Source organism: Streptomyces sp. NPDC047974, assembly GCF_040653375.1.
Lineage (GTDB): Bacteria > Actinomycetota > Actinomycetes > Streptomycetales > Streptomycetaceae > Streptomyces.
In genome coordinates, this window is sequence record NZ_JBEZNU010000040.1 from 1 (window position 1) to 45134 (window position 45134).

General features: G+C 74.9%; 42 protein-coding genes. 19 read left to right on the top strand and 23 right to left on the bottom strand.

Translation table 11 applies throughout. The features are described 5' to 3' along the window. Nucleotides 1-1009, top strand: a 1009-nt coding sequence (locus AB0E19_RS34290) for a LacI family DNA-binding transcriptional regulator (protein WP_362187585.1), incomplete at its 5' end; no start/stop codon positions are given. Nucleotides 1010-1015: 6 nt separating this feature from the next. Here the strand turns inward: AB0E19_RS34290 and AB0E19_RS34295 are convergent. The 5 genes from AB0E19_RS34295 to AB0E19_RS34315 all read right to left on the bottom strand — a co-directional run bounded on the left by AB0E19_RS34295 (nucleotide 1016) and on the right by AB0E19_RS34315 (nucleotide 5575). Continuing rightward, nucleotides 1016-2308, bottom strand: coding sequence for an aldolase/citrate lyase family protein (locus tag AB0E19_RS34295; protein WP_362187589.1), 1293 nt, complete (start codon nucleotides 2306-2308; stop codon nucleotides 1016-1018). Between the two features lie 155 nt (nucleotides 2309-2463). Beyond that, nucleotides 2464-3426, bottom strand: a complete 963-nt coding sequence (locus tag AB0E19_RS34300) for an electron transfer flavoprotein subunit alpha/FixB family protein (protein WP_362187592.1) — start codon at nucleotides 3424-3426, stop codon at nucleotides 2464-2466. A 65-nt stretch (nucleotides 3427-3491) separates the two neighbouring features. Then, nucleotides 3492-4277, bottom strand: a complete 786-nt coding sequence (locus AB0E19_RS34305; protein ID WP_282692304.1) for an electron transfer flavoprotein subunit beta/FixA family protein — start codon at nucleotides 4275-4277, stop codon at nucleotides 3492-3494. Between the two features lie 198 nt (nucleotides 4278-4475). Beyond that, nucleotides 4476-5000, bottom strand: a complete 525-nt coding sequence (locus AB0E19_RS34310; protein WP_362187597.1) for a flavin reductase family protein — start codon at nucleotides 4998-5000, stop codon at nucleotides 4476-4478. A gap of 248 nt (nucleotides 5001-5248) precedes the next feature. Then, nucleotides 5249-5575 (bottom strand): thioredoxin family protein, encoded by a 327-nt coding sequence (locus AB0E19_RS34315; RefSeq protein WP_362187600.1) that lies wholly within the window; start codon nucleotides 5573-5575, stop codon nucleotides 5249-5251. 241 nt (nucleotides 5576-5816) lie between these two features. Here AB0E19_RS34315 and AB0E19_RS34320 point away from each other — a divergent pair, with 241 nt between their 5' ends. After that, complete coding sequence (locus tag AB0E19_RS34320) at nucleotides 5817-6542, top strand: lysophospholipid acyltransferase family protein (protein ID WP_360610421.1); 726 nt, start codon at nucleotides 5817-5819, stop codon at nucleotides 6540-6542. A gap of 135 nt (nucleotides 6543-6677) precedes the next feature. Here the strand turns inward: AB0E19_RS34320 and AB0E19_RS34325 are convergent, their stop codons facing one another. The 5 genes from AB0E19_RS34325 to AB0E19_RS34345 all read right to left on the bottom strand — a co-directional run bounded on the left by AB0E19_RS34325 (nucleotide 6678) and on the right by AB0E19_RS34345 (nucleotide 11354). Continuing rightward, nucleotides 6678-7280 (bottom strand): transglutaminase family protein, encoded by a 603-nt coding sequence (locus tag AB0E19_RS34325; protein WP_362187604.1) that lies wholly within the window; start codon nucleotides 7278-7280, stop codon nucleotides 6678-6680. 77 nt (nucleotides 7281-7357) lie between these two features. Continuing rightward, nucleotides 7358-8440 (bottom strand): low specificity L-threonine aldolase, encoded by a 1083-nt coding sequence (locus AB0E19_RS34330; protein WP_362187705.1) that lies wholly within the window; start codon nucleotides 8438-8440, stop codon nucleotides 7358-7360. Next, a complete protein-coding gene (locus AB0E19_RS34335) occupies nucleotides 8437-9195 on the bottom strand; it encodes an SDR family NAD(P)-dependent oxidoreductase (protein WP_362187607.1) in 759 nt (252 codons plus the stop codon). Before AB0E19_RS34335 ends, AB0E19_RS34330 begins: the two co-directional genes overlap by 4 nt. 32 nt (nucleotides 9196-9227) lie before the next feature. Next, the gene (locus AB0E19_RS34340; RefSeq protein WP_362187610.1) at nucleotides 9228-10625 is read right to left on the bottom strand and encodes a DUF6421 family protein; all 1398 of its coding nucleotides are present in this window, start codon (nucleotides 10623-10625) and stop codon (nucleotides 9228-9230) included. Between the two features lie 156 nt (nucleotides 10626-10781). Beyond that, on the bottom strand, nucleotides 10782-11354 hold the full coding sequence (locus AB0E19_RS34345; protein WP_362187613.1) for a GNAT family N-acetyltransferase: 573 nt from the start codon (nucleotides 11352-11354) through the stop codon (nucleotides 10782-10784). Between the two features lie 165 nt (nucleotides 11355-11519). On the opposite strand from AB0E19_RS34345, the gene AB0E19_RS34350 reads away from it, so the two are divergent. The 4 genes from AB0E19_RS34350 (at nucleotide 11520) to AB0E19_RS34365 (ending at nucleotide 14698) form a co-directional block, all read left to right on the top strand. Next, entirely contained in the window at nucleotides 11520-12110 is a 591-nt protein-coding gene (locus AB0E19_RS34350; protein WP_362187616.1) for a DUF5134 domain-containing protein, read from the top strand. Nucleotides 12111-12222: 112 nt separating this feature from the next. Then, nucleotides 12223-13167 carry a M56 family metallopeptidase gene (locus AB0E19_RS34355; protein WP_362187619.1) on the top strand — a complete coding sequence of 315 codons (945 nt, stop codon included), beginning with the start codon at nucleotides 12223-12225 and terminating at the stop codon, nucleotides 13165-13167. Between the two features lie 103 nt (nucleotides 13168-13270). Continuing rightward, nucleotides 13271-13948, top strand: coding sequence for a phosphatase PAP2 family protein (locus AB0E19_RS34360; protein ID WP_362187623.1), 678 nt, complete (start codon nucleotides 13271-13273; stop codon nucleotides 13946-13948). Between the two features lie 132 nt (nucleotides 13949-14080). After that, the gene (locus tag AB0E19_RS34365; RefSeq protein WP_362187626.1) at nucleotides 14081-14698 is read left to right on the top strand and encodes a helix-turn-helix domain-containing protein; all 618 of its coding nucleotides are present in this window, start codon (nucleotides 14081-14083) and stop codon (nucleotides 14696-14698) included. A 10-nt stretch (nucleotides 14699-14708) separates the two neighbouring features. Here the strand turns inward: AB0E19_RS34365 and AB0E19_RS34370 are convergent, their stop codons facing one another. Beyond that, nucleotides 14709-16235, bottom strand: coding sequence for a hypothetical protein (locus tag AB0E19_RS34370; RefSeq protein ID WP_362187629.1), 1527 nt, complete (start codon nucleotides 16233-16235; stop codon nucleotides 14709-14711). A 176-nt stretch (nucleotides 16236-16411) separates the two neighbouring features. Here AB0E19_RS34370 and AB0E19_RS34375 point away from each other — a divergent pair, with 176 nt between their 5' ends. Then, entirely contained in the window at nucleotides 16412-17068 is a 657-nt protein-coding gene (locus tag AB0E19_RS34375; RefSeq protein ID WP_362187632.1) for a DUF305 domain-containing protein, read from the top strand. Here AB0E19_RS34375 and AB0E19_RS34380 read toward each other — a convergent pair. Further along, nucleotides 17046-17438: a helix-turn-helix domain-containing protein gene (locus AB0E19_RS34380; protein WP_362187635.1), complete on the bottom strand. Its 393-nt coding sequence runs from the start codon at nucleotides 17436-17438 to the stop codon at nucleotides 17046-17048. The genes AB0E19_RS34375 and AB0E19_RS34380 overlap by 23 nt on opposite strands. A gap of 160 nt (nucleotides 17439-17598) precedes the next feature. On the opposite strand from AB0E19_RS34380, the gene AB0E19_RS34385 reads away from it, so the two are divergent. Together AB0E19_RS34385 and AB0E19_RS34390 are read left to right on the top strand one after the other, a co-directional pair. Next, nucleotides 17599-18678: an NADH:flavin oxidoreductase/NADH oxidase gene (locus AB0E19_RS34385; RefSeq protein WP_362187638.1), complete on the top strand. Its 1080-nt coding sequence runs from the start codon at nucleotides 17599-17601 to the stop codon at nucleotides 18676-18678. A 122-nt stretch (nucleotides 18679-18800) separates the two neighbouring features. Beyond that, nucleotides 18801-19883: an exo-alpha-sialidase gene (locus AB0E19_RS34390; RefSeq protein ID WP_362187641.1), complete on the top strand. Its 1083-nt coding sequence runs from the start codon at nucleotides 18801-18803 to the stop codon at nucleotides 19881-19883. Between the two features lie 34 nt (nucleotides 19884-19917). On the opposite strand, the gene AB0E19_RS34395 is transcribed toward AB0E19_RS34390, so the two are convergent. Further along, entirely contained in the window at nucleotides 19918-20595 is a 678-nt protein-coding gene (locus tag AB0E19_RS34395) for a uracil-DNA glycosylase (protein ID WP_362187645.1), read from the bottom strand. Nucleotides 20596-20683: 88 nt separating this feature from the next. Between AB0E19_RS34395 and AB0E19_RS34400 the strand changes: the two genes are divergently transcribed. After that, on the top strand, nucleotides 20684-21682 hold the full coding sequence (locus tag AB0E19_RS34400) for a BadF/BadG/BcrA/BcrD ATPase family protein (protein WP_362187648.1): 999 nt from the start codon (nucleotides 20684-20686) through the stop codon (nucleotides 21680-21682). A gap of 171 nt (nucleotides 21683-21853) precedes the next feature. Then, entirely contained in the window at nucleotides 21854-22768 is a 915-nt protein-coding gene (locus AB0E19_RS34405; RefSeq protein ID WP_362187651.1) for a hypothetical protein, read from the top strand. Nucleotides 22769-22862: 94 nt separating this feature from the next. On the opposite strand, the gene AB0E19_RS34410 is transcribed toward AB0E19_RS34405, so the two are convergent. From AB0E19_RS34410 to AB0E19_RS34425, 4 genes are all read right to left on the bottom strand, one after another. Further along, complete coding sequence (locus AB0E19_RS34410; protein ID WP_362187654.1) at nucleotides 22863-23924, bottom strand: lactonase family protein; 1062 nt, start codon at nucleotides 23922-23924, stop codon at nucleotides 22863-22865. 100 nt (nucleotides 23925-24024) lie between these two features. Further along, nucleotides 24025-25518 carry an FUSC family protein gene (locus tag AB0E19_RS34415; RefSeq protein WP_362187708.1) on the bottom strand — a complete coding sequence of 498 codons (1494 nt, stop codon included), beginning with the start codon at nucleotides 25516-25518 and terminating at the stop codon, nucleotides 24025-24027. Nucleotides 25519-25810: 292 nt separating this feature from the next. Continuing rightward, on the bottom strand, nucleotides 25811-26437 hold the full coding sequence (locus AB0E19_RS34420) for an ankyrin repeat domain-containing protein (RefSeq protein ID WP_362187657.1): 627 nt from the start codon (nucleotides 26435-26437) through the stop codon (nucleotides 25811-25813). A gap of 140 nt (nucleotides 26438-26577) precedes the next feature. Further along, a complete protein-coding gene (locus AB0E19_RS34425) occupies nucleotides 26578-27135 on the bottom strand; it encodes a heme-binding protein (protein WP_362187660.1) in 558 nt (185 codons plus the stop codon). Nucleotides 27136-27457: 322 nt separating this feature from the next. On the opposite strand from AB0E19_RS34425, the gene AB0E19_RS34430 reads away from it, so the two are divergent. Together AB0E19_RS34430 and AB0E19_RS34435 are read left to right on the top strand one after the other, a co-directional pair. Then, nucleotides 27458-27952, top strand: a complete 495-nt coding sequence (locus tag AB0E19_RS34430; RefSeq protein ID WP_362187663.1) for an Lrp/AsnC family transcriptional regulator — start codon at nucleotides 27458-27460, stop codon at nucleotides 27950-27952. A gap of 99 nt (nucleotides 27953-28051) precedes the next feature. Continuing rightward, nucleotides 28052-28681, top strand: a complete 630-nt coding sequence (locus tag AB0E19_RS34435) for a DinB family protein (protein WP_362187666.1) — start codon at nucleotides 28052-28054, stop codon at nucleotides 28679-28681. A gap of 3 nt (nucleotides 28682-28684) precedes the next feature. On the opposite strand, the gene AB0E19_RS34440 is transcribed toward AB0E19_RS34435, so the two are convergent. After that, nucleotides 28685-30877, bottom strand: coding sequence for a SpoIIE family protein phosphatase (locus AB0E19_RS34440; RefSeq protein ID WP_362187669.1), 2193 nt, complete (start codon nucleotides 30875-30877; stop codon nucleotides 28685-28687). A gap of 161 nt (nucleotides 30878-31038) precedes the next feature. Continuing rightward, on the bottom strand, nucleotides 31039-31476 hold the full coding sequence (locus AB0E19_RS34445; RefSeq protein ID WP_362187672.1) for an SSI family serine proteinase inhibitor: 438 nt from the start codon (nucleotides 31474-31476) through the stop codon (nucleotides 31039-31041). Between the two features lie 387 nt (nucleotides 31477-31863). On the opposite strand from AB0E19_RS34445, the gene AB0E19_RS34450 reads away from it, so the two are divergent. The 6 genes from AB0E19_RS34450 (at nucleotide 31864) to AB0E19_RS34475 (ending at nucleotide 42076) form a co-directional block, all read left to right on the top strand. Then, a complete protein-coding gene (locus AB0E19_RS34450; RefSeq protein WP_362187675.1) occupies nucleotides 31864-33474 on the top strand; it encodes an FAD-dependent monooxygenase in 1611 nt (536 codons plus the stop codon). Nucleotides 33475-33735: 261 nt separating this feature from the next. Next, entirely contained in the window at nucleotides 33736-35223 is a 1488-nt protein-coding gene (locus AB0E19_RS34455) for an NAD(P)/FAD-dependent oxidoreductase (RefSeq protein ID WP_362187678.1), read from the top strand. After that, complete coding sequence (locus tag AB0E19_RS34460; RefSeq protein ID WP_362187681.1) at nucleotides 35220-38435, top strand: ferritin-like domain-containing protein; 3216 nt, start codon at nucleotides 35220-35222, stop codon at nucleotides 38433-38435. The genes AB0E19_RS34455 and AB0E19_RS34460 overlap by 4 nt, the downstream gene beginning before the upstream one ends. Nucleotides 38436-38439: 4 nt before the next feature. After that, nucleotides 38440-40089 (top strand): FAD-dependent monooxygenase, encoded by a 1650-nt coding sequence (locus tag AB0E19_RS34465; protein ID WP_362187684.1) that lies wholly within the window; start codon nucleotides 38440-38442, stop codon nucleotides 40087-40089. Then, complete coding sequence (locus tag AB0E19_RS34470; protein WP_362187687.1) at nucleotides 40089-41447, top strand: cytochrome P450; 1359 nt, start codon at nucleotides 40089-40091, stop codon at nucleotides 41445-41447. The genes AB0E19_RS34465 and AB0E19_RS34470 overlap by 1 nt, the downstream gene beginning before the upstream one ends. Further along, entirely contained in the window at nucleotides 41444-42076 is a 633-nt protein-coding gene (locus AB0E19_RS34475; protein WP_362187690.1) for an alkylhydroperoxidase, read from the top strand. The genes AB0E19_RS34470 and AB0E19_RS34475 overlap by 4 nt, the downstream gene beginning before the upstream one ends. Nucleotides 42077-42107: 31 nt before the next feature. Here the strand turns inward: AB0E19_RS34475 and AB0E19_RS34480 are convergent, their stop codons facing one another. The 4 genes from AB0E19_RS34480 to AB0E19_RS34495 form a co-directional block, all read right to left on the bottom strand. Continuing rightward, nucleotides 42108-42626, bottom strand: coding sequence for a GNAT family N-acetyltransferase (locus AB0E19_RS34480; protein ID WP_362187693.1), 519 nt, complete (start codon nucleotides 42624-42626; stop codon nucleotides 42108-42110). Then, nucleotides 42623-43339 carry an isochorismatase family protein gene (locus tag AB0E19_RS34485; RefSeq protein WP_362187696.1) on the bottom strand — a complete coding sequence of 239 codons (717 nt, stop codon included), beginning with the start codon at nucleotides 43337-43339 and terminating at the stop codon, nucleotides 42623-42625. The genes AB0E19_RS34480 and AB0E19_RS34485 overlap by 4 nt, the downstream gene beginning before the upstream one ends. Before the next feature lie 10 nt (nucleotides 43340-43349). Then, on the bottom strand, nucleotides 43350-44246 hold the full coding sequence (locus AB0E19_RS34490) for a hypothetical protein (RefSeq protein WP_362187699.1): 897 nt from the start codon (nucleotides 44244-44246) through the stop codon (nucleotides 43350-43352). Continuing rightward, a partial coding sequence (locus tag AB0E19_RS34495) for a DUF2306 domain-containing protein (RefSeq protein ID WP_362187702.1) occupies nucleotides 44243-45134 on the bottom strand: 892 nt, incomplete at its 5' end. The genes AB0E19_RS34495 and AB0E19_RS34490, both read right to left, overlap by 4 nt.

Consider the following 45134-nt stretch of genomic DNA (forward strand, 5'->3'; position numbering starts at 1 on the left):
CAACCGGCCCACCATGAAGGACGTCGCCGCCCGGGCGGGCGTCGGCCTGAAGACGGTCTCCCGGGTCGTGAACGGCGAGCCGGGGGTCACCCCGGAGACCGAGGGGCGGGTCCGCGAGGCCATCGACGCGCTCGGATTCCGCCGCAACGACAGCGCACGGGTGCTGCGGAAGGGGCGGACGGCGACCGTCGGCCTGGTCCTGGAGGATCTCGCCGACCCGTTCTACGGGCAGCTCAGCCGCGCCGTGGAGGAGGTGGCGCGGGCCCACGGCACGCTGCTGATCAACGGCTCCAGCGCGGCCGACCCCGGGCGCGAGCAGGAGCTGGCGCTGACGCTCTGCGCGCGCCGGGTGGACGGCCTGATCGTGATCCCGGCCGGAGACGACCACCGGTATCTGGAGCCGGAGATGCGGGCGGGCGTGGCCACGGTCTTCGCCGACCGCCCGGCCGGGCTCATCGACGCGGACGCCGTCCTGTCGGACGGCTTCGGCGGGGCACGGGAGGGCGTGGCGCATCTGATCGCCCACGGCCACCGGCGGATCGGCTTCGTCGGCGACCGGCCGCGGATCCACACGGCGGCGGAGCGGCTGCGCGGCTACCGGGCGGCGATGGAGGACGCGGGGCTGCCGGTCGACGAGCGGTGGGTGGCGCCGGGATCCACGGATCCGGAGCGGGTGGCGGCGGCGCTCGCCGGGATGCTGTCCGGCCCCGAGCCGGTGACGGCGCTCTTCGCGGGCAACAACCGGGTCACCGTCACCGCCGTGCGCGTGCTGGCCGGGCGGGCCGCCGGTGCGCACCCGGTGGCGCTCGTCGGCTTCGACGACGTCGAGCTCGGCGACGTCCTGGGCGTCACGGTGATCGCCCAGGATCCGGCCGCGCTCGGCCGGACGGCGGCCGAGCTGCTCTTCCGGCGGCTCGACGGGGCCGCGGAGCCGCCCCGCCGGGTCGTCATCGGGACGCGGCTCCTCGCCCGGGGCTCGGGCGAGGTCCCGCCGCCGGCGTCCGGCTGAGCGGGGTCAGCGCTCGGCGCTGGCCGTGAGGTCGCCGCGGCGCGGGGCGGCGAAGCGCTCCACGTCGGCGCGGGTCATGCCGGTGAGGGCGTCGACCTCGGCGGTGTCGAGGGCGCCGCACTGGAGGCCGCGCAGCAGGTAGGAGGAGAGCGCCTTGGCGGTGGCGGGCTCGTCCATGACGTCGCCGCCGGCGTGGTTGGCGTAGGCGGAAAGGCGCTTGGCGGCGGTCTCGAAGCCTTCGCGGTAGAAGGCGAAGACGGCGGCGTAGCGGGTGGGGATGTGGCCCGGGTGCATGTCCCAGCCCTGGTAGTAGGCGCGGGCCAGGGCGCGGCGGGTGAGGCCGTAGTGCAGCTTCCACGCCTCGTGGACGTGGGCGGTGGAGCCGACCGGGAGGACGTTGGTGGAGCCGTCGGAGACGCGTACGCCGGTGCCGGCGGCGGCGACCTGCATGATCGCCTTGGCGTGGTCGGCGGCCGGGTGGTCGCTGGCCTGGTAGGCGGCGGAGACGCCGAGGCAGGCGCTGTAGTCGAAGGTGCCGTAGTGGAGGCCGGTGGCGCGGCCCTCGGCGGCGTCGATCATGCGGGCGACGGCGGCGGTGCCGTCGGCGGCGAGGATGGACTGGCTGGTCTCGATCTGGATCTCGAAGCCGAGGCGGCCGGCGTCGAGGCCGTGGGCCTTCTCGAAGGCCTCCAGGAGGCGGACGAAGGCGGTGACCTGCTCGGGGTAGGTGACCTTCGGGAGGGTGAGGACGAGGCCGTCGGGCAGGCCGCCGCTCTCCAGGAGGCCGGTGAGGAAGACGTCGGTGGTGCGGATGCCGCGGTCGCGGACGGCGGCCTCCATGCACTTCATCCGGATGCCCATGTACGGGGCGGCGGTGCCCTTCGCGTACGCCTCGTTGATCAGGCGCGCGGCGCGGGCCGCGTCCTGGTCCTCGTCCGCGCCGGCGTAGCCGTCCTCGAAGTCGACGCGGAGGTCCTCGATGGGCTCGCGCTCCAGCTTGGCGCGGACGCGGGTGTACACGTCCTCCGCGAGCGCGTCGGAGAGCCCGAGGACGGCGGCGAAGGAGGCGGCGTCGGGGGCGTGCTCGTCGAGCGCGGCGAGGGCCTGGTCGCCCCAGGAGCGGATGGTGCCGGCGTCGAAGACGTTGCCGGGGACGTAGACGGTGTGGACGGGCTGGCGGGTGCCGGGGTCGCCCGGGTAGCGGCGGTCGAGCTCGGCGTCCACCGCGGCGAGGGAGGCGCTGATGCCCTCGCTGACCGCGCCCGCGAGGCTCGTCGACACCTTCTCCTGCTGACCCATCCCTGATCCCTCCTGTTTTCCGCTTCACGGAATCAACAATCCGTATAGCGAAGTTAGTAGGCCGTCGGACCTGCGTCAATGGTTGTCCGAAACGGCCGGGGGCCGCACGGCGAAACTCGCCGTGCGGCCCCCTGGACCTGCGGAAGCGCTGGTGGTCAGCCCTTGCGGGCCTGGACCTCCTGGGTCAGGACCGGGACGACGTCGAAGAGGTCGCCCACCACGCCGTAGTCGACGAGGTCGAAGATCGGAGCCTCGGCGTCCTTGTTGATGGCGACGATGGTCTTCGAGGTCTGCATGCCGGCGCGGTGCTGGATCGCGCCGGAGATGCCCGCCGCGATGTACAGCTGCGGGGAGACCGACTTGCCGGTCTGGCCGACCTGGTTGGAGTGCGGGTACCAGCCGGCGTCGACGGCGGCGCGGGAGGCGCCGACGGCCGCGCCGAGCGAGTCGGCGAGGGCCTCGATGACCGCGAAGTTCTCGGCGCCGTTGACGCCACGGCCGCCGGAGACCACGATCGCGGCCTCGGTCAGCTCCGGGCGGCCGGTCGACTCGCGCGCGGTGCGGGCGGTGACCTTGGTGCCGTGGGCCTTCTCCGAGAAGGAGACGGCCAGGGCCTCGACGGCGCCGGCGGCCGGGGCGGCCTCGACCGGGGCCGAGTTCGGCTTGACGGTGATGACCGGGGTGCCCTTGGAGACGCGGGACTTGGTGGTGAAGGAGGCGGCGAACGCGGACTGCGTAGCGACCGGGCCCTCGTCACCGGCCTCCAGGTCCACGGCGTCGGTGATGATGCCGGAGCCGATGCGGACCGCGAGGCGGGCCGCGATCTCCTTGTTCTCGGCGGAGGACGGGACGAGCACGGCGGCCGGGGAGACGGCGTCGTACGCGGCCTGGAGGGCCTCGACCTTGGGGACGACGAGGTACTCGGAGAACTCGGGGGCGTCGGCGGTCAGGACGCGGACGGCACCGTGCTCGCCGAGGACGGCGGCGGTCTCGGCGGCGCCGTTGCCGAGGGCGACGGCGACCGGCTCGCCGATGCGGCGGGCGAGGGTCAGCAGCTCCAGGGTGGGCTTGCGGACGGCTCCGTCGACGTGGTCGACGTAGACGAGAATCTCAGCCATGGGACTTCAATCTCCTGCGAACGAAAAGGGGACGGCCTGAGGGGACAGCGCGGCTCGCGGGAGCCTTAGATGAACTTCTGGCTCGCGAGGTACTCGGCGAGCTGCTTGCCGCCCTCGCCCTCGTCCTTGACGATCGTGCCCGCGGTGCGCGCCGGACGCTCGTCGGCGGAGTCGACGGCGGTCCAGGAGCCCTCCAGGCCGACCTCGTCCTCGTCGATGTCCAGGTCGTCGAGCTCCAGCTCCTCGACCGGCTTCTTCTTGGCGGCCATGATGCCCTTGAAGGACGGGTAGCGCGCCTCGCCCGACTGGTCCGTCACGGAGACGACGGCCGGGAGGGAGGCCTCCAGCTGCTCGGAGGCGGTGTCGCCGTCACGACGGCCGGTGACCTTGCCGTCCTCGACCTTGACCTCGGAGAGCAGGGTGACCTGCGGGACGCCCAGGCGCTCGGCCAGGATCGCCGGGAGGACACCCATGGTGCCGTCGGTGGAGGCCATGCCGGCGATGACCAGGTCGTAGCCGGTCTTCTCGATCGCCTTGGCGAGCACCAGCGAGGTGGCCATGACGTCGGAGCCGTGGATGGACTCGTCGTCGACGTGGACGGCCTTGTCGGCGCCCATCGACAGCGCCTTGCGGAGCGCGTCGCGCGCGTCCTCGGGGCCGACGGTGAGGACGGTCACCTCGGCGTCGTCCGCCTCCTCGGCGATCTGCAGCGCCTGCTCGACCGCGTACTCGTCGAGCTCCGACAGGAGACCGTCGACGTCCTCGCGGTCGACCGTCAGGTCGTCGGCGAACTTCCGGTCGCCAGTGGCGTCCGGCACGTACTTCACACAGACAACGATCCTCAAGCTCACGCCGGCTCTCCTACTGCATCGTCATAACTGGGCTGCCTTGTTGCTCGCAGCATAGGCGCCTGAAGGGCGGGTTTCCGGCCGGGGCGCCGGACGCCTCGACCAGATATTACTCGTCAGTACACCCAGTTCGTGACCAGTAAGCAAGCGCTCAGCACTGTGATCTGCCCAACGCGCGCGACGCGGTCGGCGCGGGAACTCTCAGTCGCGCAGCGCGTTGAAGCGCCCCTGGTGGTACAGGAGCGGACGGCCGTCGCCACCGGGATCACCCGCGACGGCCTCGGCTATGACGATCCGGTGGTCGCCGGCGGGCACCCGGGCCACCACCCGGCAGACCAGCCAGGCCTGTACGCCGTCGAGCACGGGCACGCCCTCGGGCCCCCGGCTCCAGCGCGTCGGCGCGGCGAACCGGTCGGCGCCGCTGCGCGCGAAGGTGGTCGCCAGCTGCTCCTGGTGCTCCCCGAGGATGTGCACCCCGATGTGCTCCGCCTCGGCGAGCACGGGCCAGCTGGAGGAGCCGGTGCCCACGCCGAAGGAGATCAGCGGCGGGTCGGCGGCGACGGAGTTGAGCGAGGTGGCGGTGAAGCCGACGGGGCGCTCGCCGTGCGCGGTGATCACGGCGACGCCGGCGGCGTGCCGCCGGAAGACGGAGCGCAGCAGGTCGGGTGAGGCGGAGCGGGGAGCGCCGATCGCGGGAACGGCGCGGAGCTCGGGCGAGACCGTCATGGAGTCGTCCTTCGTGCGGGGCGGCGTGCGGAGGGGTCCGGGGGCGTCAGAGGCCCGGACAGCGCGCGCTCGCGTGGCGGCCCAGGTCCACGTCGGCCCGGCCGTAGAGAAGGAGGTCACCGGTCACTCCGTCAGGGTGACGACGAGTGACGGCCCAGGTCAAGTGCGTACCGCGATGTGGGAGATGTGTCACCGCGTCAGAAGCCGGGGCCCGGTCGGCCCCGGGGAGGGCCGGCGGCCCGGCGCGCTCACAGCGCGTGACCGAGGGCGGCGATGACGTCCGCCTTGCGGGGCTGCCCGGCGGCCCGGCGCACGATCACTCCGGCCGCGTCGAGGACGAGGACGGTGGGGGTACGGGTCACCCCGAGGTCGCGGACGAGGCCGAGGTGCTCCTCGGCGTCGATCTCCACGTGCGCCACGCCCGGAACCATGGCCGCCACCTCGTCGAGCACCCGGCGGGTCGCCCGGCAGGGCTGGCAGAAGGCGCTGGAGAACTGGACCAGGGTCGCCCGCTCCCCCAGCTCCGCGCCGCCGAGCCGTTCCGGCCCGAGCCTTCCCGTCGTCGCCACCGTCATCCCTGGTCCCCCGTCATCCTTCTCCGCCGTTTCCGCGTCCTTCTCCCCGTGCAGCGTCGCACGGGGCCGAACGATTCCCGCCACGACCACCGCGAGTGACGAGAATCTCCCCGTACGAAGCCGCCTGGACTGGTCACGGCGGCCCACATGGGGCACGATCTGCCCAAAGCCGAAAACCTACGGCCGCGTAACTTCGCCGGGAGAGCCCTCCCACAGGCATGGACGAAGGGGTATCTCTCCCATGGCAGAACTCGTGTACCGACCGGTGGTCGGCGCCGCGCTCACCATGTTCAAGGCGCTCGACCTCAAGATCGACACACAGGGTTCGGAGCACATCCCGCGGACCGGGGGTGCCGTCCTCGTCAGCAACCACATCAGCTACCTGGACTTCATCTTCGACGGCCTGGCCGCGCTGCCGCAGAAGCGTCTGGTGCGCTTCATGGCGAAGGAGTCCGTCTTCCGCCACAAGGTCTCCGGGCCGCTGATGCGGGCGATGAAGCACATCCCGGTGGACCGCTCCCAGGGCGAGCACGCGTACAAGCACGCCCTGGAGTCGCTGCGGGCGGGCGAGATCGTCGGCGTCTTCCCCGAGGCGACCATCTCGGAGTCGTTCACGCTGAAGAGCTTCAAGTCGGGCGCCGCCCGGCTCGCGCAGGAGGCCGGGGTGCCGCTGATCCCCATGGCCCTGTGGGGCACGCAGCGGATCTGGACGAAGGGCCGGCCGCGGAACTTCAAGCGGGCGCACATCCCGGTGACGATCCGGGTCGGCGAGCCGATGGAGGCCCCCGCCGACCAGTTCGCGGGTGCGATCACGCGCCGGCTGCGCGACCGCGTCCAGGAGCTCCTGGAGGCCGCGCAGCGCGCCTACCCGGTGCGCCCGAAGGACGCCACGGACACCTGGTGGATCCCCGCGCACCTGGGCGGCACGGCGCCGACCCCGGAGCAGCTGAAGGCCGCCGGGAAGTAGTCCCTGAGGTGCCCCACCCGGGTCGCGCACGGTGATCCGCGCCCCGGGGCCCGTCTTCCGGAGCGCCGCGCCTGCGTCGCCACAGGCCCGTGGTCACCCGCCTGTGGTCACAGGCCCGTGACCACAGGTCCGTGGTCACAGGTCCGTGGGGAGGGTCCGCCACAGGTGGGGCCGGTCGGTCGCGGCCCGGAGCGCGCGGAGGACGACCGGATGCGGTTCAGCGTAGAGAACCGGATAGTCCACTTCATCGACGTCCGGGCGTACGGCCCAGGCCAGTCGCTCCTCCCCGACCGAGAACTGGGCGTCCACGCCGGGCGGGACGTTGCCGCGCACGTCCTGCCGGGCCCACCGCTCCTCACCGGGCAGCAGGACGGCGGCCAGTCCGTGGATCACCGGATTCGAGCCGTCGTCCTCGGCGAGGCGCTGGTAGCAGAGGGCCGCGGGGATGCCCCGGGCCCGCAGGAGCGCGGCGTACGCGACGGACTTGGCGTAGCAGATGCCGGTGCCCTGCTCCAGGACGTCGGAGGCGCGCCAGGTGACGCGCGTGTCCCCGGAGTCCTGGGAGTGCGGGATGGCGTCGCGGACGAACTCGAAGGCGGCCTTGGCGTATGAGTATGCGTCGGCACGGTCGACGGCGATGCGGTCCGCCGTGGCGCGGACGAGCGGATGGTCATGGTCGACGGCCTCACCGACGGCCAGATACGCGGCGATATCGGCGTGCTGCTGCTTCAGCTCCATGATCCGCGAGCATAGGTATGCGGTCGAGCAGAGTCAATCAATTTCCACTCGACCGCATATCTATTCAATTTCAGGCTCTACTGGCGGGCCAGCTCTTCCTTCAGCGCCTGGAGGAAGGCGTCGACGTCGTCCTCCGTGGTGTCGAAGGAGCACATCCAGCGCACGTCGCCGGCCTGCTCGTCCCAGAAGTAGAAGCGGAACCGCTCCTGGAGCCGTCGGCTGACCTCGTGCGGGAGGCGCGCGAAGACCGCGTTGGCCTGCACCGGGTAGAGGATCTCCACGCCGTCCAGGGCGCGCACGCCGTCCGCGAGGCGGCGGGCCATCGCGTTCGCCTGCCGGGCGTTGCGCAGCCACAGGTCCTTGGCGAGCAGCGCTTCCAGCTGCACCGACAGGAAGCGCATCTTGGACGCGAGCTGCATGGACAGCTTGCGCAGGTGCTTCATGTGGCTGACCGCGTCCGGGTTGAGGACGATCACGGCCTCGCCGAAGAGCATGCCGTTCTTCGTGCCGCCGTACGAGACGACGTCGACGCCCACCGCGTTGGTGAAGGCGCGCATCGGCACGTCCAGGGAGGCGGCCGCGTTGGCTATCCGGGCGCCGTCGAGGTGCACCTTCATGCCCTTGGAGTGGGCGTGCTCGACGATGGCGCGGACCTCGTCCACGGTGTAGACGGTGCCCAGCTCGGTGTTCTGGGTGATCGAGACGACCTGGGGCATCGCCCGGTGCTCGTCCTCCCAGCCCCAGGCCTGCCGGTCGATCAGCTCGGGGGTGAGCTTGCCGTCCGGGGTGGGCACGGTGAGCAGCTTGAGGCCGCCCATACGCTCCGGCGCGCCGCCCTCGTCCACGTTGATGTGGGCGGTCTCGGCGCAGATCACGGCGCCCCAGCGGTCGGTGAGCGCCTGGAGGGCGGTCACGTTCGACCCGGTGCCGTTGAAGACCGGGAAGGCCTCCGCGAACGGGCCGAAGTGACTGTGCACGATCCGCTGGAGGTGCTCGGTGTACTCGTCCTCGCCGTAGGCGACCTGGTGGCCGTCGTTGGCGAGGGCGATCGCGGCGAGGATCTCGGGGTGGACGCCGGCGTAGTTGTCGCTCGCGAAGCCCCGGACCGACGGGTCGTGGTGACGACGGGCGTCGGTCCGGTGCCCGAGGGCGGCGGTCACGGTGCGGGGGTCAGCCACAGGCGCTGTCCATTCACTTCCTGGGCGGGCCGGTCCCACAGGCCGGCGATCTCGTCGGCCAGGTCCTTGACGTCGGTGAAGCCCGCGAACTTCGCGTTGGGGCGTTCGGCGCGCATCGCGTCGTGCACCAATGCCTTGATCACCAGGATGGCAGCCGCCGCCTGGGGGCCGTCCTCGCCCCCCAGCTTGCGGAAGGAGTCCGCCATGGCGAGCGTCCAGGCCTCGGCCGCGGCCTTGCCCGCGTTGTACGCGGCGTTGTTGGCCTGCGGCTTGTGGGCGCCGACCTGGCTGACCAGCGCGTAGCGGCCGCTGCCGCCGCTGCGGAGCAGGGCGTCGTGGAAGGCGAGCGAGGTGTGCTGGACCGTGCGGATCAGGAGCTTCTCCAGGAAGTCCCAGTCCGCGAGGTCGGTCTCGGTGAAGGAGGAGCTGCCGCGCCAGCCGCCCACGAGGTGGACGAGCCCGTCGACACGGCCGAACTCCTTCTCCGTCTTGTCGGCCCAGGTGCGCGTGGCACCGAGGTCGAGGAGGTCCACGGTGTCGCCGACGACCTTGGCGCCGTGCACCTCGCGGGCCGCCTCGACGGCCTCGGCGAGCCGGGCCGGGTCGGCGTCGGCGGCGACCACGGTCGCGCCGGCGCCGGCGAGGCGGATCAGGGCCGCCCGGCCGGCGGGTCCCGCCGCGCCGGCCACGGCGATGACCGTCCCGTCGAGAGGTCCACCGTTTCCGTTGGCGTTCATGGACGCCTCCTCCGTGTGCTCCGTACCGTCGGTCACGCGGCGGCCCGCTCGGGCATGTCCGCGGCGGTGATCCCCTTGGTGTCGGCGATCACGCCCTTCATCTTCTTGGAAAGGGCCTCGAAGAACATGCTGAGCGGAAACTCGTCGGGAAGCACGTCGTCGACGAGCTTGCGCGGCGGGAGCGTGAGGTCCAGGGCGTCGGGGCCCTTGGCCCACTTGGAGCCCGGGTGCGGGGCGAGGTAGCCGGAGACGAACTCGTACGCCTTGATCCAGTGGACCAGCTTCGGACGGTCGATGCCGTCGCGGTAGAGGGTCTCGATGTCGGAGCAGAGGCGGTTGGTGACCTCGGGGGCGCGGTCCCAGTCGATCGTGAGGACGTTGTCCGTCCAGCGCACCACGTCGTTCTTGTGGAGGTACGCGAAGAGGAGCTGGCCGCCCAGACCGTCGTAGTTGCGGTTGCGGTCGCCGGTGAGCGGGAAGCGGAACATCCGGTCGAAGAGGACGGCGTACTGCACGTCGCGCCCGTGGGAGTTGCCTTCGCCCTCCAGCTTCACGGCCTCCTTGAAGGCGGTGAGGTCGCAGCGGAGCTCCTCCAGGCCGTACATCCAGAACGGCTGGCGCTGCTTGATCATGAAGGGGTCGAAGGGCAGGTCGCCGCGGCTGTGGGCACGGTCGTGGACCAGGTCCCAGAGGGCGAAGGCCTGCTCGCAGCGGCTCTGGTCGTCGAGCATGGCGGCGATGTCCGCGGGCAGCTTCAGGCCCAGGGTGTCGACGGCGGCCTCGGTGACCTTGCGGAAGCGGGCGGCCTCGCGGTCGCAGAAGATGCCGCCCCAGGTGAAGCGCTCGGGGACCTCGCGGACGGCGACGGTCTCCGGGAAGAGGACGGCCGAGTTGGTGTCGTACCCGGCGGTGAAGTCCTCGAAGCTGATGCCGATGTAGCCCGGGTTGTCGTAGCGGGTGGCCTCCAGCTCGGCGAGCCACTCGGGCCAGACCATGCGGAGGACGACGGCCTCGAAGTTGCGGTCCGGGTTGCCGTTCTGCGTGTACATCGGGAAGAGCACGAGGTGCTGGAGCCCGTCGGCGCGGCCGGCGGCCGGGTGGAAGGACAGCAGCGAGTCCAGGAAGTCCGGGACGCCGAAGCCGCCCTCGGACCACTTGCGCAGGTCGGCGACGAGCGCGCGGTGGTACTCGGCGTCGTGCGGCACGAGCGGGGAGAGCTGCTCGACGGCGGCCACCAGGCGGTCCACGGTCAGCTCGACGAGGGAACGCGCGGGCGCGTCCTCGGCCTCGAAGTCGACCGATCCGTCGGCACGCTGCCAGACGCGGATCTCCTCCACGGCGTTCTTGAGCTCCGGCCAGGCAGGGTGGTCGATGACGCGGGCGGTGGCTATCCCCTCGCCCATCACGTCCTGCACAAGAATTTCCGTCATGCCTCTTCCTCCACAGGAGAACCTTGCGTAAAGGAACCGTATCCACGCATGGCTCATGACCGCAAGGGGAGCAAGAGAAATTCTCCCGTGGGACACCCCTCCGACCGCATTTTTTCCTGTCGACCGGGGGGTGAACGGATGCTTCCGGCGGAAGGATCAGACCAGCGGCTTCACCAGGAGCTCGAAGCGGAGGTCGTCGCGCCGGGGCAGACCGAAGCGCTCGTCGCCGTACGGGAAGGGGCTCGTCTCGCCCGTGCGCCGATAGCCGCGCCGCTCGTACCAGGCGATCAGCTCCTCCCGGGCGGTGATTACCGTCATGTGCATCTCGCGGGCGTCCCACAGCGCGCGCACCCGCCGCTCGGCCTCCGCGATGATCCGCTTGCCGAGGCCGGCTCCCTGGAGCTCGGGCCGGACCGCGAACATGCCGAAGTAGGCGGCCTCGCCGCGGTGCTCCAGCTGGCAGCAGGCGACGGTGTCGCCGTCCCGCTCCACGAGCAGCAGCACGCTGCCGGGGGCGGCGATCACGGCGGCCACGCCCTCCGGGTCGGTCCGCTGCCCGTCCAGGAGGTCCGCCTCGGTGGTCCACCCGGCCCGGCTCGCGTCGCCCCGGTAGGCCGACTCGACGAGCGGGACCACGACGGGCACGTCGTCGAGCACCGCCTGCCGGAAGGTGAGGGCGCCGGGCTCCAGGCTCGCGGCGGTGTCGGGAACGGGCGTGGCGGTGTCCATCGTGCGGGGCTCCCCTCGGGCGCGGTGACCGGCGTGCGCGGTCGTCCCGAGCCTAACCCGCGCCGCCGCACCCCCTTTCGTACGCCTGTGCGCGCCCGTGCGCCCGCGTGCGCGCACCCCGCGGCGGGCAGTCCCTCCCCGGGGCACGAGTCGAGGGGGTGTGCCGTGCACGGACCGGCCCTGTCGGGATGGCTGCTCGTCGCGCTCTGCGCGGCCGTCGGGGCGTACTGCGCGCTGCGGACCCGGGCCAGCGCGGGCGAGGAGCGCCGCTCGGCGCGCGCGGAGGCGGTGATGGGCTTCGGGATGGCGGCGATGGCACTGCCGCCCGCCGTGCTCGCCCCGCCGTCCTGGAGCTGGGCGGTGTACGCGGCGCTCTTCGGCGCGGCGGCGGTGGCCGACCTCGTCGCGGCCCGCCGGGACGCGCACCGGCTGCACCACGCGGTGGGCTCCCTCGCCATGGTCTACATGGCGCTCACGATGGCCCCGTCGGCGGCGACCGGCGCACAGGGGGTGCACGCGGCGCACGGCGCGGGGGCGGCGGCCGGGGGGATACCCCTGCTCACGGGTGGACTGCTCCTCTACTACGCGGTGTACGTGCTCCGCTCCGGCGCCCGGCTCGTCCCGGCCGGTCCCCACGCGCGCGCGGGGAGACCGACGGGCGGCGTGCGGTCCGGCTGGGCGACCCGGCCGGAACTCACCCTGGCCTGCCGGCTGTCGATGGGGCTCGCCACGCTGGCGATGCTCTGCACGCTCTGAGTCCCTTGTCCCGCGCGGGCGTTCGGGCGCCCGGCCGGCGAAACCGTGGCGTACGTCACTTGCCGGGTGAGGCCATACCCCCGGGGAGCACCCCCCTCATAGGCTGACGCCCATGTGGGTCTCCCTCGCGCTGCTCCTGCTCGGCGTCCTGACCGCGCTCACCGCGCCCCGGCTGCTCGCCCGGGCCCACTGGGCGGAGCGAGAACCCGTCGTGGCGCTCTGGGTGTGGCAGTGCGCGGTGGCCACGGTCCTCGTCAGCTTCGCGCTCTCGATGACCTTCAGCGCGGCCGCCGCCTGGCAGGCCGTGCGCGGCCAGGTCTTCGCGCCCGCGCCGCGCGCGGTCCTCGACGCGTACGAACTCTCCACCGACGGCGGCCCCTGGTCGGCGGCGCTCGCCGTGGTCCTCGCGGCCGGCGGGCTGTGGAGCGGTGCCATGCTGGGGCGCGAGATCGGGCTCGCCCGCACCCGCCGCCGCAAGCGCCGCGACGACCTACTGGTCCGCGCCCCGCAGCTGCCCGGCGAAGAGCCGGACGGCGGGCGGCTCGTCGTCCTGGAGGGCGAGCGCCCCGACGCCTGGTGGCTGCACGGCACCACGCCCCGGCTCGTCATCACCACCGCCGCGCTGCGCCGCCTGAAGGGCCGCCGGCTCGACGCGCTGCTCGCCCACGAGCAGGGGCACGCCCGGGCCCGGCACGACTGGCTGCTCCACTGCTCCGGAGCGCTCGCCTCCGGCTTCCCCGGCATCCCGGTCTTCATCGCCTTCCGCGAGGAGATGCACCGGCTGGTCGAACTCGCCGCCGACGACGTGGCCTCGCGCCGCTTCGGGCGGCTCACCGTCGCGCTCGCGCTGGTGGAACTGAACGAGGAGCGGGGGGTGTTCGCCGCCCCGCCCGGCACCGGCCCCGAGGCCGGCCTCCCCCAGCGCGTCGACCGCCTCCTCACCGCCACCCCCCGGCTCCCCGCCGCCCACCGCCTGCGCCTGACGGCGACGGCGGCCCTGGTGCCCGCGGTCCCGGTGCTCATCGCCCTCTTCCCCGGCCTGGCCGCCCTGGGCTGACACCGTGACGGCGGGAGGTGCTCCGACCGGGACCCGGACCCGCGACCCGCGGGGCGGTGCCGCGTGGAGCGGGTCACGGCCGGCGGTCCGGCAGGATCGTGGAATGCGCTATTCCGCGATGCTCTCCGGAGGGCTCTCCCTGGTCCTGCTCGTGCTCGTGGCGGTCGAATGGAGCCCGCTGCTCGCCTTCGACCGCTCGGTCGACGAGGCGCTGCACCGCCACGCCCTCGCCCATCCCGGCCTCACCCGCTTCAACCGGGTACTGAGCGACTGGGTGTGGGACCCGTGGACGCTGCGGGCGCTGGCCCTCGCCGTGGCGCTCCTCCTCGTGCGGTACGGACACCGGCGCCTCGCGCTGTGGGTGGTCGGGACCGTGCTGGCCGCGGCCGGGGTGCAGCAGGGGGTGAAGGCGCTGGTCGACCGGGAGCGGCCGGTGTGGCGGGATCCGGTGGACTCGGCGTCGTTCGCCGCCTTCCCGTCGGGCCACGCGATGACGGCGGCGGTGGTCTGCGGGCTGCTGCTGTGGGTGTTCGCACTGGTCGGGCGGGAGCCGTGGCACGGCTGGGGCGCGGCGGCGGGTCTCGCGGTGGTGTCGGTGCTCGGGGTCGGCTGGACCCGGATCCACCTCGGCGTGCACTGGCCCTCGGACGTGCTGGCCGGCTGGCTGATGGGGTGGTGCTGCGTGGCCGTCGCCGTCCTCGCGTACCGCCGGAGGCCCGGCGAGGGCCCGCTTCCCGCGCCGCCGCGCGAGCCGCGCGACCATGGAGGGGAAGGGACATGACGAGGCCGCCCGTCCTGGACGATCCCCCGTGTCGCCCAGGAAAGGCGGCCTCCACGCCGTCGCGCCACGGGGGCGGGACGACGAGCCACGCTGAGTATATTGGCCGCGAGCCAGTCAACGCAGGAGCCCAGCATGACGCCGCGTAGCCCATCGGTCAACGAAGAGCTTCGGCGACGCTCCCGGGAGCGGATCCTGGCGGCCACCGTGGAGCTCGTCGGGGGCCGCGGATACGAGGCGACCACCCTCGGGGACATCGCCCGGGAGGCCGGGGTGGCACGCGGTCTGATCTCGTACTACTTCCCCGGCAAGCGGCAGTTGCTGCAGTCCGCGGTGCACCGGCTGATGCACCTCACGCTCGCCGAGGCGCTGGAGCGCGCGCCGCGCACCGAGGACGGCCGGGAGCGGCTGGCCCGGGCGATCGACGCGATCCTGGGGCTCGCGGTGGACCGCCCGACGCTGATGCGCACGCACATGGCCGGCATCCTCCAGGCCGAGGGCTTCGTGCGCTGCGAGGAGCAGCAGCGGCTCGCCTTCCTGCTGCGGGACACGGTGGAGCGGTACGGCTCCGAGGACGTGGACCGGGACTATCCGCTGCTGCGGGCGCTGCTGATGGGCGCGGTGGTGGGGGTGCTGCTGCCGGGGGCGCCGATGCCGATGCCCCGGCTGCGGGCGGAGCTGTTCCACCGCTACGGCCTGGACTGGGAGAGCGGCGCGCCGCCGGACGGTGGTCCGCCCGACGGCGCGCTCTGAGCCTCCCGGGTCAGTCCCGGTCGCCGAAGTCCTCGAAGTAGTCCGGCTGGGTCTGGACGTTGAGCTCGTCCATCCGGATCCGCTGCGCGGGGTCGGTGCGGCGGTCGGAGATCTTCAGGACGTCGAGGCCCCGGGCGATCTCGTTCGAGTAGACGTGGCCGTTGTAGTAGTACGCGGACCACGAGCCGCCGATGGTGAGGGCCGTGTCGGAGACCGGGCCGCGGTCGAAGTAGCCGATCTCCTTCGGGTGCGCGGAGTCGGTGAAGTCCCAGACCGAGACGCCGCCCTGGTACCAGCCCTGGACCATGAGGTCCTTGCCCTTGACCGGGATCAGCGAGCCGTTGTGGGCGACGCAGTTCTCGGTGTCGGCCTGGTGGCGCGGGATCTTGAAGTAGCTGCGGAAGACGAGCTGGCGGTTCTTGCCCTTGCCCGTGATGTCGTAGACGCCGTTGGCGCCGCGGTTCGGTCCGACGGCCGCGTTGCAGGTGGCGCCGCTGCCGCCGCCGAGCTCGTCGGTGAAGACGACCTTGTTCGCCTTCTGGTTGAAGGTGGCGGAGTGCCAGAAGGCGAAGTTGACGTTGTCCTGGACCTGGTCGAGGACCCGCGGGTGCTCGGGGTCGGAGACGTCGAAGAGGATGCCGTCGCCCATGCACGCGCCGGCGGCGAGGTCCTTGCCGGGCAGCACGGTGATGTCGTGGCAGCCGGTGGTCTTGGAGACGCCCGGGTTGGTCGGGCCGCCCGGGTTGCCGCCGCCGTCGGGGCCCTCACCGGGGAACAGGACGGGGAAGTTCACGACGCGGGCCTGCTCCGGCGCCGCGCGGGGCACCTTGATGACGGAGATGCCGTCGTGCGGCGGCCGGCAGTCGGGGAAGGCCACGTTGGGCGAGTAGGAGGAGACGTACACGTACACGTCCTTGCGCTGCGGCAGGATCGTGTGGGTGTGGGAGCCGCAGGCGGTCTCGACGGAGGCGACGTACCTCGGGTTCGTGACGTCGCTGATGTCGAAGATCTTCATGCCCTCCCAGGACTCCTTGACGGACGCCGGCTGCGTGGTGCTGGCGCAGGAGTCGTCGCTGCGGGAGGAGTCGGTGGAGAGGAAGAGGAGGTCCCCGGAGACGGAGATGTCGTTCTGGGAACCCGGGCAGAGCACCTGGGCGACGCTCTTCGGGGCCTTCGGGTCGCTGATGTCGAAGATCCGGAAGCCGTCGTAGTTGCCCGCGAAGGCGTACGAGCCCTGGAAGGCGAGGTCGGTGTTGAGGCCCTGGAGCGCGTCCTTGGGGATGTTCGCCAGGAGCTGGATGTTGTCGGTCTTCACGATCTCGTCGACGCCGGGTATCGCACCGCTCCCGATCGCCGACCGCGCCTCGGCGGCCTGCGCGGCCGGGACGGGCGCCTGGACCGGGGCGTCCCCGGGGTCGGGGGTGGCGGCGGCCGTGCCGCCGACGAGCAGCGCCGCCAGGAGGCCGGCCGCGGCGGTGGCCGCGGCGAGGCGTCTGATCCGGGAGCGTGGACTCTGCGGGGTATGCAACGAAGTCACTCCGTCCTCCGTGATTTCCGTTCAAAGCTGAACGGTGCTGGACCCCGGCAGTATGTTCCTTGGCGTGCACATCCCAACAGATGGCAACACAGATGTAATGAGGGAATCCGCGCGACTCCCCGGAAAGAACTGCTAGGAACGGCCCCTGAGTCCGCAAAACCCCCTAGGAGGCACCGTTGCTGAACCGCCACCGCCGGCGCGCCGCACTCGCCGCGACCCTCTCCGCGCTGGCCGTACTCGCCCTGGGCGCCTGCGAGTCGGACTCCGGTGCCGCCGCGCCGGAGCCGAAGCCGACCGGCACGGCCGCGGCGGTCGTGGCGCCGGGCAAGCCCGGCGAGCCGGCCCGGCGGATCTCACCGGAGGAGGCGGCGAGCCTGCTCCCCGACGAGCGGCCGAACGGCGCGGACTTCCGGTACGTCCAGATGATGGTGGTGCACCACCGGCAGGCCCTGACGATGACCGCGCTGGCCCCGGGCCGCGCCGGATCACCCCAGGTCGCGAAGGTGGCCGAGCGGATCGCGGCGGCGCAGGAGCCGGAGATCGGCGCGATGGAGGGGTGGCTGACGGCGCACGGCGGGCCGCGCGACCAGGGCGCCCACGACCATCACACGATGCCGGGCATGGCGACCGAGGCCCAGCTGGCGGAGCTGCGGGCGGCGAAGGGCCCGGCCTTCGACGCACTGTTCCTGGAGCTGATGGTGCGCCACCACGAGGGCGCCGTGACGATGGCGGCCGAGGTGCTCGGCCAGGGCAACAACATCCAGGTGGAGGAGATGGCGAACGACGTGATCGCCCAGCAGACCGCCGAGATCAACCGGATGCGGTCGCTGTGAGTCCGGCGCCCTCGGGCGCTCCGGCCGGGTCCTGGCGGGCGGACTGGGCCTCGGCCGCCGCCAGGACGGTGTCGAGGAGGCCGGGGAAGAGGGCGTCGAGGGCGTCGCGGCGCAGGCCGTTGAGCTTGGCGGTGCCGCGGTAGCCCTGCCGGATGACGCCGGCCTCGCGCAGCACCCGGAAGTGGTGCGTGGTGGTCGACTTGGTGACCGGCAGGACGAAGTACGAGCAGCTCAGCTCGGTCTCCGCGGCGGCCAGTTCGCGGACGATCCGCAGCCGCACGGCGTCGGAGAGCGCGTGCAGGACCGTCTCCAGGCGGATCTCCTCGCGCGCGGGGTGCTCCAGGAGGCGGGTGCTGGCGGGGGTCGTCATGGCGGCGGCTCCACTTTCTCCGGAGGGGTCGTACGGGCGGACTCCATTGTACGAGGATCCTCGTAGTTTGACAGTCGCCGTACTACGATGGGTATCGTACGAACATCCCGCCGGGCCTCCCCACGTCCGGCACCCAGGCCGTCCCGAAACGGAGTCCCCGATGAGCGCCGCCCTCTTCGAGCCCTACACCCTCCGCTCGCTGACCGTCCCCAACCGCGTCTGGATGGCGCCGATGTGCCAGTACTCGGCGGAGGTCTTCGGCCCGAACGCCGGCGTCGCCACCGACTGGCACTTCGCCCACTACGCCTCCCGGGCCACCGGCGGCGCCGGACTGATCCTCGTCGAGGCCACCGCCGTCGCCCCCGAGGGCCGCATCAGCCCCGCCGACCTCGGCCTGTGGAACGACACCCAGACCGAGGCGCTGCGCCGGATCGCCTCCTTCCTCGAGGCGCAGGGCACCGTCCCCGGCATCCAGCTCGCCCACGCCGGCCGCAAGGCCGCCACCCAGCGCCCCTGGCTCGGCCGCGGCCCCGCCCCGGCCGAGGAGGCCTGGCAGCCGGTCGCGCCGAGCCCGCTCCCCTTCGACGAGGGCTATCCGGTGCCCACCGAGCTGACCGAGGACGGCATCCGCGAGATCGTCGGACAGTTCGCGGCCGCCGCCCGCCGCGCCCTGGCGGCCGGCTTCCGGGTCGCCGAAGTGCACGGCGCCCACGGCTACCTGATCGGCGAGTTCCTCTCCCCGCACAGCAACCGCCGCACCGACGCCTACGGCGGCTCCTTCGAGAACCGCACCCGGCTCGCCCTGGAGGTCGTGGACGCGGTCCGCGCCGTCTGGCCCGAGGAGCTGCCGCTCTTCTTCCGCATCTCGGCCACCGACTGGCTGGAGGAGGCCGGCTGGACCCCGGACGAGACCGTCCGCTTCGCCGCCCTGCTGCGCGAGCACGGCGTCGACCTGCTCGACGTCTCCAGCGGCGGCAACGGCGGGCCCGCCTCGATCCCCGTCGGCCCCGGCTACCAGGTGCCCTTCGCCGCCCGCGTCAAGGCCGAGACCGGGCTGCCGGTCGCCGCCGTCGGCCTCATCACCGAGCCCGCGCAGGCCGAGAAGATCGTCGCCAACGGCGAGGCCGACGCGGTCCTGCTGGGCCGCGAGCTGCTCCGCGACGCCTCCTGGCCGCGCCGGGCCGCGCGCGAGCTGGGCGCCACCACCCTCACGCCGCCGCAGTACGCCTGGGCGATCTGACCCGCCGCCCCGCCTGGGACATCCCGTGACCGGCCGGTCACGGGGTGTCCCAGGGGCCGTTGTCAGCGGCCGGGTGCAGACTGGCCCGTATCCGCGACAACGGCGTCCTGGAGGTGGGCCCCATGCCCGACGTACTTCTCACCGTAGGCACCCGCAAGGGACTCTTCATCGGCCGCAGGCACGACGGGCGCTGGGAGTTCGACGATCCCCACTTCCCCGCCCAGGCCGTCTACTCGGTGGCCATCGACACCCGGTCGGACACCCCCCGGCTGCTGGTCGGCGGCGACAGCGCCCACTGGGGCCCGTCCGTCTTCCACTCCGACGACCTCGGCCGGACCTGGACCGAACCGCCCGCGCCCGCCGTCACGTTCCCCCAGGACACCGGTGCCTCCCTGGAGCGCGTCTGGCAGCTCCATCCGGCCCCCGCCCACTCCCCCGGCGTCGTCTACGCGGGCACCGAACCGGCCGCGCTCTTCCGCTCCGAGGACGGCGGCGCGTCCTTCTCCCTGGTCCGGCCGCTCTGGGAGCACCCGAGCCGCTCGGCGTGGGTCCCCGGCGGCGGGGGCGAGGCCGTGCACACGGTCGTCACCGACGCCCGCGATCCGGACGCCGTCACCGTGGCCGTCTCCACCGCCGGCGTCTTCCGCAGCCGGGACGGCGGGGCGTCCTGGGCCCCCTCCAACCACGGCGTCGCGGCGCCCTTCCTGCCCGAGCCGCACCCGGAGTTCGGCCAGTGCGTCCACAAGATCGCGCAGGACGCGGGCGATCCGGACCGGCTCTACCTGCAGAACCACTGGGGCGTCTACCGCAGCGACGACGCCGGCGGCAGCTGGAAGGACATCGGCGGCCCGCTCCCCTCCGACTTCGGCTTCGCCGCCGCCGCGCACCCGCACCGCCCCGGCACCGCCTACGTCTTCCCCATCACCGCCGACTCCGACCGGGTCCCGGCCGAGCGCCGCTGCCGGGTCTACCGCACCACCGACGCCGGCGCGAGCTGGGAGCCTCTCCAGCGCGGCCTCCCGGAGGGCGACCACTACGGCACCGTCCTCCGCGACGCGCTGTGCACCGACGACGCCGACCCGGCCGGCGTCTACTTCGGCAACCGCAACGGCGAGCTCTACGCCAGCGCCGACGACGGCGACAGCTGGCAGCTGCTCGCCGAGCACCTGCCGGACGTGCTGTGCGTGCGGGCGGCGGTCGTCTGAACGGCCCGCCGCCGCACGGCCGTCGGCCCGCCGCTCAGGGCAGCAGCCAGTCCACCGGCTCGGCGCCCTGGGCGACCAGCATCTCGTTGGCCCGGCTGAAGGGGCGGGAGCCGAAGAAGCCCCGGTCGGCCGAGCGGGGGGACGGGTGCGCCGACTCGACGGCGGGCAGACTGCCGAGCAGCGGACGGGCGTTGCGGGCGTCGCGGCCCCAGAGGATGGAGACCAGGGGCTTGCCGCGGGCCGCGAGGGCACGGATCGCCTGCTCGGTGACCGCCTCCCAGCCCTTGTTGCGGTGGGCGCCCGCGTTGCGCGGGGCGGTGGTCAGGGTCCTGTTGAGCAGCAGGACTCCCTGCCGGGTCCACGGGGTGAGGTCGCCGTTCGAAGGGCGGGGGTGGCCGAGGTCGGTGTGCATCTCCCAGAAGATGTTCAGCAGGCTCGCGGGCAGCTGCCGCACCTCGGGCGCCACCGCGAAGCTCAGGCCGATCGCCATCCCCGGCGTGGGGTAGGGGTCCTGACCGACGATCAGGACCCGCACGTCGTCGAACCGCTGCTGGAAGGCGCGCAGCACGTTCGGCCCCGACGGCAGATAGGTACGGCCCGCGGCGATCTCCCCGCGCAGGAAGTCGCCCATCTCGGCCACCAGGCCCTCGACGGGCTCCAGGGCCTTGGCCCAACCGGGCTCCACCAGTTCGTTCAACGGTCTCGCAGTCACGGTCCGTCACTCTAGCGGCCTACACCGACAACACCCTCCGGCCTAGACTGCGGGCCCCAGGACCCCTCCGGGAAGGGACGGTCGCAGAGTGGACTCCGAGAGCGCACGCGGCGGCGGACCGGCCGACCCGGTGGTCGTCGGCATCGACTCGGGCGGCTCGGGGCTCCGCGTCGCCCTCGCCCGGGCCGCCGACGGGACGGTGCTCGACCGGACGGCCGCGCCCGGGCCCGTACGGACCGGTCCCGGCGGGATCTCCGCCGCCCACTTCCTGGAGTCCGTGCTGCCCGCCGTCGCCGCGCTGCGGGCCCGGGCCGGGGAAGGGCGCCCGGTGCTCGCCGCGGCCGTGGGCGCCGCCGGGATGGCCACGCTCGGCGAGGAGCTGCGCGCGGTCCTCCCGGGTGCCTTCGCCGAGGCGTGGGGGGTGCGCGGGACGGTGCTCGCCGCCGACGCCGTCACCGCCTACGCGGGAGCGCTCGGCACCCGGCCCGGCGCGGTGGTCGCCGGCGGCACGGGTCTGATCGCCCTCGGCACCGACCTGACCCGCTGGCGGCGCGCCGACGGCTGGGGCCACCTCCTGGGCGACTGCGGCAGCGGCGCCTGGATCGGCCGGGCCGGCCTGGAGGCGGCGATGCGGGCGTACGACGGGCGGCGCGGCGGTTCGTCCGCGCTGCTGGCCCGCGCCGAGAAGGTCCACGGCCCGGCCGCCGGGCTGCCCGCCGCGCTCTACCCGCGCACCGACCGGCCGGCGGTCCTCGCCGCCTTCGCCCCCGAGGTCGCGGCCTGCGCGGCCGACGGCGAGCCCGTCGCGGCCGGGATCCTGGAGCGGGCCGCCGAGCACATCGCCGAGGCCGCCGAGGCGGCCTGCCCGCCGGACCCGGCGGCCGTGGTGGCGCTCACCGGCGGACTGTTCCGGCTCGGCGACCCGCTCCTCGTACCGCTGCGGGCGGCGCTCGCCGAGCGGCTGCCCGGGGTCCGGACCGTCGCTCCCACGGGGGACCCTCTCGACGGCGCCCTGACGCTCGCCGGCGGGCTCGCCGCCGGGGTCGGGGGGCTGCCCGAGGACCCCGCGCTGCTGCGGTACCTCTGACCGCGCCGCCCCCGCCCGGCGGGCATCGCCGCTGGTCCGGGGCGTGCGGCGGCGACCGGACCGGCCGGGTCCACGATCCGGCCCGCCCCCGACCGGACATACAGGGGCAGAAGGCGCGTGGTCGCACCTCACCGAACGCTCCCGTCCGCAAAACCAGTAGCATGCGGCGCCATGAGCACCCCCACTGGGCCCGCCAACGGCCTGCCTGTACGAATGCCGCGCCCCCGCCCGTCCGGGCGGCACCGTCGCCCCGAAACGGCGGCGGCGCCCGAGGGCGCTCCCGCCCTGGTGCTCGCCGTCCCCGGCGCGCCCTCGGCCGCCATACGTTCGCTGGCCGAGGAGCTGGTGAGCATCGCCCGGTCCGAGCTGCCCGGCCTGGAGGCCGCGATCGGCTTCGTGGACGGCGACGGCGAGGAGTACCCGACGCTCGCCGGCGTGCTGACCGCCGCCGCGGAGCTCCGCGAGGAGCGGTACCGGATCGCGGTCGCGGCCGGCCGCGAGGTCGAGGCCCCGCAGGGCCCGGCCGCGATCGCCGTCCCGCTGCTCGCGGGGCCGGACAGCGCCGTCATGCGCCAGATCCGCCAGGCCGTCATGGACAGCGGCAACACCGCGGAGCTGACCGAGGTGCTCGGCCCGCACCCGCTGCTCGCCGAGGCGCTGCACGTGCGCCTGTCGGAGGCCGGGCTCGCCCGTGCCGACCGCGCCCGGCTCTTCACCGTCGCCACGGCCGCGGACGGCATCGTCCTGGCCACGGTCGGCGGCGAGGAGGCCGTCCAGGCCGCCGGCATCACGGGCATGCTGCTCGCGGCCCGGCTCGCCGTGCCGGTGATGGCCGCCGCGCTCGACCAGGAGGGCTCGATCGCCTCCGTCGCCGAGCAGCTGCGCGAGGCGGGCGCGGTGCAGCTGGCGCTCGCGCCGTACCTGATCGGCCCGGAGCTGGCCGAGGGCCTGCTCGACGAGGCCTCGAAGGAGGCCGGCTGCCCGGCGGCCGAGGCGCTGGGCGCCTACCCGGCCATCGGCAAGCTGATCCTGTCGCAGTACTCGGCCGTGCTCGGCCTCCCGCAGGGCGCGGCCCCGGCACACTGACGCCGCGGAAGCGTACGAGGGCCCGCGCCGACGACCGTCGGTGCGGGCCCTTCCGTATGCGCCGGGCGACCGGGGGCGCCCCCTCGGAGCCGTGTCAGCCGAAGACGACGCAGGTGACCGCCGGGGCCTCGACGGAGCCGGACCTGACGGGCGTGCCGGTCTCGGGCTCGACGTCGAACCAGGTGACGTCGCCGGAGCGCTCGTTCGCCGCGTACAGCCGCCGTCCGGACGGGTCGAGGGCGAGGTCGCGGGGCCACGAGCCGCCGCAGGGGACGGTGGCGGAGCGGATCGCCTCGTCGCCCGCCGGGGACAGGACGAGGACGGCGATGGTGTCGGTGCCGCGCACGGCGACCCAGAGGAACCGTCCGTCGGGCGCCACGACGACGGCGGAGGGGTACGCGGGGCCGGCGGCGTCCGTGTCGGCGAGCGGGATCTCCGCGAGCGGGGTCAGCTCGCCGTTCCGGGCGTCCCAGCGGCAGACGGTGACGGCGGGCTCCAGCTCGCCGACGACGTACAGATGGCCGCCGGCCGGGTGGAAGGCGAGGTGGCGGGGGCCGTAGCCGGGCCGCAGGGTGGTCTCGCCGTGGAGGCGCAGCGCGCCGGTGGCGGGGTCGAGGGCGCAGACCCGGACGGAGTCGGTGCCGAGGTCCACGGTGAGGACCCAGCGTCCGCTCGGGTCGGGGAGGACCTGGTGGGCGTGGGGGCCCGCCTGTCGGTCGGAGACCGGGCCGCTGCCCTCGTGGTGGAGGACCGCGGTGGCGGGGCCGGGGACGCCGTCCTCGGCCAGCGGCAGGGCGGTGACGCTGCCGGAGGTGTAGTTGGCGGTGAGGAGGTGGCCGGCGGTGACGGCGAGGTGGGTGGGGCCCGCGCCGTGGACGGGCACGGGGGCGCCGAGCGGGCGGGGCGCGGGCGTGGCCGGGGCGAGGGCGGCGACGGCGCCCGGGTTCGTCTCGGAGACGGCGTAGAGGACGCCGCCGGCGAGGGCGAGGTAGGACGGGTCGGCGACGGCGCCGGTGGCGCCGGTGACGGTCAGCGCGCCGGTGACCGGGTCGACATCGGCGGCGAGCACGCCGCGCCCGCCCGCCGAGGTGAAGGAGCCGAGGTAGGCGCGTACCGGCCCCGTCCCCCGCCCATGTGTCTCGTCGGTCCCGCCCACGGCGCCTCCCTGCCCCGGGGCCGGTCGCTGCGACCGGCCGTCTGCGGGCGACGTTAGCAGGCGGTCTAGACCAAGTCCGATCAGCCGGTGGCGTAGTCCGTCAGGAGCGGACCAGGAGGGAGCCGGGCGGGGTGCGCAGCGGCTCGTCCAGGGCGGCGAGCAGCCGCTCCAGGCCGCTGACGTGGCCGAGGGCGGCGGGCGCCGGATGGGCGGCGGCCTCGGGATCGGCGGCCGGCGCGGGGCGGTTCGCACCGGGCGAGGTGAGGCCCTCGACGGCCGTCTCGACCCGCCAGCAGGCGGCGGCGAGCCGGGCGTCGTGGCTGGCGTCGGGGTCGGCGGCGACGGCCGCGAGCCCGCGCACCTCGGCGGCGCACTCGTCGAGCAGGGCGAGGACCCGGCGGGCCCGGGCCTTGCGGCCCCGGAAGGGGCTCAGCGGGTGGACGAGCGGGGCCAGCGAGAGCCGCACCCGGCCGAGCAGCAGGTCGAGCTCGGCGACGTGCGGGCTCGGGTCGGCGGCCTCGTCGCCGGCGAGGCGCCGCTCGGAGGCGGCGGTCGCCGCGTGGACCGCGCGCAGGGCGCGCTGGATCCAGGCGTCGTTGATGGCGTGGGTGGTGACCGGCAGGATCAGCAGGACCGCGAGGGCGGCGCAGACGGCGCCGACGACGGTCTCCTCCAGGCGCAGCACGAGGAGCGCCGGGTCGAGGACGCCGAGGAGTCCGTAGAGCAGACCGGCCATGACGGTGACCGCGAGCATCATCCAGCTGTAGGAGAGCGGCGCCGTGTAGAAGATCCCGAAGACGCAGACGGCCACCAGGAGGGCGGTGGGCAGCGGGGCGCCGTGCAGCGGAAGGGCGACGACCATGCCGACGGCGATGCCGAGGAGGGTGCCGAGGAAGCGGCGGAAGCCGCGGACCAGGGTCTCGCCGCGCGAGACCGTGTTCACGAAGATCCACCAGGTGGTGCCGACGGCCCAGTACCAGCGGTCCTCGGAGAGCACCTGGCCGATGCCGAGGGCGACGGCACAGGCGGCGGTGGCCTGGATCGCCTGCCGGGTGGTGATCCGGGCGAGGCCGGTGCCGGGCAGCGGGGCGGGGGCGGCCGGCGGCGGGGTGCGCCGCTCGATCGGCCAGAGCAGGAACCGTACGGCTCCGGCCGCCGCGAGGGCGATGCCCACGGCCGCGTACAGCTCGGGGAGCTGGGCGGGCAGGGCGTGCAGGAACTGGGTGCTGAAGAAGTTCATGAAGGCGAAGATGCCGAGCGCGTGCCCGCGCGGGCCCCAGCGCCGGGCGTAGACGCCGGCGAGGACGACCAGCAGGAAGGAGACGTCCCGCAGGAGGGTGTGGTCGTGCAGCAGGGTGGCGAGCGCGAGGACCGGGAAGCCGGCGAGCGGCAGCAGCAGGGTGGTGACGGCCTGGCCGCGGACCGTGGCGTCGGTGACGGTGAACAGGGCGAGCAGTGCCGCCAGTCCTCCGGTGATCGACGCGGTCAGCGAGAAACCGGCCAGCTCGGCGACGGTCACCGCGAGCGCGATGCCGAGCACCGCGCGCAATCCGGTCCTGAGCCGGAGGAGCCCCGGGTCCGGAGCCACGAACATCCTCTTCACGGCGGTCGGCCGCCCCCTCGTCTTGCCGCTCGCCCGCCGCACGCCCTGCCCCTGGGGTGGTGGGGCGCGTACGGACACGACGAAGGCGCCGGCGTCCGGAGCGGCCTCGTCGCCGTCCCGGCGCTGCGGCGCCACGTTCTTCTGATGGACACAAGAAAAGCACCGACCGGGCCCTTGGCTCAAATCGCTTTCGAATCGCTGTGCCATTGGCCCGGTCTCCCGCGCCCCGACCCGTCCGCGTGTGGGCCGGTGGACCAGCGCCCGCGTCAGGGCGCTCGGCGTCTCAGCGCAGGGCGGCCGGAGCGGCGGGGGTCCGGTGCAGCAGGGCGGCGAGCTCGGTGTGGCCGCGCCGCTCGGCGTGCTCCAGGGCGGTGGTGCCGTACGCGTCGGCGAGCTCGGGGTCGGCGCCGGCGGCGAGCAGCAGTGCGACGACCTTCCGGTGGGCCGGGCCGCCGTCGCCGAGGATGACGGCCTCCAGGAGGGCGGTCCAGCCGAGGTCGTTGACGTGGTCGACGTCGACCGGGGTGTCGCGCAGGACGGCCCGGACGTACGGGACGTGGCCGCGTTCGGCGGCGGGGATGAGGCTGGTGCCGCCGAAACGGTCGGTCAGCCGGAAGTCGGGGGCGGGGTCCGCGGCGAGCAGCACCCGCAGCATGGCGACGCTGCCGGTGACGCCGGTGGCCAGCCAGGGGCTCTCGTGCCGGGCGTCCCGGGCGTCGGGGTCGGCGCCGGCCGCGACGAGCGCGCGGGCCGCCTCGACGTGGTCGCCGAGGACGGCGAGCAGCAGCGGGGAGCGCAGCTCCTCGTCGCGGGTCTCGGTCGGGGCTCCGTCGGCGAGCGCGGCGCGGACGCCGTCGGCGTCGCCCCGGCGGGCGGCGGCGAGGAGACGGTGGTGGGGTGTGACGGTCACGGCGGTCTCCTCGGGCGCGGGGCTGGGGTGCGGGGACGCAGGGGTGTGGCGGGGGTGGGTACGAACCGGGCCGACGGCGTCCGGGCGGGCGTGTCCGGACGCCGTCGGAGTTCCGCGGGCCCCTCGCGGGGCCTGGCGTGCTACTTGGCGAGGGCGTCGACGCCGGCCTGGGCGAACTTCTGGTCGAGGTCGCCGGACGGGGCCCCGGCGACGCCGATGCCGGCGATGGGGGCGTTCTTGCCGGTGACGGGAGCGCCGCCGCCGAGGAAGAGGGTGCCGGGGATGTCCTTCAGGTTCGGGGCCTGCTCCAGGCGCTTGACCAGCTCGGTGGTGGGGGCGTTCCAGGAGACGGCGGTGAACGCCTTCTTCTCGGCCGACTCGTAGGACTGCGGGCCGGCGCCGTCGCCGCGCAGGGTGACGATCGTGTTGCCGTTGCGGTCGACGACGGCCACGGAGACGCGCTGGTTCTCCTTCTCGGCGGCGTCGAGGGCGGCCTGGGCGGCCTTGGTGGCGGCGTCGATCGTCAGGTGGGTGCTGGTGGTGGTGTTCTTGTTCTTCGCGTCGGCCTTGACGGCGGCGGCGGGGGCGGCGGCCGGGGTGGCGGCGTTGGCGGAGACCGCGCCGAACGTGCCGGCGCCCAGGGCGACCAGGGCCGCACCGCCGGTCAGGACACGGGCGCGCTTCGAGATCTGCTGCATGGACGGACACTCCTCCGACTCGGTGGGAGGCACTCGCGCCGTCCCGCTCTGCCTCCATCCTGGGTCCGGACCGCGACCCGGACGGTCGACCCGGCGGCTGGTCGTCCGGCCCCGCCCGGCGGACCGGAGGGTCATCCGATCGGACGACCCCGGACGGCCCCGGGCCGCGGTACGCGCGCCGGTTCACGCCGCCCACGTGCCGGGTGCGGCGGTGCACCCGCTGGGTAAAGTCGGGATCATTCCGGCGGATCGCCCCGTCGGGCTGACCATCACACCGGCGCGACCCCGCTCCGGTGGGCACGGAGAGGCAGGCCGGCACGCCATGGCGGTGGACGAACTCGACACCCGCATCCTGCGGCTCCTGATCGAGCAGCCACGCACCAGCGTGCGGGAGTACGCGCGCATCCTGGGCATCGCCCGGGGCACCGTACAGGCGCGCATCGACCGGCTGGAGCGGGACGGGGTGATCACCGCGACCGGGCCGGTCCTCTCCCCCGCCGCGCTCGGCCATCCGGTGCTCGCCTTCGTGCACGTGGAGGTCACCCAGGGCCATCTCGACGAGGTCGGCGACGCGCTGGCCGCCGTGCCGGAGATCGTCGAGGCGTTCTCCATCACCGGCGGCGGCGACCTGCTCACACGCGTGGTGGCCAGGGACGCGGGCCACCTGGAGGACGTCATCCAGCGGCTCATCCAGCTGCCGGGCGTGGTCCGCACCCGCACCGAGATCGCGCTGCGCGAGCGGGTCCCCCACCGGATGCTGCCCCTGGTCGAGTCGATGGGCCGGGGCGGGGCGGAACGGCGGACCGGCGGCCGGTGAGTCGGGACGCCTGGTAACTCGCGTGCGGGGCGGACGGCGGCGTGGCAGGGTACGGGCGTTCCCGCACCCGCGCACCTCCTCACGCACCGGAGCCGCCCCATGGCGATACCCGACCGCCTCGCGCCCCTGCTCGCCGAATTCGACTTCGCCCGCAAGCGGCTGACGGACCGTCTGTCGGGACCGGTGGTGGACAGCGGCAACGGCACGGACGTGCCGGTGGGCCCGATGACGGACGCCGAGTACCGGTGGGAGCCCGCACCGGGCTGCTGGTCCGTACGGCGGCGGGCCGACGGCCCGGGTCCGGCCGCCGCGCTGCTGACCGGCGCCGGCGAGTGGGGCCGGGAGACCTCCCCGTATCCGCATCCCGTGCCGCCGCCGTTCACGACGCTCGCCTGGCGGCTCACCCACCTCAGCGAGCTGCTGGCGCTCCGCGCCGACCACACGGACGGGACCCGCTCGCTGACCCGCGACGACTACCGCGCGCCCGGCGACGCGGCCGGGGCGATCGCCGACTTCGACGCGTCCGCCGGGGCGTGGCGGGCCGCGCTGCTCTCCGTCGACGACAAGGACCTCGACACGGTCGGGCACTGCTCCTACCCGCACGGCGGCGACCCGGAGGAACCGTTCCTGGAGGTCGTGTGGTGGGTCAACCAGGAACTCCTGCACCACGGTGCCGAGATCGCCCTCCTGCGCGACCTCTACCGGGTCCTCGACCGCCCCGCCGGCTGACGGTCAGCCGGTCGTGCGGGCCAGGACGAGGGCCACGTCGTCCTGGGCCGGGTCCACGAGGAGCCGGGCCAGGACCCCGTCGCACACCTCGTCCAGCGTGCCGCCGGACAGGGCGATGGCCTGGTCGAGGGCGCGGCCGAGCTCGCGCATCCCCTCGTCGAGGTCCCGGTCCCTGGCCTCGATCAGCCCGTCCGTGTAGAGCACCAGCAGGCCGCCGGGCGGCAGCGGGAGTTCCTCGGTGCCGAAGTCGTGGGCGCCGGTGCCGAGCGGTGTGCCCGGCGGACCCTGGAGGAAGGAGACCGCGCCCTCGGGCGTGACGACGGCGGGCGGGAGGTGGCCGGCCCGGGCGATCGTCCAGGTGCCGGTGGCCGGGGAGTGCACGGCGTACAGACAGGTCGCCATGGTGTCCTCGCCGAGGTCGGCGACGACGGCGTCGAGGGAGCGCAGCATCTCGGTGGGCGCGATGTCGTGGCGGGCCAGGGTCCGCACGGCGGTGCGCAACTGGCCCATGACGGCGGCCGCGTGGATGCCGTGGCCCATCACGTCGCCGATGACGAGCCCGGTGCGCCCGCCGGGCAGTTCGATCACGTCGAACCAGTCGCCGCCGACGTCGTGGGCGCTCGCCGGGAGGTAGCGGCCGGTGAGTTCGAGGCCGGTGACGGCGGGCAGGGCGCTGTTGGTGAGGCTGCGCTGGAGCGCGAGGGCGGCGGCCCGCTGGGTGGTGTAGAGCCGGGCGTTGTCGATGTTGAGCGCGGCCCGGGCGACGACCTCGTCGATGAGCACCGCGTCCTGGTCGTCGAAGGGTTCCCGGGTCTTCAGGCGGGTGACGGTGACGGCGCCGAGGACCTGGCCCCGGGCGACGAGGGGCACGGTGCGGGCGGAGCCGAAGCGGGCCGACAGGTAGTCGCGCAGCGGTTCGGCGGCCTTGCCGGGGAAGAGGACCGGGATGTCCTCGTCGGTGAGAAAGGTCGGGCGGCCGTCGAGGACGATCCGTTCGTACGCGGACCCGGCGGGCAGCTGGAAGGTCTGGCCGGGGCCCAGGAGCGGGCTCGGGGGCACCGGCTCGGGGAAGACGGCGGCGATGCGGCGCAGCACGCCCCGGGAGGAGGCGGCCGGGTCGTCGGGCTCCAGGACCGCTTCCAGCATCTGCACGTCCGCCGAGTCGCAGAGCTGCGGCACGAGGAAGCGGACCACCTCCTCGGCGGTCTGCCGCAGGTCGAGGGTGGTGCCGATGCGCGCGCCGGCCTCGGCGAGCAGGGCGAAGCGGTGCCGGGCCCGCTCGACCTCCAGGTGCGCCTCCTGGCTCTCGGTGATGTCGACGAGGGAGGCGATGAGGCCGAGGGGGCGGCCGGTGCGCGCGGGGTCCGCCACCCCGTCGGCGTGCCCGGGGGCGGCGTGCCCCGGGGCCGTGCGCCCCTGGCCCGGGGTGCCGTGTCCGGCGGCGTTGCTCCCGCCGGGGAGGGGGCGGGTGCCGCGGTCGATGAGGGGCGCGTAGGAGCAGGACCAGATGTGGTCGCGGCCGGGGTCGGCGGGAGTGCGGCCGACACGGCGGGCGTCTATCACCGGCGTACGGGAGTCGAGGACCTGCCGCATCAGGGACTCCAGGGAGGCGGCGTTGACTCCGGGGACGACCTCGGTGAGGCGGCGGCCGACGTGCTCGACGGCGGGCACGCCGTTCATCCGGGCCAGGGCGTCGTTGACCCGCAGGAAGCGCAGGTCGGGGCCGAGCAGGGCGAGCCCTATGGGCGACTGGGTGAAGAGGCTCTCCATGGCGGCGAGGTTCTCCCGCATCCGCAGGACCTCGGAGGTCTCCACGGCGATGAGCATGGCGCCGGGGCGGCCCGTGGGGTCGGCGGCGGGCACGATCCACATCTCCATGGGGACCGTGTGGCCGTCGCGGTGGCGGACCGGGAGGGTGCCGACCATGGTCTCGCCGGACTGGACGCGGCGGGTGAGCCGGTCGGCGAGCTCGCGGTTGGCGTCGGGCACGAGGAGCGGGGAGGCGGGCAGGCCGAGGACGTGCTCGGGACGGTGGCCGAGCAGGTCCTGGGCGGCGAGCGACCACTCGACGATCCGCCCCTCGGCGTCCTCGCGCCACAGTGCGATGGGGAGCAGTTCCCGGAGCACGCCCGCGTCCCCGACGGCCGCCCGCGGCGGCTGCGGAACCCTGCTCGGTGACGACTGATGAGCGTCCACGCATCGACCTACGCATCGGCCTGGCCCCAGGGGGCAATCCCTATCGAATCACCCTAGCCGAGGTGCCGTCGGGGGGCTTGCGAGGCGCCTCCGTCCGGTGAGCGCCCGCCTGCCGCACGGGTCGGACGGCGCCGGCGGGCGTCAGGCGGCGTCAGGCGGCTTCAGAAGGCGAAGACCGCGCCGGTGCGGGCGTTCAGTTCGCAGGTGTTGCCGTACTGGCGGGCGAAGGAGACGGGCCGGCCGTGCCAGACGCCTTCGGCGCGGACCTCGACCGGGTCGTACAGGAGGACGCACGCGGTGTCGGACTCGCGGTCGACGCGCCCCTGGGAGGCGTCGAGGTCGGCACAGGCGGCGTCCGCGCGGGGGTGGTCGCCGCCGGCCGGGTCGCAGTGGAGGGTGACGGTGCGCGCGGCGGGCGCGGGCGCGGCGGTGGATTCGGGAGAGGGGGCGATGGTGGCCGGGGCGGGGCCGGTGACGGTGAGCCGGAGGGTCGTCGCCGGGGTGGGGACGACCGGTCCCGCGTCGGCCGCGGAGGTGCCGACGGCGGGTGCGGCGAGAAGGAGGGCGGCCAGCAGGGCCGCGGGGGTGTGCGTGTTCATGCCCGGTCAACGACCCTCGGGGACCGGGGGTCACCGCCCGCCGCCGGGGCCGACGGGACGCACCGTGGCGAGGACTCGCCGCGTGAGCGGTGTCCGGGCGGCGCCAAGTCGCCACGGCAGGCGCGCGGAGGAGGGCGTCGCACGACCCCTCGGAGTGGCCGATTCCAGGAGGTCGGAGCGGCAGGGGCCTTGGTACGCGGGGTTCACCACGGTTCCCGCGCACGGCCGGACGGCCGGATTCCATCGATGGTCACGCAAACGGGCCAATGGTTGCACAGGACGTAATCATCCCTGGTCATGTGCGTCTGGCGCCCCTCCGCACGCCCTGGCGAAGCCGATCTTCCGGGCCGCACCCTGGTCCGTGAGCACGAACGGGAGGGATGGCACGTGGACGTCTGTGTGGTGGGGGCGGGACCGGTGGGGCTGACGTTGGCGATCGGGCTGCGGCGGCTCGGCCTGGGGGTGCGGATCGTCGACGCGGCGCCGGAGACGAAGCGGGAGGCCCGTGCGCTGGTGCTGTGGGCGCGGGCCCGGGAGGCGCTGCACGCGCTGGGCGTCGGCGCGGCCCTGGACGCGCACGGGGTGGAGCTGGGCGCGGTGACCGTGCACGCCCGGGGCCGGCCGCTGGGCGAGCTGACCACCGGCTGGGCGCACTCCGCCTTCGCCCGCCCGCTCAACATCGAACAGCACGTCATCGAGCGCCTGCTGGCCGGGGAGCTGGCCGGCCTCGGTACCCGCGTCGAGTGGAACACCGCGCTCACCGACGTCAAGGTGCACGACGACCGGGCCGAGTTCACCCTGCGGCACGGCGACGGGCGGGTCGAGTCGGGCTGCGCGTCGTGGATCGTGGGCTGCGAGGGCACCCGCAGCGTGGTGCGGGACCGGCTGGGGATCGCCTTCGAGGGCCGCCGCCGCACCGGCCTCCAGGTCGTGCAGGGCAACGCGCTGCCGACCTGGCCGCTGCCCGAGGAGCCGGGACGCGGGCACATCTTCCTGGCGCCGCGCCGGGCGCTCCTCGTCTTCCCGCTGCCCGACGGCGGCTACCGCTTCTTCTGCTTCCGCGACGACCCGGATCCCGCGCTCGGGTCGCCCCCGACCCTCGACGAACTGCGCGACCTGGTCGCGGAGACCGCCCGCATGCCCGGGCTGCGCCTCGCCCCCGCCCCGTCCCGCTGGCTCAACCGCGCCCGGTTCAGCGACCGGGTGGCCGCCCGGCTGCGCAGCGGGCGCGGTCTGCTCGCGGGGGACGCGGCGCACGCGTGGGCGCCGGTCGGCGGCCACGGCATGAACGTGGGGGTCCTCGGCGCCCACAACCTCGCCTGGAAGCTCGCCGCCGTACACCGGGGCGAGGCCGGTGACGCGCTGCTCGACACGTACGACGCGGAGCAGCGGCTCCTCGCGCTGCGGTACATCCGGGAGATGCGGTTCAACTTCATGGAGCTGCCGCTGCCGCCCCTCGGGCACCGGGCGTTCACCGCGACCGTGCCCGCCGCGCTGGCCCGGCCCGGCTTCCAGCGCCGGCTCGACCTGCGGCTGAGCGATCTGGTGCGCCACCACCGCGACAGCCCGCTCTCGGTGCGCGTACCCGCCTCCGGCCGGGCCTCGGGCGCGCGGGCCGGCGACCGGATGCCGGACGCCTCCGTGGTCCCGGTGGAGCCCGGGCCCGGCGCGGGAGGTCCCGGGGAGGCGGTGCGGCTGCACCGGCTGCTCGCGTACGCGACGTGGACGCTGGTGCTGCGCGCGGACCGGGCCGACGCCGTCACCCTCGGCGCGCTGCGCGGGGCCTGCGCCGGGCCCGTCCCCGTACGGCTGCTGCCCGTGACGCCCGCGGACGCGCGGGCGGAGGCGGCACTCGGGGATCCGGCGGAGCTGCGGCTGGTGCGCCCCGACGGCCATGTGGGCCTGGTCGCCCCGCTCGGCGGGGTCGAGCCGCTGCGGGAGTACATGGCGGCGCTCGCCGCCGGAGCGAGAGCCGACGGCGTCGACGGCCGGGCCTGAGCCCGCGCCGCCCCGCGCCGCGCCGTCCCGCCCCCCGTGCGTCGGCTTCTCGGCGTCTCGCCCCGTCGCCTGGTCGCCGGGTCGCTTTCTCGTCGTCTCGCTTTGTCGTCTCGCTTTGTCCTCTCGTCCCAGAGTCTGCGCACCGAACCGTCCGGGAGTCGGATCCTGATGTCCACCACGCCCCTCCACCCCTCCGCCTTCACCGTTCCCCGGCCCCGTCCCGGTCCGTCGCCCCGCAGGCGCCCGTGTGCCGGTGGCACGGTGACCGTCGTCGGGGCGGGGATGGCCGGGCTCGTCGCCGCCTACGAGCTGGAGCGGCGCGGGTTCCGCGTCGAGGTCCTCGAAGGGAGCCTGCGGCTCGGCGGGCGGGTGCGCACCCATCGCTTCGGGGCGCAGGAGGGCGCGCCGTTCGTGGAGCTGGGTGCGATGCGGATCCCCACGGCGCACCACCGGACCATGGGGTACGTCGCCCGGCTCGGGCTCGCCGACCAGGTGCGGCCGTTCCGGACGCTGCTGTCGGAGGAGAACGCCTTCCTGGCGACCGGCGGCGGGCACGTGCGGCTGCGGGACGCGCCGCGCGCCCTCGTGGCCGAGGTGCGGTCCTCGCTGGGGCTCGCCGGGTTCCGCGAGGAGACGGTGGTCTTCGGCGCCTGGCTCGCCGCGGTCGTGGACGCGGTCGCTCCGCCCGCGCTGCGGGACGGACTCCGTGCCGACCTGGGCGGGCGGCTGCTCGGCCTGGTGGACGAGATCGATCTGACGCCGCATCTGCAGGGCGGCGGCAAGGACCGGATCGACGTGCACGGGCTGTTCGCGGCCCATCCGGGGATCCGGGCGGGCTGCGGCAGCCGGCTCGACGGCTTCCTCGACGACATCCTGACCGAGACGAGTCCCCGGCTCGTGCGGCTCGCCTGCGGCATGGACCAGCTGGTGCAGCGGCTGGCCGCGCGGATCCGGGGGCCGATCTGGCTCGGTCAGCCCGCCACCGGCTTCGAGGTCGCCGCCGACCATGTGCGGGTGCGGCTCGGCGGAGGCGCGGCGTCCTCGGTCCGGCACTGCGACTACGTGCTGTGCACGGTGCCGTTCTCGGTGCTCCGGGGGCTGCACCTGGCGGGGTTCGACGAGGACAAGCTCGCCGCCGTCCGGGAGGTCGTCTCCTGCCCGGCGACCAAGGTGGCCGTGCACTGCCGGGAACCGTTCTGGGAGCGGGAGGGCATCCGGGGCGGTGCCTCGTTCAGCGGCGGCCGGATCCGGCAGACGTACTACCCGACCGCCGAACCGGCCGGTGCCGAGGGTGCCGGGGATCCCCCGCTCGGGGCGGCGCTGCTCGCCAGCTACACGATCGGCGAGGACGCCGACGTGCTCGGCGGGATGCCGGCGCCGGTCCGGCACCGGGCGGTCGTCGAGGAGCTGGGCCGGATGCATCCGCAGCTGCTGCGGCGCGGGATGGTCCGCGGGGTCGCCAGTCTGGCCTGGGGCGGCCACCCGTGGACGCGCGGCGGCTGCACGATCCGCTGGGGCGCGGACCCGGCGGGCCGGGAGGAGCAGCGGCTGCGGGCGCTGCGGCCGCAGGGCCGGATGTTCTTCGCCGGGGAGCACTGCGCGACGGAACCGGCGTGGATCGAGGGGGCGGTCGAGTCGGCCCTGGAGGCGGTGGAGCTGATCGTGCGGGACGAGGGGCGGCGCTGCGGCCCGTCCCGGGGCGGGCGGTGGCGGGGCGCACCCGCCCCGGCCGGACGGGAGGCGGCATGAGCGTCTTCGACCTGCCCCGGGTGTACTTCGCCGGTACGGCGCTGACCCGGCTGCCCACCGGGCCGCGGTCCGGGCTCGTGGACCTGGCCTCGAACACGGCGCTGCGCGGCGCGGCCGGAGGGGCTCCGGCCGAGCCGTTCGGGGTGGCGGGCCCGGCGGCCGACTACCACGCGCACCTGGCGGAACGGGGCGCGCGCGGCGGGCACTTCTCGGGGAACGGGCATCTGGTGTGGGAAGCCCGGGTCACCGGGGTGGAGCGGCGGGCGGGCGAGGTCGACCGGTCGGACCCGCTGGTGGGCAGGGCGGTGGATCTGTGGGGCCATCACAATCCCTATCTGGGAACGACGGTGAACCGGGCGCGCGTCTTCGACGTCGATCCGGCGTCCGCGTGGACGGCGACGCTGATGGGCGGCCGGTTCGCGTTCGGGCGTGAGGGCCGGTCGCACGACGCCGGCTATGTGTGCCTGGGCGGGCTGAGCGGATTCATGCCGCCGCGCTGGCAGGGCTTCCGGCCGGTGGCGCGCGCGCTGCACCAGTGCGTGGCCGGGGCGGACGAGGGGCTGGACTGGCCGGCGGGTGCGGTGGATTCCCCCGCCGTCACGGCGCTGCGGGCGGCCGTGGCCGAGCGGGACGGCGGGGCGCTCCTCGTCCAGTTCACCCTGGAGGCGGAGACGGGGCGGGAGGCGGAGACACCGGGCGGGCCGGTCGGGGACGCGCCGGGGCGGTGGCGGCTGCGGGGAGTCGTGGCGCCGTGGAGTCCCGGCGAGCCGCGCAGCCATCCGGCCGGCCGGCTGCTCGTCCCGTACGGGGCGGAGGGCGGTGGTGCGGACGGGCCCGGGCCGTGCACGGTGCGGATCGGCCCCGAGGGGGTGGTGGTCAACGAGCCGTACGCACGCGCCGGGACGGACGGCGAGGGCGGGCCCGCGCTCGAAGTGCGCACCGCCGGATCGGGGCTGACGGTCGCGGTGCTGCCCCGGGACGTCCGCGGCGGGACGGTGGCGACCGTGCCCGCGGTGTCCGAGGAGGCGGTGCGCCGGGCCGGGGAGGAAGGGCTCGTGGTGGTGCGGGACGGCACCGGGGTCGTCCTGCGCGAGCGGGAGGCGGTGGTGCTCACCGACGAGGCCGCGCTGATCCTGGACCATCCGGACGCCGAGCGCGGTGACGAGCACGCCGTCGAGGTGCCGGTGCGGAGCTTCCTGCGCGGCCGGCCGGGGCCGCTCGCCGCGGTGGAGGTGCGCCAGTACCCCAACCCGCGTGCCCTGCCCATGGATCCGGCGGCGTCCGACCCGGGCGCCCGCACCGGGGACGTCGAGGTGGTACGGCTCCGGGCCGGACGGACGGGCGGCCGGAAGGGGTCCGAGGCCGAGCCGGCCGGGGGCGCCTGCCGGGTGGCGACGGACGCGGAGGGGTACGGCTGGTTCACGGTCCACGGGGCGCGGCCGGGCACCGCGCGGCTGCTGTTCTCGACCGGAGCGGAGGACCTGCCGCCGGTCGACGCGGCGGCGCACGGTTCGGCGGCGGCCTGCTACGACGACGGGGACGCGCTCGGCTTCTGGGGGTGGGCGGGGGGCGCCGCCGTGCGGGTGCTGCCCGACGACTGGCACCTGGACGCGGTCCTGCCGTCCGAGGTCGACTTCGAGCTGCTGCACCGCGAAGTGTTCGCGTACTACGAGCAGTTGTTCCCGTTCATGCGGGACGAGGTGTTCAGCCTCGCCGACCGCTGCAAGGTGGAGACGTACGCGAAGCTCGTCTGGCAGATGTGCGATCCGGTGAACAAGGACCGCACCTACTACATGCCGCCGACCCGGGACCTGACGCTGCCCAAGGCCCGGCTCCTGCTCTCCTATCTGCGCTCCCGGGGCGCGGCGGCGGCGCGGCCGCACGCCCCGGCGGCGCCCGCGCAACGCCGCGCGGCCGAGCCGCGCATCACCACCCGGGGCCAGTTGCGTGCGGCACTGTGGCAGGCGGTCACGGTGGAGCTGGCGACCTCGCTGCAGTACCTCTACGCGGCGTACACGGTCCCGACCCACGGGACGGGGTTCGCGTACGTCCGCAGCGGGGTGTGGACGCCCCGGCAGCTCCGGCTGGCGTGCGGGGACGGCGGGGAGACCTTGGCGAAGGGCATCAGGGACAGCCTCCTCGACGTGGCCCGCGAGGAGATGATCCACTTCCTGGTCGTCAACAACGTGCTGATGGCGATGGGCGAGCCCTTCCACGTGCCGGCGATCGACTTCGGGGCGCCGGGCCGGCTGCCGCTGCCGCTGGACTTCGCCCTGGAGCCGCTGCACCTGGGCAGTCTCCAGCGGTTCATCGCGATCGAGCGGCCCGAGCGGCTGGCGGGCGGCTCGGTGGGGACGGCGGGGTCCGGGACGGGTGCGGCGGGAGAGCCGTGGGGCGCCACGCCCTCGGGAACGCCGTTCGGGTCGCCGAGCGAGCTGTACGCGGCGATCCGGGACGGGCTGACCCGGGTGCCCGACCTCTTCCTGGTGGAGCGGGGCCGGGGCGGCGGGGAGCACCACCTCTTCCTGGGGGCGGCCGTCGACTCCGTCCATCCCGACTACCAGCTGGAGGTGGACGATCTGTCGAGCGCGCTCTTCGCCCTCGACTTCGTCACCGAGCAGGGCGAGGGCGGGGTCCTGGACGCGCCGGGGGACGGCGGCCCCTCGCACCACGAGACCTTCGTGCGGCTCGCCGAACTCCTCATGGCCGAACGGGCCGACGGGCCCGGCGGGCAGGGGGCGCCGTGGGCGCCGGCCTACCCGGCCCTGCGGAACCCCACGGCCGACCCGGGGCATCCGGGGCGGGCCGCCGTGCTCGACGCGCACGCCCGGCAGGTGCTGCGGCTGTTCAACCGCAGCTACTTCCTGATGCTCCAGCTGATGGTCCAGCACTTCGGCGAGAGCCCGGACGCGAGCCTGCGCCGCTCCCGGCTGATGAACGCCTCGATCGACGTGATGACGGGGATGATGCGGCCACTGGCCGAGCTCCTCGTCACGCTCGACTCGGGGTGGCGGGGGCGGACGGCGGGCCCCTCCTTCGAGCTGGAGGAACCACCCGTGCACATCGCCAGGCCCGATGTGGCCCGGCGCGGTTTCGCGATGCGTTTCCGGCACCTGGCGGCGATGGCCCGGGAGTGCCCGGGCGTCCCGGACCGGGTGCCGGAGCTGATGGCCTGGTACGCGGAGTACTTCGCGGCGGAGGGGAGGAGGTGAGCCGATGACGGCGGTGGAGGAGACCGAGGTGCTCGTCGTGGGCGGCGGTCCGGTGGGGCTGGCGCTCGGGCTCGACCTGGCGTGGCGGGGGGTCGACTTCGTCCTGGCGGAGGCCGGGGACGGCCGGATCACCCACCCCAAGGTGTCGACGGTCGGGCCGAGGGCGATGGAGCTGTTCCGCCGCTGGGGCGTGGCGGACGCGATCCGGGGCGCCGGCTGGCCCGCCGGGCACACCCTGGACGTCGCCTGGGTGACGGCGGTCGGCGGGCACGAGCTGCACCGGCTGCGGTTCGGCACGGTCGCCGAGCGGCCGCCGCCCGCCCACACGCCGGAGCCCGAGGCGATCTGCCCCCAGCACTGGCTCGTGCCGCTGCTGACGCGACGGCTCGGCGTGCGACCCGACGGCCCGGTGCGGCTGCGGACCCGGCTGACCGGCTTCCGGCAGACGGACGACGGGGTGCGGGCCGAGCTGACCGACGCGGCGGGGGTGGTGACGACGGTGCACGCCCGGTATCTGGTGGGGTGCGACGGGGCCGCCTCGCCGGTGCGGAAGGCGTGCGGGATCTCCTCGCCCGAGCGGCACGCCACCCGCACCCTGCGGAACGTGCTCTTCCGGGCGCCGGGCCTCGGCGACCGGCTCGGCGGGCGGGCGGCCCTGGTCCACTTCGTCACCGAACCCGGCGGGCTGCGCTACCCGCTGCGGGCGATGGACGGCCGGGACCTGTACCGGCTCACCTGTCCCCCGGGCCCGGCCGAGGCGCTGCGGGTGGTCCGCCGGGCGCTCGCCCTGGACGTGCCGGTGGAGGTCCTCTCGGACGCCACATGGCACCTGACGCACCGGGTCGCCGCCCGCTACCGCGACGGCCGGGTGCTGCTCGCCGGGGACGCGGCGCACACCCTCTCCCCCTCCGGCGGCTTCGGCCTGGCCACCGGGATCGGCGACGCGGCCGACCTGGGCTGGAAGCTCGGCGCGGAACTGGCCGGCTGGGCGGGTCCCGGGCTGCTCGACGCGTACGGGAGCGAACGGCGTCCGGTCGCCCTCGCCGGCCTGGAGGAGAGCCACCGCAATCTGCGCCGCACCCTGGACCGGCGCATCGCCACGGCGCTCCTGGAGGACTCGCCGCGCGGCGCCGAGACGCGCGCGGAGCTCGGGCGGCGGATCGCGGCCTCCGACCCCCGGCGCGAGTTCGAGGCGCCCGACGCCCACTTCGCCCACCGGTACCGGTCACCGATCGTCGCGGAGGGCACGGGCGGAGAGCCGGTCGCGGCGGCCGGGGACGCCGGCCTACCGGAGTGGGACCGGACGGCGGTGCCGGGCGGGCGGGCCCCGCACGTGTGGCTGGCGCCGGGGCTCTCCACGCTGGACCTCTTCGGCCCGGGGTTCACCCTGCTCCGTCTGGACCCCGGGGGCACGGACGGGACGGCGGGGACGGAACGGGCCTTCGCCGAGCGGAGGGTGCCGCTGCGGGTGTGGAGCCCGCCCGGGGGCACGGAGCCACGGGGCCGGTACGGGCATCCGTACGTGCTGGTGCGACCGGACGGCCATGTCGCCTGGCGGGGCTCCCGGCCGCCCGCCGACCCCGGCGCCCTCGCCGACCTGGTGCGCGGAGCCGGCCCCGCCGCCGGCGGGGCGCGGACGGACGGGGGCGGGTGATGGGCACGGACCGGCTCGCACCGTTCGATCCGGGGCTGCTCGACCTGGTGGATCCTTACCCGGTCTACCACCGCTACCGCGAGCGGGACCCCGTCCATGCCGTGCCGTCGCCCGGCGGTGGCGCGGACGGGTCCGGGGACGTCACCTGGTACCTCTTCCGGTACGCGGAGGTGGCACGGGTGCTCGCGGGGCGCGCCTACCGGCGGAGGTCCCCGGTGACCGGGCGGGCGGCACCGATACCGGAGGGGTACGAGACGCTGCGGCGGGTCGTCGAGAACTGGCTGGTCTTCCTCGATCCGCCCCGCCACACCCGGCTGCGGGCGCGGGTGAACCCGCCCCTCGCCTCCGCCGCCGTCACCGGCCTGCGGCCGGTGGTGCGGGAGATCGCCGAGGAGCTGGCGGCACCGCTCGCGGGGCGGCCGGCCGTCGATGTGGTGGGCGGGTTCGCGGCGCCGTTCCCGCTGCTCGTGATCGCGCGGGTGCTGGGGGTGGAGGGCCGGCTGTGGCCGTGGTTCCGGGAGCGGGCGCTCGCGCTCCAGGAGGCGGGCGGCACGCGCGGCGACCGGACGGGGCCGGGCCTCGCGCGGGCCGACCATGCGGCGGGTGAGCTGGAGCGGTACTTCACGGCCGCGCTGACGGCCCGACAGGAGGCGGGCGGGGAGCCGCGCGACCTGATGGGGGCGCTGGCGGCGGCCGGGCGGGAGGACGCCTCTCTCACCCCGGGGCTCCTCGCGTCGACCTGCGTCCACCTGCTGACGGCCGGGCACGAGACGACGACCGGGCTCCTCGGGAAGGCCGTCCTGGCCCTGCTCGCCCGGCCGGGGACGGTCGCCGAACTCCGCGCCGAGCCGGGGCTCGTGGCGGGGGCGGTCGAGGAGTTCCTCCGCTTCGACCCGCCGGTGCAGATGGTCACCCGCTGGGCGTGGCGGGACACCGAGCTCGCCGGGCGGCGGGTCCGGCGCGGGGACCGGCTGGTCGCGGTGATCGGATCCGCCCACCGGGATCCGGCGCACTTCCCCGACCCGGACGTCCTCGACATCCGCCGGACCACGGGCCGGCACTGCGCCTTCGGGCTCGGCATCCACTACTGCGCGGGCGCGGCGCTCGCCCGCCTGGAGGCGGAGACGGGGCTCGCGGTGCTCCTCGACCGGCTGCCCCTGCTCCGGCCCGACGCCCGCCCGACCGTGGAGGTGGAGTACGCCCCCGACTGGGTCTTCCACGGCCCGTCCCGGCTGGTCCTCCGGAATCGGGAGCAGGAAGAGGAAGAGGAAGAAGAGGAAGAGGAAGAGGCGACCGGGAACGATCACCCCCACTCCTCCGTTATACCCCCCATGGGTATACAGAGGAGGAGCGCATGACCACGACGGGCATCACCACGACCGGCGCCACCACGACGGGCGCCACCACGACCACCACCACGGCCCGCCCACGCCGCCTGTCGGCGCTCACCCCCGACCAGGCCCAGGGCCGGGCCCGCGAGCTCCTCGCGGACATCGTCGAACGGCACGGCTCGGCGGGCGAGATGGTCTCCACGATGGCCCACTCGCCCGCGCTGATCGAGGGTTACCTGAGCCTCTCCCGCGCGATGAAGCGGGTGAAGATCCCGCGCGCGCTGAGCGAGAAGCTCTCCCTCGCCGTCCAGGAGTGGATCGGCTGCGGCACCTGCCGCGCGGCGCACGAGTCGGCCGGCCGCGCCGCCGGTCTGAGCGGGACGGACATCGCGCTGGCCCGTCAGGGCACCTCGACGGATCCGCGCGAGGCCGCCCTGATCGCCCTCGCCCTCAAGGTCCTCGCCGAACCGGCCGCGCTCGGCGACGCGGACATCGCCGAGGTGCGGGCGCACGGGTGGAGCGACCGGGTCGTCGCCGAGGTGGTCGGGGTCGTCGGTCTCAACCTGCTCACCGGCGCTTTCAACCTCCTCGCCGGCATCCAGCCGGACGAGGAGGACGGGGAGGACGGGGAGGGCGGGGAGGAGGGGAGCGGGTGACGGGGGGAACGGAACGGGAGGTGGCGGAGGGTCAGGCCGCCGCGGGGAGCTCCTTCTCCATCAGCGTGAAGGACTTCGCCGGGCCGCCCGGCTGCGGCTTGCCGTCCTTCCGGCCGACGACGCGGTAGCCGGCGTCCCGGTAGTAGGCGGTGAGCTTCGGGTTGGTGGACAGGCAGTCCAGGCGCACCCGGGTCCGGCCGGTCGCGGCCACCCGCTCCTCGGCGGCCGCCAGCAGCAGCCGCCCGGCCCCGGGGGCGACGGCGCGGTCCACCATGAGCCGGTGGACATAGCCGGCGACGGGCGGCTGCGGGCCCCAGGCGTCCTCGTCGTCCCACCACAGCTCCCAGGCGCCGGCGGGGCGCCCGTCCCGCTCCGCGAGCCAGACCTCGCCGTGCGCCATGATCCGGCGGAAGTGGTCCTCGTCCAGCTCCCCGGGCCGCCACTGGCCGGTGACGCCCCGCTCCAGCATCCAGCGGGCGGCGTCGTCGCGGAGCCGTACGAGGGTGGCGAGGTCGGCCTCGTCGGCCGGACGGTGGCGCAGTGTGATCATGTGGCCGATCCTCGCACTCGGCTCGCCGACGGCTCCGGGGCGGCCGGGCGCGAGGGGGCGGTGAAGGAGACGGCGGCGGCGGGGTGGGTGACCTCCGCGTCGGAGCCGAGGGAGTACGCGGCGACGCGGGAGACCACCGCCGCCGGGACCGCGTCGGCGACGCCGGGGACGGCCGGGCAGTCCTGGGTGGCGTGGCCGTCGTACGGGACGACGACCCGGTGGCCGCGGTCCAGTGCCGTACGGGCCGTGGCCCGGACGCACATCTCCGACATCACCCCGCAGACGGCGACGGCCCGGCTGCCGTGCCCGTCGAGCACCGCGCCGAGGGCCGTCTCCTCGAAGCCGTCGTCGTACGGCTTGCGGATCACGAGCTCGGTCGGGCCGGGTTCGACGGGGTGGTGCAGCTCCCAGCCGGGGGTGTGGGGTTCGTCCTCGGCGCCGGGCGGCCCGTCGTTCTGGAGGTGGACGACGAGCGCGCCGGCCGCGCGGGCCCGGGCGATGAGCCCGGCGGTGCGGTCGACGAGCCGGGCGGCGTCGGGCACGGCGCCGTCGCCGGTGACGAAGGCCGACTGCACGTCGACGACGAGCAGCGTGTCGACGGGCGGGACAGGCGAGTCGGCCGGGACAGGCGAGTCGGCCGGGAGCGGGGAATCGGCCGGGGGCTGGGAGTCGGGCGGGAGCGACGAGTCGGGCGTGGCGGGCTGCGCGGTCATGCGGTCATCATCACGCGGCCGGGTGCGGCCGCTCCACGGGGTTTCCGGCCGCCGCCGCCCTGCGCAGCAGCAGCTGCCCGGTCGCCCCCGTCACCAACAGCCCTCCGAGCAGGGCGAGGAGGGAGACCGCGCCGCCCGAAGCCCAGTCGACGTCCGCGGCGCGGGCGGCGAGGACGGTCCCGCAGGCGACGGCGACCGCGGGCACGGCCCGCAGGGCGGGGCGGCTGCGCGTCAGATCGTCCTCGGCGAGCGAGGCGAGGACGCCGACGCCGAGCGAGAGCGCCCAGACGCCGAGGCCCTGGGCGTCGGCACGGTTCACCGTCCACGGCACGAACGCGCTCCAGAAGCCGGGGAGGAAGAGGAGTCCGGCGCCGATGCCGAGCCAGCCCGAGCCGAGGACCGCGAGCAGCGGCCTGGACCAGGCGGGCATCGGCACCGCCGTCCCGGTCCTGCCCGTGGGCGCCGTCCCGGCCGGCCGACGGTACTGGGCGGCGAGGCAGCCGGCGGAGGCCAGGGCGAGGAGGGCCACGACCGGCACCCAGCCGAGGCTGAAGAGGACCAGGAAGAGCGGGCCGCCGGTGGCGACGCGGAGGGCGCCGAGGTTGAGGAGGGTGACGGCGAGCAGACCGGTCATGACGACGACCAGCGGCAGGTAGAGGCTCCGCGCCTCCTCCCAGTCGTCGGCCCGGCCCAGGGTGAGCAGGGCGGGCGCCACCCCCACCATGGCCGCGCCGACGAGACCCGGGCTGAGGGCCTCGGGGGAGGCCCAGGCGCCCACTCCGTGCCCGGTGAGGGCGGCGACGGCGAGGAGGCCGCCGACGCCGAGGCCGACGATGCCGACGACGGTGCCCATCACGACGACGGCGGCGGAGAGTTCGCGCCCGGGACGGCGGCCGGGGCCGCTCATCGGCTCTCCTCCCCGGTCGCGGCGGCGCCGCTGAGCGCCGGTTCGGGTGCCTCGGGCGGCGGGGACTGCGCGGCACGGCGGCGCAGGAGTTCGCGTCCGGCGAGGACCCGGAGGGCGACGACGGTGACGGCGGTGTAGGCGAGCATGCCGCAGCCGATGCCGGCGGCGGCGGTGAGGGCCGTCGCCCGGTCGAGGCCCATGGCCCGTTCGAGGACGGGCACCATGACCGCGGAGAAGGCGGGGGCGAGGAGCAGGGCGGCGAGGTGGAGGCGCCATTCCTCGCGGGCCCAGCCGTTGCCGGCGCGGCGCGCGCCGGCGGCCCGGGCGGCGAGGACGGCGTACACGACCGCGTACGGCACCAGGTAGGCGAGGAGCAGCCGGCGTCCGGCGGTGCCCTGGTCGAGGAAGGCGGGGACGAGCGCGGCGAGGCCGCCCGCGCCCGCGAGGTGGGCGAGGACCATCACGGGTCCCGGCGCCCAGGTGCCGGTGAGGCCGGGGACGGAGGTGCGCCGGTCGAGCGCGCGGGTGGCGAGCAGCGCGCCGAAGGAGACCAGCGCGCCCAGGTGCATGATCGCGACCCGGTTGACGTCCTGGAGGGACAGGCCCGGGTAGAACGCGGGCAGGACGCTCCATTCGACGCGGAGCAGCGGGGCGGTCATCAGGAAGCCGTAGCAGAGCAGCAGCCAGCGCTGGTGGAGGTCGGGGAAGCCCTTGTAGGCGGCGAGGGTGCCGAAGGTGATGCTGCCGACCGTGCCGACCAGGATGACGGCGAGCACGATCCAGAAGGCGGCGCCGCTGAACGCGCGCTCCGGGGGCGTGCGGATCAGGTAGACGGCGGCCCCGGCCATCGACACGTACACGGTCGCGGCGAAGACGACGCCGAGGGCG

Bases quoted from the DNA above. Each gene is read 5' to 3' on its own strand.
- AB0E19_RS34295 (WP_362187589.1), bottom strand. From the start codon at position 2,308: ATGGGTCAGCAGGAGAAGGTGTCGACGAGCCTCGCGGGCGCGGTCAGC.
- AB0E19_RS34300 (WP_362187592.1), bottom strand. From the start codon at position 3,426: ATGGCTGAGATTCTCGTCTACGTCGACCACGTCGACGGAGCCGTCCGC.
- AB0E19_RS34310 (WP_362187597.1), bottom strand. From the start codon at position 5,000: ATGACGGTCTCGCCCGAGCTCCGCGCCGTTCCCGCGATCGGCGCTCCC.
- AB0E19_RS34315 (WP_362187600.1), bottom strand. From the start codon at position 5,575: ATGACGGTGGCGACGACGGGAAGGCTCGGGCCGGAACGGCTCGGCGGC.
- AB0E19_RS34320 (WP_360610421.1), top strand. From the start codon at position 5,817: ATGGCAGAACTCGTGTACCGACCGGTGGTCGGCGCCGCGCTCACCATG.
- AB0E19_RS34325 (WP_362187604.1), bottom strand. From the start codon at position 7,280: ATGGAGCTGAAGCAGCAGCACGCCGATATCGCCGCGTATCTGGCCGTC.
- AB0E19_RS34335 (WP_362187607.1), bottom strand. From the start codon at position 9,195: ATGAACGCCAACGGAAACGGTGGACCTCTCGACGGGACGGTCATCGCC.
- AB0E19_RS34340 (WP_362187610.1), bottom strand. From the start codon at position 10,625: ATGACGGAAATTCTTGTGCAGGACGTGATGGGCGAGGGGATAGCCACC.
- AB0E19_RS34345 (WP_362187613.1), bottom strand. From the start codon at position 11,354: ATGGACACCGCCACGCCCGTTCCCGACACCGCCGCGAGCCTGGAGCCC.
- AB0E19_RS34355 (WP_362187619.1), top strand. From the start codon at position 12,223: ATGTGGGTCTCCCTCGCGCTGCTCCTGCTCGGCGTCCTGACCGCGCTC.
- AB0E19_RS34360 (WP_362187623.1), top strand. From the start codon at position 13,271: ATGCGCTATTCCGCGATGCTCTCCGGAGGGCTCTCCCTGGTCCTGCTC.
- AB0E19_RS34365 (WP_362187626.1), top strand. From the start codon at position 14,081: ATGACGCCGCGTAGCCCATCGGTCAACGAAGAGCTTCGGCGACGCTCC.
- AB0E19_RS34380 (WP_362187635.1), bottom strand. From the start codon at position 17,438: ATGACGACCCCCGCCAGCACCCGCCTCCTGGAGCACCCCGCGCGCGAG.
- AB0E19_RS34385 (WP_362187638.1), top strand. From the start codon at position 17,599: ATGAGCGCCGCCCTCTTCGAGCCCTACACCCTCCGCTCGCTGACCGTC.
- AB0E19_RS34390 (WP_362187641.1), top strand. From the start codon at position 18,801: ATGCCCGACGTACTTCTCACCGTAGGCACCCGCAAGGGACTCTTCATC.
- AB0E19_RS34405 (WP_362187651.1), top strand. From the start codon at position 21,854: ATGAGCACCCCCACTGGGCCCGCCAACGGCCTGCCTGTACGAATGCCG.
- AB0E19_RS34415 (WP_362187708.1), bottom strand. From the start codon at position 25,518: ATGTTCGTGGCTCCGGACCCGGGGCTCCTCCGGCTCAGGACCGGATTG.
- AB0E19_RS34425 (WP_362187660.1), bottom strand. From the start codon at position 27,135: ATGCAGCAGATCTCGAAGCGCGCCCGTGTCCTGACCGGCGGTGCGGCC.
- AB0E19_RS34430 (WP_362187663.1), top strand. From the start codon at position 27,458: ATGGCGGTGGACGAACTCGACACCCGCATCCTGCGGCTCCTGATCGAG.
- AB0E19_RS34435 (WP_362187666.1), top strand. From the start codon at position 28,052: ATGGCGATACCCGACCGCCTCGCGCCCCTGCTCGCCGAATTCGACTTC.
- AB0E19_RS34445 (WP_362187672.1), bottom strand. From the start codon at position 31,476: ATGAACACGCACACCCCCGCGGCCCTGCTGGCCGCCCTCCTTCTCGCC.
- AB0E19_RS34460 (WP_362187681.1), top strand. From the start codon at position 35,220: ATGAGCGTCTTCGACCTGCCCCGGGTGTACTTCGCCGGTACGGCGCTG.
- AB0E19_RS34465 (WP_362187684.1), top strand. From the start codon at position 38,440: ATGACGGCGGTGGAGGAGACCGAGGTGCTCGTCGTGGGCGGCGGTCCG.
- AB0E19_RS34470 (WP_362187687.1), top strand. From the start codon at position 40,089: ATGGGCACGGACCGGCTCGCACCGTTCGATCCGGGGCTGCTCGACCTG.
- AB0E19_RS34475 (WP_362187690.1), top strand. From the start codon at position 41,444: ATGACCACGACGGGCATCACCACGACCGGCGCCACCACGACGGGCGCC.
- AB0E19_RS34480 (WP_362187693.1), bottom strand. From the start codon at position 42,626: ATGATCACACTGCGCCACCGTCCGGCCGACGAGGCCGACCTCGCCACC.
- AB0E19_RS34485 (WP_362187696.1), bottom strand. From the start codon at position 43,339: ATGACCGCGCAGCCCGCCACGCCCGACTCGTCGCTCCCGCCCGACTCC.
- AB0E19_RS34490 (WP_362187699.1), bottom strand. From the start codon at position 44,246: ATGAGCGGCCCCGGCCGCCGTCCCGGGCGCGAACTCTCCGCCGCCGTC.